The organism is Stenotrophomonas muris (assembly GCF_052751275.1).
On the sequence record NZ_CP199879.1, the window covers coordinates 1,242,982 to 1,299,543 of the forward strand.

Sequence of the window (56,562 nt, forward strand, 5' to 3'; positions counted from 1 at the left end):
GATCATCCCCATGGCCCGCGCCGCCCAGTCCGCTTCACCCGTTGCGATCTCTCCGCTCACGCCCGTGCCGATCGGCACTCGCCGCGGCCACTCGCAACCGTTGGATCTCCCAGAACTGGTGCAGCGCGTGCTGTTCGTCGCCACCGAGATGGCCGACTTCATCAAGGCCGGCGGACTGGGCGATGTGGCCGCGGCGTTGCCGCGTGCGGTGCGCGGTGCATGTGATTCGCGCGTGCTGCTGCCCGGCTACCCGGAGGTTCTGCAGCGCCTGCCACAGCTGCGACCGGTGGGGCGGGTCAGCGCCCGAGCCGGGTTGCCCGCGTGCACGATCGGCATGGCGGTGCAGGCCGACGGCCTTCCTATCTACGTGCTGCTGTCGCCTGGGCTGTACGAGCGCGAGGGCTCGCCCTACGTGGATGGGCAGGGACAGGAGTGGAAAGACAACGCGGTCCGCTTCGCCACGCTTTCGCATGCGGCTGCGGAGATTGCGGCCGGGCGCGCCGGGCTGGACTGGGCGCCGCAGCTGCTGCACCTGAATGACTGGCCGGTGGCCATGGCTGCCGCCTACGTACGCTGGGACCGGACAGCCGTGCCGACCCTGCTGACCATCCACAACCTGGCCTATCAGGGGCTGTTTCCCTACGCGCTTGCGCCGGTGCTGGGCGTGCCGGCCGAACACCTGGATGAACTGCACTTCCACGGGCAGATGTCGTTCCTGCAGGGCGGCATCACCAATGCCACGCGGCTGAACACGGTCAGCCTGCGCTACGCGCAGCAGATCACCGCCCCGGATGACGGCTGCGGGCTGCATGACCTGTTGGCGCGCCGGGCGGCCGGCGGACACCTGAGTGGCATCGTCAACGGCATCGACGCCAGCTGGGATCCACGCCGCGACATCCACCTCAAGGCCCATTTCGGCATCGGCGAATGGACCGGGCGCGCCACCAACGCGCATGCGGTGCGCAAGGCGTTCGGGCTGGCGCCGTCGACCGGCCCGCTGTTCGCGGTGGTCTCCCGCCTGGTGCACCAGAAAGGCCTGGACATCACCTGCGACGTGGCACCGCAGATCGTGGCGGCCGGCGGCCAGCTGGTCATCATCGGCGGCGGCGAGCCGCAGGTGGAAGCGCAGGTGCAGGCGCTGGCCCGGCGCTACCCCGGACGGGTGGGCGCATTCATCGGCTTCGAAGAGGCGCTGGCCCGCCAGATGTTTGCCGGCGCCGACTTCCTGCTGATGCCTTCACGCTTCGAACCCTGCGGGCTGAGCCAGATGTACGCGCAGCGCTTCGGCTGCCTGCCCATCGCACACGCGACCGGCGGGCTGGTGGATACCGTCGAGGATGGCGTGACCGGATTCCTGTTCCACGGCGCCAATGCCGATGGCCTGCGCCGCTGCGTGGAACGGGCGATGCGCACCTTCCGCCTGCCCGGCCTGCTGCAGGCCATGCGCCGCGCCGCCATGCTGCGGCCGGGTGGCTGGGATGCGGCCGGTCGCGCGTATCTGGCCCTGTACCAGCAGACCTGCCAGGTGGCCGCATGAGCCACGACAGCCTGCATCTGGCCGCCCTGGAGGATGAAGCGATCACGGAGACGGGATTGGATCAGCGTATCGCCCCGGCGCTGCAGGACCTCGTCCACGCGCGCCCGGCCGATGCATTCGCCTGGCTGGGCCCGCATCGCCAGCCAGAAGGCGGACGCCAGCTGCGCGTGCTGGTGCCGCATGCGCAGCGCGTCGAGGTGATTGCAGACGATGGGAGGCGCTGGAACCTGTCCCCTGGCCCGTTGCCCGGCCTGTTCGAGGGCGCGGCCGGTGACGCGGAGATACCGCTGCTTGCCCTGCATTTCGAACAGGGCGTGGAGCAGGTGCACGATGCCTATGCGTTCGGTCCACTGTTGGACGAAGCCCTGCTGCAGCGGTTCCATGCCGGTGATGCCGATGCGGCGCGGCAGCTGGGTGCGGTGCCGATGCAGGTGCAGGGCATTGCGGGCGTGCGCTTCGCGGTGTGGGCGCCCAATGCCCAGCGGGTCGCCGTGGTTGGCGATTTCAACGGGTGGGACGGCCGACGCCATCCGATGCGGCTGCGTCACACCGCCGGCGTGTGGGAGCTGTTCCTGCCGGGCGTGCAGGCCGGTGCCCGCTACAAATTCCGCATCGTCGGCGCCGACGGCCGGGTGATGCCCGACAAGTTCGATCCGATGGCGCGCTGGGCCGAGCTGCCACCGGCGACCGCATCGCGGGTGCCTTCGGCTGGGCCAATGGAGTGGCACGATGATGCTTGGTTGGCGGCCCGCCGCCTGGCCGGAACCTGCGCACCGCTGTCGATCTACGAAGTGCATGCCGGTTCCTGGCAGCGCAGCGACGATGGTGCGCCGCTGGACTGGGATGCCCTGGCCGACCGGTTGATTCCGTACGTGGCCGGTCTTGGCTTCACCCATATCGAGCTGTTGCCGGTGAGCGAGCATCCCTTCGGCGGTTCCTGGGGCTATCAGCCGCTGGGGATCTACGCGCCGACGGCACGCCACGGCACGCCACAGGCCTTCGCACGCTTCGTGGACCGCTGTCACCAGGCCGGCGTGGGAGTGATCGTGGACTGGGTGAGCGCGCACTTCCCCAACGATGCGCATGGCCTGGCCGGGTTCGATGGCACCGCGCTGTACGAGCATGCCGACCCGCGCGAAGGGGTGCACGCCGACTGGGACACGCTGATCTACAACTACGGCCGCAACGAAGTGGCCGCCTACCTGATCGGCAGTGCGTTGGAGTGGGTGGAGCGCTTCCATGTCGACGGTCTGCGCGTGGACGCCGTAGCGTCGATGCTGTACCGGGATTACAGCCGTGCCGAGGGGGAGTGGGTACCCAACGAGCAGGGCGGGCGCGAGAACCTGCAGGCGGTCGCTTTCCTGCGGCGGATGAACCAGACGCTGCGGGAGCGCTTCCCGGACGTGCTGGTGATCGCCGAGGAATCCACCGCGTGGCCGGGGGTGACAGCGCCGGTGGAGGAGGGCGGGCTTGGCTTCACCCACAAGTGGAACATGGGCTGGATGCACGACACCCTGCAGTACCTGGGGCGCGATCCGGTCCATCGTTCGCATCACCACAGCCAGATCAGCTTCGGCCTGGTCTACGCCTTCTCCGAACGGTTCGTGCTGCCGCTGTCCCACGACGAGGTGGTGCATGGCAAGGGGGCGCTGCTGGCCAAGATGGCGGGCGAGCCGGCACAGCGGCTGGCCCAGCTGCGCGCGTATTACGGCTTCATGTGGGCGCACCCGGGCAGCAAACTGCTGTTCATGGGCGGCGAGTTCGGCCAGGGCCATGAGTGGTCGCACGATGCGGCACTGGACTGGGCACGGGCGGCCAGCAACGAGGGCCAGGGCCTGTCGCGCCTGGTGGGCGACCTCAATAACGTGCTCCGCGCCGAACCGGCGTTGCATCGCGACGAACGCGACGAACGCGGCTTCGACTGGAGCGTGGCGGACGACAGTCGCAACAGCGTCTACGCCTTCATCCGCCGGGATCCTGCCGGCAGCGGCCGCACCCTGCTGGTGGTGACCAACTTCACCCCGGTGCGTCGCGACGGCTACCGGGTCGGGGTGCCGCAACCGGGGCGCTGGAGCGAACGGCTCAACACCGACAGCGCGTATTACGGTGGCGGCAATGCGGGAAACCTCGGCGCAGTGCATACCGAGCCGAGGCCGATGCACGGCCACGCGCAGTCGCTGCGGCTCACGCTGCCGCCGCTGTCCACGCTCTACCTGCAGGTTGATGCATGACCACAGTGGCCCCGCGCCTGGGCGCTTGGCCGGTGGCCGGTGACGGGGTGGAGTTCCGCGTGTGGGCACCGGGCGCAAGGACGATGGCACTGTGCCTGCAAGGCACCCAGCGGCCGATGCAGCGCGACCCGGACGGCTGCCACTGGCTGCGAATACCGGCATCGCATGGCGACCGCTACCGGTTCCGCCTGCCTTCTGGCCAGGACGTGCCCGACCCGGCCTCGCGCTGGCAGCCGGACGGCATCGACGGCGACAGCGCGGTGGTGCTGGATACGGAGGCAGCGCGGCCTGCCTGGCAGGGGCATGCCTGGCAGGACCTGGTGATCTATGAGGTGCATATCGAGGCCGGGGGCGGCTTCGCGGCGTTGACCGCGCAACTGCCGATGCTGGCCGCGCTGGGCATCACCGCCATTGAACTGATGCCGGTCGCGCAGTTTCCCGGGCAGCGCAACTGGGGCTACGACGGCGTGTTCCCGTATGCGCCGGCCCATGCCTATGGCGGGCCGGCAGCGCTGAGGGCCTTCATCGAAGCGGCGCACGATGCAGGGCTGTCGGTGCTGCTGGATGTGGTCTACAACCACTTCGGACCACAGGGCAACCACCTGCGCGACTACGCGCGCGGGTTCTTCCGTGACGACCGCAGCACGCCGTGGGGCGAGGCCATCGACTTCTGCCAGCCCTGGGTGCGGCGCTTTTTCATCGACAATGCGCTGATGTGGTTGCGCGACTACGGCTTCGATGGCCTGCGCCTGGACGCGGTGCACGCCATTGACGATGACCGTTTCCTGCAGCAGCTGGCCGATGAGGTACGTGCGGTGGCCCCGCACGCGCACCTGGTGCTGGAGAACGAGCGCAACCAGGCGCGGTGGCTGCGCGGCGCCTACCAGGGGCAGTGGAACGATGACTTCCACAATGCGCTGCACGTGATGCTGACCGGCGAGCAGGAAGGCTATTACGCGGCCTATGCCGGTCGCGCCGAAGCACTGCTGGCGCGCTGCCTGGCCGAAGGATTCGCCTGGCAGGGTGAACCGGACCTGCGCGGCAATCCCCGCGGCGAACCCAGCGCCGACCTGTCGCCCGCGCGTTTTGTGGTATTCGCGCAGAACCATGACCAGGTGGGCAACCGCGCTTTCGGCGAGCGCCTGTCGATGCTGACCGATCCTGCGCCGCTGCGCGCGGCGCTGGCGCTGACCCTGCTGACGCCGATGATCCCGCTGCTGTTCATGGGCGAGCCGTGGCAGGCGCAATCGCCGTTCCTGTTCTTCACCGACTACGCGCCGCCGCTGGACGAGGCGGTGCGTGAAGGGCGTCGACGTGAGTTCGCTGGTTTCAGCGCCTTTGCCGACGCCGCCGCGCGCGCGCGTATTCCGGACCCGAACGATGCGGCGACCCTGCAGGCGTCGTACACGCCGCCGCCCGGCGATGATCCCTGGTCGCAGCACTGGCTGCGCTGCTCGGGTGAATTCCTCGGCCTGCGCAGGCGCTATCTGCAGCCGGGCCTGCTGCAGGCGCGGTCGCTGGGCGCGCGCGTGCTTGGCCAAGGCGCGGTGCAGGCGGGCTGGCAGTTGCCATCGGGCCAATGGTGGATCGCGATCAACGTGGGCCCTGTGCCGGTGGAGCATGCGGTGCCGGCCGGCGAGTACGTCGTGGGGCCGGACGCTGCCGGGATGCTGCCGGCAGGCGGCGGCGTGCTGGCCTGCTGGGTCGCCGCATGAATACGGATGCAGCGGTGCGGGAGACGGCCCGCCGTGCGGGCCTGCTGGTCCGCTGGACCGACGTGACCGGTGCCGCGCGCGAGGTCGCGCCGGACGTGCTGCGCGCCGTGCTGGAGGGGCTGCAGTGCGAGGCGGTGCCCGAGCACGCTGGCCTGCGCACGGCCTGCTGCGGACAGCTGCTGGTGATGCCGGAGGCAGCCGGCGCAGCGTGCTGGGTGGATGAGCAGGGCGCAGCGTTGCCCGCCCGTGCCGATGCGCAGGGCCGCTGGCGCGTGCCGGACCAGCCGGGTTACTGGCAGTGGCGCCGGGGCGACCAGCAACAGGCGGTTGCGGTGGCGCCACAGCGTGCCTGGTGGCCGCGGGGCACGCTGCGCGGCTGGGGCCTGTCGGCGCAGATCTACAGCCTGCGCGCGCCCGGTGATGCCGGCATCGGTGACAGTGCCGGCTGTGCACGATGGAGCGAGCTGCTGCACCGGCACGGCGGCGACGCACTGGCGTTGAGCCCGCTGCACGCGGGCATGCCACCGGGCCCAGGCTACAGCCCCTATTCGCCCAGCGACCGGCGCTGGCTCGACCCGCTGCAGGTCTCCCTGCCGCAGGTATTGCCCGATGCCGCCAACAGCGTGCTGGGCGGGGACGAGGCGCTGGCGGCGGCGGTGGAAGCGGGGACTGCCGCACGTCGCATCGACTGGCCGCACTCGGCGGCAGTGAAGTGGCGCTGGATACGGCAGGTTCGCCAATGGGTTGCAGCGCAGGCACCGTCGCAGCACGCGCAGATCGAAACCTGGCGTGCCATGCAGGGCGATCCGCTGCGGCACTATTGCCAGCATGCCGCCGACCGGTTCACCGGCAGCGCGGACGACCATGCGTTTGCGCAGTGGTTGGCACAGCAGGGCTGGGCGCAGGTACACGCCACGCTGCGCGACGAGGGCGCTTCGATCGGGTTGATTGCCGACCTGGCCGTGGGCTGCGCGCCGCAGGGCGTTGAGGCACGCACCGGGGGGGCTGATCTGCTGCAGGGACTTGAGCTGGGGGCGCCGCCGGACGCGTTCAATCCGCTCGGCCAGGCCTGGGGCATCACCAGCTGGTCACCGATGGCGTTGCTGCGCGAGGGCTTCGCCCCCTACCTTCGCGTGCTGCGCGCCGTGATGTCCGGCCGCGGCGGGCTTCGCATCGATCACATCCTGGGCCTGCTGCGGCTGTGGGTGTTGCCCCGTGGCGCGGACGCCGGGCAGGGCGTGTACCTGCGCTATCCGTTCGATGATCTGATCAACCTGCTGGTGCTGGAGTCCTGGCGGCATCGCTGCGTGCTGATCGGCGAAGACCTGGGCGTGGTTCCGCCGGGCATGCGCCAGCGGCTGGCAGCCCGGGGCATTCTGGGCATCGAGGTGCTGCCGTTTGCCCGCAACGGCGCGCGCTTCCTGCCGGCGCCGCAGTGGCGCCGCGATGCAGTGGCCATGCCCTCCACCCATGACCTGCCACCGCTGGCCGGTTGGCTGCGCGGGCGTGACCTGCGCTGGCGCGCACGCCTGGGTGAGCTGGCGGATCTGCCAGCGGCACTGCGCGCGCGCGCCAGCGACGCGCAGGCACTGTCTGCGGTGGTTGGCGGCGAGGGCGCGCCGCTGGACGCCAGGGCGTTGTCTCTGGTCGCCCACTCGGCGTCCCGGCTGGCGTTGCTGCCGCTGGAAGACGCGCTGGGCGGTCGCGCACAGGTGAACCTGCCAGGCACCGTCGACGGCCATCCCAACTGGCGCCGCCGCCTGCCGCCGACGTGGGATGCTGACGCGGCCGATGCGCGCGTGGCGCGCCTGAGTGCCACGCGCCGCAGGGCCGGGCAATGACGGGGTTGCGTGCCACCGCGCGCCTGCAGCTGCACGCAGGCTTCGACCTCGGGGCGGCTGCCGCGCAGGTGCCGTACTACGCCGCGCTGGGCGTCAGCCACCTTTACCTGTCACCGATCGCTGCGGCGGTGCCCGGGTCGACGCATGGCTACGATGGCATCGACCCGGCTCGCATCAATCCGGAACTGGGCGGTGAAGCGGGCTTCCGGCAGCTGGCGGAAGTGACGCGCGCGCACGGCATGGGCCTGATCCTGGACATCGTGCCCAACCATCTGGCGGCGTCCCCGCACAGCCAGTGGTGGAGCGATGTGCTGATGCACGGGCCTCGAAGCCCGCACGCAGCTTGGTTTGACATCGAGTGGGAGGCGCCGGGCTGCGAGGGCCGGCTCTGGCTGCCGGTACTGGACCGGCCGTTGCACGACGCGGTACGCGACGGCGTGGTGCGCGTGGTGGTGGACAACGCGCGGCCCGTGCTGCGCCACCATGGCCTGGCATTGCCGTTGTCGCCGCGCAGCCATCCGCTGGAACCCGCGCAGTGGCCGGCGTGGGCCGAACGCTGCAACCGCAGCGTTGAACGGTTGCACACGCTGCTGCAGCGGCAGCATTACCGTCTGGCCTGGTGGCGCACGGCCGGCGATCAGGTGAACTACCGGCGCTTTTTCGATATCAACGAACTGGCCGCGCTGCGGGTGGAGCGCGAGGATGTGTTCGAGGCAGTGCATGCGCTGCCGCTGCGGCTGGTACGCGAGGGATGGGTGGACGGCCTGCGCATCGACCACGTGGATGGCCTGTCCTGCCCGGGCGCGTACCTGCAGCGCCTGCGTGAATCGCTCGACGCCGCCCGCGCGGCCGGCGGTCGTGACCCGCAGACCGTCAGCCTGCATGTGGAGAAGATACTGGCCGAGGGCGAGCAGCTGCCCGACGGCTGGGCCTGCGACGGCACCACCGGCTATGACTTCATGGACCAGGCCGGTGCCTGGTTGCACGATCCGGCGGCTGCACCCGCGCTCTCGCGCACGTGGCAGGCGCTGGGCGGTGACCCGCGCAGCTTCGACCGGATCCAGCAGGACGCCCGCGCCATGTTGCTGCGCCAGGGCCTTCATGCCGACTTCCAGCGGCTGCTGCGCAGCGCGCAGCAGGTCCTGCAGCCGCGGCTGGCCGAAGCCGATATCGGAGTGGCTGCGCTGGCCCGCGCATTGGCTTCCGTGCTGGGGCATTACCGCACCTACCGGCCCTATTCGCTGCAGGGGGCGGGTGAACGAAAGGCGCTGGCGGACGCTTCCGCCGCAGCGCGCCAGGCACTGGACGGTGCCGCACGCGCGGCGCTGGACCTGTTGCTGGCAGCGCTTGCCGGCGAGGCGCAGGCCGAGCGCGTGCTGCGTGCGCGTTTCGGTCAACTGGCCGCGCCGTTGAATGCCAAGTCGGTGGAAGACACCGGGTTCTATCGCTATTTCAGGCTGCTCTCGCGCAACGACGTCGGCAGTGATCCGCAGCGGCTGGGCATGGAGGGGCGCGCGCTGCTGGAACACGCCGCCGCGCGCCTGCGTCGCCATCCCAGGGCGTTGCTTGCGCTTGCGACCCACGATCACAAGCGCGGCGCCGACAGCCGGGCAAGGCTGGCGGTTCTCAGTACCTGCACGTTCGAATGGCGGGACGCTGTGCGGCGCTGGAACCGGATGTTGACCCGCGCCGGCGCGCCGATGCCATTGCCGGGTGCCGAGGCCTACGCACTGTGGCAGGCGCTCGTGGCCGCATGGCCGATGCACGGTGCCCCTGGCGCCGACTTCGCCTCGAGGATGGTGCAATGGCTGACCAAGGCATTGCGCGAGGGCAAGCGGGTCAGCAGCTGGTCAGACCCGGATGTGGCCGTGGAGGAGGCCGCCGCGCAGTGGCTGCACGCGCTGCTGGACGCAGCGCCCTTGCAGCCGGTGCGCGAGGCGCTGGCGACGTTCGTGGCGCGCATCGCGCCGGCCGGCGCCTGCAACGGCCTGGCGCAGCTGTGCCTGCAGCACTGCCTGCCCGGCGTGCCCGACCTCTACCAGGGCGGCGAAGGCTGGGACCTGAGCCTGGTGGACCCGGACAACCGGCGTGCCGTGGACTATCCAGCGCGGCAGGCGTGGCTGCGCGATACGCGCGGGTGGCCCGCGCTGCTGGAAGACTGGCGGGACGGTGGCATCAAGGCATTCCTGCTGCGGCAATTGCTGGAGTGCCGCCGCAGGCACCCGCACCTGTTCCTGCATGGCCAGTTGCAGCCGCTGTCCGCGCCTGCGCGCTCGCCGTGGCTGGCGTTCACGCGCAGGCATCAGGCGCAGGTGCTGCTGGTGATCGTGCGGCGGGGTTCGCCCGCCGCCGTGCCTGGGCCCAGCCTGCACGCCGCGCACGACGTCGGCACCGGCGTAGCACTGCACGGTGTGCCGACAGGCCCCATGCGCAACCTCCTGGACGGGCGCATCGAACATTTCAACGCAACCGCGGACGTGGGCAGGCTTCTGGCTGGCAGCCCGCTGGCGATATGGATCAACGAGGAGACAGGTAGGGATGGACAGCAGGGAACGACGGCAGCGGATTGAGGCATTGGCCCACCAGATCTGGGAAGCGGAGGGGCGCCCGGACGATCAGCAGCAGCGGCACTGGCACATGGCCGAGCGCCTGGTGGAGGCCGAGATTGCCGCGGCGCGCGGCGAGGAGGGCACCGATGGCCAGCCGTAAGTGGACGCAGACCTCGCGCGTGCGCGAAGGCCGGCCGTTCCCGCTGGGCGCGACGTGGGACGGGCTGGGCGTGAACTTTGCGCTGTACTCGCGGCATGCCACCCGGGTGGAGCTGTGCCTGTTCGATGCGCGCAACCGTGAAGTCGAGCGCATCGTCCTGCCTGAGTACACCAACGAGATCTGGCACGGCTACCTGCCGGACGTGCGGCCCGGGCAACGTTATGGCTATCGGGTGCACGGCCCGTATGCGCCGGAGGAGGGGCATCGCTTCAATCCCAACAAACTGTTGCTGGACCCCTACGCCAAGCAGATCGTCGGCGAGCTGAAGTGGGCGCCGCACCTGTTCGGCTACACCCTGGGCCACCGCGATGGCGATCTCAGTTTCGACCGCCGCGACAGCGCCAGCTACATGCCACGCTGCGCGGTGATCGATCCGGCCTTCAGCTGGGGTGTCGAACGTGCACCCGCAACGCCCTGGGACCGGACCGTGATCTACGAAGCGCACGTGCGCGGACTGACCATGCAGCACCCCGATGTCCCGCAGGCCGAGCGCGGCACCTTCTCTGCCCTGCGCCACGACGCGGTGGTCGACCACCTCAGCCATCTGGGGGTGACCGCCATCGAGCTGCTGCCGGTGCATGCCTACGTGGATGACCAGCAACTGCTCGAACGCGGGCTGCGCAACTACTGGGGGTACAACACCATCGGCTTCTTCGCGCCGCAGCCACGCTACCTGTCGCTGGGCACCGTGGCCGAGTTCAAGCAGATGGTCGCGCGGCTGCACAGTGCCGGCATCGAAGTGATCCTGGACGTGGTCTACAACCACACCGCCGAAGGCAATGAGCTGGGCCCTACGCTGTCCTTCAAGGGCATCGACAATGCCAGCTACTACCGCCTGGCCGATGATCGCCGCTATTACATCAACGATACCGGCACCGGCAACACGTTCGACCTGACCAATGCCGGCGCGCTGCGCATGGTGATGGACTCGCTGCGCTACTGGGTGACCGAGATGCGGGTGGATGGGTTCCGTTTCGACCTGGCCACCATCCTTGGCCGCGAGCGGCATGGCTTCGATGCCTCGGGCAGTTTCCTTGATGCGGTACGCCAGGACCCGATCCTGAGCCAGGTGAAGCTGATTGCCGAGCCATGGGACATCGGCCCGGGCGGCTATCAACTCGGCCAGTTCCCGCCGGGCTGGGCGGAATGGAACGACCGCTTCCGCGATACGGTGCGCGCGCTCTGGCGCGGCGATGGCGGCCAGTTGCCGGAATTCGCCACGCGTTTCACCGGCTCGGCCGACCTGTTCGAACATCATGGCAGGCGGCCCTCGGCCAGCATCAACCTGGTGACGGCGCACGATGGGTTCACCCTGCACGATCTGGTGAGCTACAACGATCGCCACAACGAGGCCAACGGCGAAGACAACCGCGATGGCCACTCGCACAACCTCTCCAGCAACCACGGTGTGGAGGGCGACACCGATGATGCGGCGATCCTCTCGTTGCGTGCGCGGCAGATGCGCAACCTGCTGGCCACGCTGCTGCTCGCGCAGGGCACGCCGATGCTGCTGGCCGGCGATGAGTTCGGCCATTCGCAGCAGGGCAACAACAACGCCTACTGCCAGGACAACCCGCTGAGCTGGATCGACTGGGAGCGTGCGGCATCGCCGGCTGCACAGGCGCAGGTGGCGTTCGTACGCCGGGCGCTGTCGCTGCGCCGACGCTATGGCCTGCTGCGCAGGAACCGGTTCCTGCGCGGCGAATACGATGAAGCGCTGGGCCTGCGCGATATCGACTGGCGGCATCCTGACGGCCGCAGCATGGAGGAAGCGGACTGGCATGACGCAGGGCTGCGTGCGCTGCTGATCGTGCTGGACGGCCGCAGCCCGGACAGCGGCCTGCGCGAGCCCGGGCGGCATGTCAGCCTGGCCCTGCTGTTGAACGCCGGGGACCAGCCGCAGCGGTTCAGTGTGTCGGATGAAGCCTTGTCGTTCCGGCGCGTACTGCTGCAGACCGACGAAACGCCGTTGGAGCCGGATGAGGAAGGCGGCTGGACGCTGCCGCCGCGCAGCCTGTGCCTGCTGGCAGCCAGCAGCAGCGCCTGACGGCAGCGCGCGTACAGGCGGTGCTGCGATGACTGGCCAGCGCCGGGCCTTTGCCCGGCGCACCGCAGTCAGCCCATCAGGTAGCGCAGCAGCCCGGCCGAGGCCACGCCGATCAGCACCGTCGGCAGCATCGACAGCCGCGTGGCGGCCAGCAGGGTGATCGCCAGCGCGGCCAGGTCGGCGGGCTTGTCGGCGACGAAATCCGGAGCGATCACCGAGATCAGCACGCAGCCCGGCGCGGCTTCCATCACCGTCACCGCGCGCTTGCCCAGCGTGCGGTTGCGCAGCGCGAGGAAGCCGACGATGCGGGTCAGGTAGGTGGCGGCGGCCATCAGCACGATGGTCAGCACCGAGGACCAGTGGATCAGGCCGTTGAAGATCATGCTGCGTCCTCCGCCAGCAGCCAGGCGGCGGCCAGGCCGGCCAATGCGCCGCTGGCCACGTACCACGCACCCGGGATCAGCAGATAGGTGGCGGCGGCCACGACCAGGCTGACCAGCCACGGGCGCGCGGCCTTCATGCCCTGCCACATGCCGCGCAGCAGCACCAGGAACACGGCGGGGAAGGCCATGTCAAAGCCGTAGGCGTGGATGTCGCCCAGCAGCGGCCCGACGATCGCACCCAGCGCGGTGCAGGCCACCCAGACGGTGTAGAGGCCCGCGGAGACGCCCAGGTAATAGGCCAGGCTGAAGCCGAGCGCACGGCGGCGCGCATCGGCCACGCCCATCGCCCAGCTTTCGTCACACATGAAGAACAACGCCGGCAGCACCCGGCGGCGCGGCAGGTGCTGCAGCAGTGGGGCCAGGCTGGCGCCCATCAGCAGATGGCGGCTGTTGACCAGTGCGGTGATCGCCACGATCAGTGCGATGTGCGGTGGCGAGGTCCACAGTTCGACGGCGGCGAACTCCGAGCCGCCAGCGAAGTTGAGGCCCGTCATCAGTGGCACTTCCAGTGCGCTCAGGCCTTTCTGCGCGGCCTGCGCGCCGAGCACCAGGGCGAAGGGAATGAAACCGATCATCACCGGCACGGCGGCGCGCAGGCCGCGCAGGAATTCGGCACGCGGCGCGGTATCGCAGGTGTCGGGCAGGGGGAGGGTGGTACGGGCGTCCATGGAACGGAACAACGAGGTAGGGGGTGGCCCATGCTAGCGGTCCGATCGCGAAATCGGGTTGCGTTCATGCCACTGGATTCTGGATGATTGATATTTCATGCGGCCAGAAGTGACAAGGGCGGAATCCCATGCAGTATCAGCTCGACAACCTCGATCGGCGTATCCTCGACGCCCTGCAGCGCGACGGCCGCCTGCAGAACCTGGAGCTTGCCCGGCTGGTCGGGCTGTCGCCGTCGGCCTGCCTGCGTCGGGTGCGGCTGCTGGAGGAAGGCGGCTACATCGACCGCTACGTGGCCTTGTTGAACGAGGCCAAGGTGGGCCGTGGCTTCACGGTATTCGTCCGCGTGTGGCTGCGCGGGCAGGACGAGGACACCACCAATCACTTCATCAACAGCATCAAGTCTTTCCCGGAAGTGCTTGAATGCCATCTGATGGCCGGTGACTGCGATTTCCTGCTGCGGGTGGCGGTGGCCGACCTTGATGCCTACCGGCAGTTCCAGATGCAGCACCTGAACCGGATCGCCGGGGTGCAGAACACCAAGACCGAGATTCCGATGCAGCGGATCAAGCAGACGACCCAGCTGCCGCTGTGAAGGGCGGGGGTTTCCGCCAGGGTGGCGCCCGGCACCCGCGGGTAGTGCCGGCCTCTGGCCGGCAACCCCAGAAGCAACAGCCGAAGCAACAGCGTGCATTCCGTTGGATGGCGGGGTGGGTCCGGTTGCAGGGGACGCCGTAAACCCTTCCATGGGGGCTTGGCCGCGGCATTCATGCCGCGGACTCCCCTGCAACCAGACCCACCCCGCCTTCGACAGTTCCCCGCAATCTGCCGGAACGGCATGAACTGCTCCTGGTGGGTGTCGACCTTGGTCGACACGTTTGGGCCGGCACGGGGTCGGATCCCGTTGCTGCGCAACGGGCTCTGACCCCAAGGGCAGATGATCATGTCTGTTCGATTCATTGATTCCTGATGCGTGACTGGCTCCACGGAGCCTGCTCGACGCCAGTGCTGCATTCACGGCGCTGAGCCTTCTGTTACGCCGCCGCCCCACGCTCACTGGTGATGCGTGCACCTTCGCGCATCACCAGGGTCACCGGGGTCTTTTCCACCACCTCCAGCAATCGCTGCCACTGCGCATCGCTCAGCTCGGCACTGGCATGCAGCACGCGGTGCACGTGGAGGCGTCCGTCCTCATCACGTTCCGAGCGCAGCTCGGCATGGAACTCGCCCAGGTCCCAGCCCGTGCGCTGCGCGTACATGCGCAGGGTGATGGCGGTGCACGCCGCCAGCGAGGCCAGGTACAGGTCGAACGGCGCGAAGCCCTTGCCCTGGCCGCCCAACGAGGCGGGCTCGTCCGCATCCACATCGACGCTGCCATTGCTGATGTGGTGCAGGTAATTGTCGGCGGTCGAAACAATGCGTGCGTAGGCCATCACATTCTCCATCTATCCATGGCGTCGAGCCACGCTCGATTAAACCCACTGTAGCGTCGAGCCATGCTCGACGGCTCCCCAAAGGCGGCGCCAGCCAAGACCGGCGCCGCCACCCGGTTACTCGGTACGATCGTACGAGAACTGGATGCCCGCCGTACCGCCGGTTTCAATGAAGAGGTTCATGAAGGCCGGCACCGTTTCCGAACGGGCCCAGTCGCGCTGCAGCTCGCAGAACAGCTGCGGCACGCTGATCAGCTGGCCGCCGGCCTGTTCGATGCGGCGCAGCGCGGCATCGTGCGCGGCCAGCGAGGTGCCGCCGACGGCGTCGACCACCACATACACCTCATAGCCTTCCTTCAACGCATCCAAGGCCGGGAAGGTCAGGCAGGCCTCGGTCCACAGCGCGGTCATGATCAGCTTGCGGCGGCCGGTGGCTTCCACCGCCCTGCGGAACTGGACGTCTTCCCAGGAATTGATGGTGGTGCGGTCGTAGGTCGGATAGTCACCCAGCACCTGGCGCAGCTGCGGAATCGGCGGCTTGTTCAGGCCGGTCTTGACGTTCACCGTCGAATGCACGATCGGCAGGCCATAAGCCACTGCGGCTTTGGCAGTGCCGACGATGTTGTTGACCAGCAACTGGCGGTCCATCGAAGCAATGGAGTTCACCTGCACCGGCTGGTAGTCGATGATGATGAAGGCGGAGTTCTGCGGGGTCAGCAGATGATCGCTGGCCGGGTCGCGGATCGGTTCACTGGACATGATGGGTCTCCGGTTGAGAGGCGTGCCGACAGCGGGCCGGCACCCCGGGCGTAGGTCAGCTGCGCTGCGAATCCAGCGGCTCGTGGTTCTTCTGCACGTCCTGCGCCTTCAGGTAGCTTTCGATCAGCAGCTGGTAGTTCGGGAAGATCTTCGTGTAGACCTCGGCCCACTGCTGGGCATCATCGCGGTTCCAGCTGCGCTGGATCTCCGAGGCCACCGCGGCGGTGTCCATCGGCACCACGCCGGCCTGCACCACCCGGGCCAGGGTGATCTCCTCGGCCATCTTCGAATAGGTGCCCGAGGCATCGATGACCGCGAACACCTGATAGCCATCGGCAACGGCGGCAATGGACGGGAAGGCCATGCACACGCTGGTGATGGTGCCGGCAATGATCAGCTGCCTGCGGCCGGTGGCCTTCACTGCGGCAACGAATTCCGGGTTGTCCCAGGCGTTGATCTCGCCCTTGCGCGCCACGTACCGGGCATGCGGGGCTGCGTCGTGGATCTCCGGGATCAGCGGGCCGTTCGGGCCCTGCGGAACAGAGGCAGTGGTGATCACCGGCATCTTTGCAAGCGTGGCCATCCTGGCCAGCGCGGTGGCGTGGGCGCGCACGCGGGTGAACGGCATGTCACCGATGGTCTGGAACAGGCCGCTCTGATGGTCGATCAGCAGCATCGCGGCGTTGTCCGGATCGATCACCGGGCGGGCACCGTTGAAGTTGGCGGGGGTACTCATGGTCAGTCTCCTGGAAAAAGCGGGCGATGGCCCGGAGGGTGCGGCGGGCCATCGCCCGCCGCTTGAAACGATCAGTGCGCGATCTGGCCGAAGCGGCCGCTGTTGAAGTCGTTGACCGCCTGCGCGATCTCGGCCTGGCTGTTCATCACGAACGGGCCATAGCCCACCACCGGCTCGTCGATCGGCTCACCGCTGAGCAGCAGTACGGTGGCGTCGCTGTCGGCGTCGACGAACACGTCCTCGCCGCTGCGGTCGAAGGTGACCAGCTGCGCTTCGCCGACCGGCTGGCCGCCGTTGATCCGCACCGTACCCTTCAGCACCACAAGCGCCAGCGTGCGGCCCTCGGCCACCGGCAGGTCGGTGTGGTGGCCCTGCTGCAGGCGGATGTCCCAGACATCCATCGGCGTGTGGGTGCGCGCCGGGCCGGCATGACCGTGGAAGCGGCCGGCGATGACCCGCACGCGGCCGGCGCCATCGGGCAGATCCACCGAGGGAATCTCTGCGTCGAGCAGGGTCTGGTAGCCCGGTGCGCCCATCTTGTCGCGCGCCGGCAGGTTCACCCACAGCTGGACCATGTCCAGCGTGCCGCCGCGCCTGCTGAATTCCGGCGTGTGGAATTCCTCGTGGAGGATGCCGGAGGCAGCCGTCATCCACTGCACGTCACCCGGGCCGATGGTGCCGCCGGCCCCGGTCGAATCGCGGTGGGCGACCTCACCCTCATAGACGATGGTGACGGTCTCGAATCCGCGATGCGGATGCTGGCCGACGCCACGCGGCGTATTGCTGGGGGCGAAGGTGTACGGGCCGGCATAATCCAGCAGCAGGAACGGGCTGAGGTGCTGGCCGTGGGTGTTGTAGGAAAACATCGAGCGGGCGGGGAATCCGTCGCCCACCCAGTGCGGGCGCGGGGCGCTGTAGGTACCGGTGACACGCTTCATGGCGATCTCCTGGCCGGGGATGCCGGCCGCTGTTCTTCGTTGCGAAGACGATATCGCCGTGACAATAAGGCCGGTAGACGCCAATATTTGCCGTCATAGTCCTATCTGGTGAACAATGTCTGCAGGCCGTGGCCGCAGGAGATCGCCCCGTGTTCATCGCAGATATCCGCCGTTGTGACCTCAACGACCTGTTCTACTTCGCCATGGTGGTCGAGCATGGCGGCTTCTCGCAGGCCGGCCGGGTGCTGGCGATGCCGAAGTCGAAACTGAGCCGGCGCGTCGCGCTGCTGGAGGAACGGTTGGGCGTGCGCCTGATCCAGCGTTCGACCCGGCGTTTCTCGGTCACCGAGGTCGGCCAGGACTACTACCGCCACTGCAAGGCCATGCTGGTCGAAGCCGAAGCGGCCGAGGAAGCCATTGCGATGTCACGTGCCGAGCCGCGCGGCACCATCCGCCTGGCGTGCCCGATCGCGATCCTGCACGCGCGCATTGGCACGATGCTGGCCGATTTCCTGGCCCTGCACCCGCAGGTGACGGTGCAGCTGGACGCCACCAACCGGCGCGTCGATGTGGTGGGCGAGGGTGTGGACGTGGCGATCCGCGTGCGGCCGCCGCCGCTGGAGGACAGTGACCTGGTGGTACGCGTGCTGGCGCGCCGGGTCTGGTGCACCAGTGCCAGCCCGGCGCTGCTGCAGCGGCTGGGCACGCCGCAGGTGCCGGCCGACCTGGCGATGATGCCGACCGTGGATCTGGCATCGCCCAGCCAGCAGCATGCCTGGGAATACACCGGGCCGGGCGATGTGCTGGCCAGCGTGCACCATCGCCCGCGGCTGGTCAGCGATGACATGATCGCGTTGCGCACCGCCGCGGTGGCCGGGGTGGGCCTGCTGATGCTGCCGCGGATGATGATCAGCGACGAGCTGGCCAGTGGCGCGCTGGTGCCGGTACTGCCGGAGTGGGTGCCCAAGCACGGCATCGTGCACGCGGTGTTCCCGTCGCGACGCGGCCTGTTGCCTGCGGTGCGTGCGCTGATCGACTACCTCGCCGAACGCTTCGAGGCGCTGGAGGAACCGTAGATCCTCCATCCACGCCATGCGTCGATGATGCTTTCGTGGCGCGGCTTGCCGCCTGCGGCCCCGCAGCCCACAATCCACGTCCGGACCGTCGCCATCACGCCCATCATTCCCCGGTCCGGCCTTGGCACCTATGTCTCCCAATGCCCTGGCGCTGGTCGAGCTGCTGATCCGCGAGCGCCGTGCGTTGTCCCGCTTCGTCGCGCGCTACCTCGACCCGGCCAGCACCGAGGACACCCTGCAGAACCTCTACCTGAAGGCCAGCAGCGTGCCCGGCGATCCACCGATCCTGGAGCCGCGCGGTTATCTGTACCGGATGGCCTACCACCACGCGCTCAACCGCAGCCAGGCCGACGCCCGCGAGCGGCGCGCGATGGCCGAGTACGCCACCGGCATGGCCGAGGCAGGCCACGACGGCGAGGCGCAGGCGCTGGACCAGGCGCAGCTGCGCGAGATCACCCAGACCATCCTGGCCCTGCCGGCCCAGGTACGCGAGTGCTTCGTGCTCAACCGCTACCTGGGCCTGAGCGAACGCGAGATTGCCGCGCGCCTGGGGATCTCCAAGAGCCTGGTCGGCAAGCATGTGCTGCGCGCAGCGCTGCTGATCCAGCAACAGCAGCGGGGAATGGGCCGATGAGCGGCGATTGCCGTGGGCAGATCGTGCCCGCCGTTGTCACAACAGGAAAGCGCACCCATTCGCGGTGCGGCAGGCCACAACCATGACCACGTCCGAACCCTCGCCGCGTCAGGCCAGGCAGGCGTTGCGCTGGGTGATACGGTGCAGTGCAGGCCCGTTGCCGGAACGCCAGCAACGCACCCTGCAGCGCTGGCTGCAGTCCGATCCGCGCCATGCGCTGGCCTGGCGCCAGCAGCAGGCCTTCTGGCAGCGGTTGGACGCTGCCGGGCCCGAGGTGCTGGCCGCGCTGCCCGAGCTGACCGCCGACCGCCAGGGGCTGCGTCCGATCGCACCGCGCCGTCGCCTGCCGTGGCTGCTGGCATCGGCTGCGGCCGTGGTGCTGATGGTCGCGGCCGCTCCGCATGCGTTGCTGCTGGCGCGCAGTGATGTGCGCAGCAGCGATGCGCCACGAGTGGTGCAGCTGGCCGATGGCAGCACGGCGGTACTCGATGCCGGCACCGCGCTGGCACTTTCGTTCGATGACCGGCAGCGCCACCTGCGCCTGCTGCGCGGCCAGGCCTGGTTCCAGGTAGCGCACGAGGCTCGCCCGTTCCAGGTCGAGGCAGCGGGCGGCCTGGTCCGTGACATCGGCACTGCCTTCAGCGTGTCGATGCTGGATACCACGGTCACCACCCAGGTCAGCGCGGGTGTGGTCGATGTGCGCCCGGGCGATGGCAGCGTGCAGCGCCTGCATGCCGGACAGGCACGCGCGTTCCGTGACGGGCACTGGCTGCAGCCGGTGCAGCTGGAAGATCCGGAGAGCATGGCGCCGTGGCGGCGTGGCGAGGTAGTGATCGATGATCGGCCGGCCGCGCAGGCCATCGCCGACCTGGCGCGCTACCGTCGTGCCCCGGTCTGGGTACTGGGCGGGCAGGGCGCACGCATACGGGTCAGTGGCCTGTTCCACCTGCAGCAACCGGACACGGCCATCGTCGCCGTGGCCGCGCAGGCGGGACTGCGCGTGCAGCGCTTGCCCGGTGGTGCGTTGCTGCTGTGGTGAAGCACCCGCGGAACATGGACGAACCGGTCGCATGAAAAAAAACATGAAAAAACCGTGGGCAGTCGTCGCAGCCCGCTGTCTATAGAGGTATAGCCAGAGCGAAACAGCGTTTCTTCTCAAGCCAGACACACCACCGGGCACCGGACGTGTCCGTGGTCCCGCCCCGCTTGAGGAGTTCCTGTCCATGCCGTCCACGGCATCCGCCTGTCATCGTCGCGCCACCGCTCTGGCCCTGGCTGTTTCCACCGCATTGCTGCAGTTGGCCTGGGTGCCGGCCGGGCAGGCGCAACCGGCGGTCGTCGCGCCGCTGCGCCAGTACGCCATTCCGGAACAGCCCCTGGCCGACGCCGTGCGTGCCTTTGGCCGCCAGGCCGATGTGCAGGTGGTGTTCCGCAGTGACCTGGTGGAAGGCCGTCGCTCCAGCGCGGTGAGCGGCGAGTACAGCCAGATGCAGGCCCTGCAGCTGCTGCTGCGTGGCAGCGGCGTGCGCGCGCAGCGTGGCATGGACGGCACCTGGAGCCTGCGTGCCGTAGCGGAGGCGGGTGAAGGGGAAGGGGTGCGGGTGACCGAGACACTGGACGTGGCCGGTCGCCTGCAGTCGGAAGGGGGCGAGGCCCGCGATCGGCGCGGCTACGATGATGTGTTCGCGCTGGACATGGCCACGGCGTATTCGGGGCGCGACCGGGTGGAGCGCTACCGCGGCTCCAATCCGGCCGACGTGGTCAAGGATCTGGTCGGTGTGTTCAGCGGCGATGCGCGCAACAGTGGCGCGCTGGACATCAACATCCGCGGCATCCAGGGGCCGGGGCGGGTGCCGGTCAGCATCGACGGCGGCGAGCAGGCACTTACGGTCTGGCGCGGCTACAACGGCGTCAGCAACCGCAACTACATCGATCCCAACCTGATAGGTGGCATCCAGGTCATCAAGGGGCCGGGGCTGGTGCGCGATGTGCACAGCGGGATCGGTGGCGCGCTGGTGATCAAGACCATCGACGTCGATGACATCGTGGAAGCGGGTGAGCGCTTCGGCGGGGAGCTGAAGATCGAAGGCAGCAGCAATGCGGTGGCGCCACGCCTGCCGCGGCTGCATACCGGCGAGGACTACCGCACGGTGCCCGGGTTCCCGCAGGGCTCGCCCTCGGCACCGTATGCCGACAGCACGCTGCTGGTGCCGGTGAAGTCGCGCGGTTCGGAAGCCAATGTGTTCGCCGGCGAGGACCAGGCCTGGCGGCTGGCGCTGGGCCTGCGCGGCGAACACGTGGACCTGATGGCCGCGTATGCCTGGCGCAAGCGCGGCAACTACTTCTCCGGCACCCAGGGCACGGCGTACTACGACCAGGACCCGCGCGAGCAGTTCGAGTACAAGGGCCTGGACTACATCACCACGCTGGCGCGCTACTTCAAGCCCGGCGACGAGGTGCCCAACACCTCCAGCGAGCAGGAATCGTGGCTGCTGAAGGCGACCTGGCAGATCAACGATGACCAGCAGCTGCGCGCCACCTGGCGGCGTACGCTCTCCCACTACGGCGAGATCATGCCCTCGCGCATCCTGTCCGCGCCCGACTACGGTCGCATCCAGTGGCCGCTCAGCCGCGTCGATGCCGATGCCTGGAACCTGGAATACCACTGGCAGCCTGCCGGCAGCCGCTGGCTGGACCTGCGTGCCAACCTGTGGCGCACCGAAACCACCAGCGATACCTACACCGCTGGCGGCTTCCCCAATTTTGCCAGCAACCCCGACTGGAACCCCGGCAGCAGCCCGATCCTGCGCAATACCGCGCTGGCCAATGCCCGCAACGACCGCACCGGCCTGACCCTGAGCAACCGCTTCGCGTTGCATTCCACCCTGGACCTGACGGTGGGCGGCAACTGGCAGTTCGAGAAACTGCGCTCGGCGGACCCGTACTTTGGCGTCAGCGATGGCTGGCGCATGTACCCGCGCGCCGGGCGCCGCCAGGAAGGCGAGGGCTATCTGGTGCTGGACTGGCGGCCGGTGGATTTCCTCTCCCTGAGCGCCGGCGTGCGCTACGCGCGCTATTGGGCCTTCGATGATTTCCTGCAGGAACACCCGGAACTGATGACCACCTCTGTGTTCCCCAAGGAGGCCCGCTACCGGGTCAACGAACTGCCTGAGCGCCCGGCCAGCCTGCAGGGCGAGATCGACGCCATCGAGGCGCAGCGCGCGTTCTGGGACAGCATCGGCATGGGCTTCATCGTTGATGATCTGCTCAAGGGCCTGCTCAGCAGGTATGAGACGCCGGTTGCGGTGGAGCACAGCATTCCGTGGCTGCCGGATGCGGACGGCAACTACAGCCGTGCCAGCAACCCGTGCCTGAATGGTCAGGTGGCGGCCATTCCCGGGCTGTTGCCGGTGCAGGGCGCGCAGATCCTGTGCAGCATCCAGAACGGGCGGCCGCAGACGGTGGCCGGGCGCAACGAGCGCAGGCGCGACCATGCCTGGCTGCCGACCTTCTCGGCCACCGCGCATTTCTCGCCCAATGCGCGCGCCTATGTGCGTTACAGCGAGGCGGTGCGTTTCCCCAGCATGTTCGAGAGCACCATCGCGTTCTCCAGCAGCCTGAACCCGCTGTACCCGCTCAAGCCCGAACACGCCTACAACTACGAAGTGGGCTACGTGCACAACCTGTCGGCGCTGTTCGGCAACACCGCCGATGCCGACGTGAAGCTGGCCTACTACGTGCACAAGACCCGCAACGTGATCGAGCGCGACGGCAACTTCCTGTTCGACAACCTGGACAAGCAGCGCATCCGCGGCCTGGAGTTGCAGGCGCGGTTCGACAACCGGCGCTTCTTCACCGACCTGGGCATCACCCGTACGCTGGAAAACAAGGTCTGCGACGAAAGCATGGCGGTGCAGCTCGATGCGCTGGCCGGCAAGGTGCCCAACTGCGTGCAGGACGGCTTCGTCAGTGGCTACCTGCTGACCCAGGCCATTCCCCGGTTGTCGGTGAACGTGTCGCTGGGCACCCGGCTGTTCGATGAGCGCCTGGAGCTGGGCAGCCGCATCGTGCATTACCGGCGCCACCAGAACCCGGACCTGCAGGCCTACCGTGATCGCCTGTACGCCGGCAGCGGTGGCCTGATCTGGCAGAACGTGCCGTTCACCTGGGGAAACATCACCACCGTCGATGCCTACGCGCGCTGGCGCTTCAATGACCACACCAGCGTCGAGCTGGTCGGCACCAACCTCGGCAACCGCTACTACGTCGACCCGGCCACGCGCTCCACGCTGCCGGCGCCGGGGCGCACGCTGAAGCTCGGTGTCACTGCGCGCTTCTGATGACCTGCCTCGTTGTTGTACCCGTTGTTCCCTCAACCCAAGGAGTAGTTCCATGAAGATGATCTCCCGTTCCGTACTGGCCATGGCCGCCACCTTCGCCCTGGCCGGTGCCGCGCAGGCCGCCGACATCGTCGGTGCGGCCAGCCCGGCCACCGATTCGCAGCTGTACGTCAAGGTCGGTGCCTCTGAAGTCAACGGCGGCCCGCACAGCGCAGGCAAGGCCGGCATCGGCGTCGGCACCGTCTCCAATGGCAAGCCGGTCGACTTCCAGGGGCTGGCGGCCTACTCGGCCCCGACCACCGTCAACGGCGTTACCGTGCGTACCCTGGCCATGCCGATCACCGGTACGCCGGGCAGCCATTCCGGCATGGGCCACTTCAACTTCGTCAAGGTGGGCAGTGGCGATGTGTGGTTCGGTGAATGGTCCAAGGACGGCGCCGCAGGTGGCTTCAACAACCGCCAGGTGTACTTCGCTGGTGACCGCGCCGGCACCACCCTGCCCAGCGGTACCGCCACCTACGCGGTGGCCGGCCTGAACCGGTTCAATGGCAGCAACCTGCTCAGCGGTACCTTCGCGGCGAACTTCGGCACTGGCAAGCTGACCGGCGGCCTGACCGGTGGTGGCCAGACCCTGGCGATCAGCGCCAACATCAACAGCGCCGATGCATCCTTCGCCGGCACCGCCGTGGCCAACGGCTCGGTCACCGGCAACAGCCAGGGCCAGTTCTTCGGCGCCAATGCGGCCACGCTCGCCGGTATCGCCACGTTCGCCGGCAACAGCCAGTACGACACCGCCTTCGGCGGCAGCAAGAACTGATCGCCACGCCCCTGACGGGGCAGGGCAGGGACAAGCCGCGATCCGCCAGTCCCTGCTTCGGCCGCTGCATGCACCACCACGGATCGACCATGCGCCATTCCACCTTCCTTGTCGTACTGCTGTTGGCTGCCGCTGATGTGCGCGCCCAGCAGGACGATCTGCGCCGCGTGCTTGAACAGGGCAGCGAACTGCGCCACCAGCAGCAGGACCGGCAGCGCCTGCAACAGGCCGAGTCGGAGCGGCCGACCATCACCATCGACGGCAGGACGCTGCGCGTGGAGCGCACCGTTGACGATCTCGGCCAGGCCCTCTACCTGTCACTGCAGCATCAGCAATGGCGGGCCGCCGCGGCGTTCCTCGAGGAGTACATCGAACTGCCGGGGCATGACCCGCTGCTGCGCCATTACGCGCAGGGGGCGTTGGCCCGCGTGGCCGGCGACCATCGTCGCGCGGCGAAGGAGTACGAAGCGCTGCTGGCGGCGCAGCCGGAGTTCCTGCCGGCCCGTCTCGAGCTGGCACGTGTCTATGCGGAAGACCAGCGTGATCGCGATGCGGTCGCGCTGTTCACGGCCATCGCTGCAGGCATCAATGCTGATGATCCGGCCACGGCCGGCGTCCGCGCGCGCGTGGACGGGTACCTGGGTGCCCTGCAGGCGCGCCAGCGCTGGAAAGGCGCGCTGTCCGCCGGCCCCGCATGGAGTGACAACATCAACCGCAGCTCGGCCAGCCGCACCTGCCTGTTCGGCGTAGGCGACGCCTGCATCATCGAACGGAAACTGCCCGACGCCCAGCGCGCAGGGGGCCTCGACTACGACGCCAGCCTGGAACGGCGCTGGGTCCTCGACGGGCATCATGGGCTGTACCTGCGCGGTCTCGCCTTCGGTCAGGCATGGCGCGGGCACCGTGCCTACAACGAGCTCAATGCCAATGTGCAGGCAGGTTACAGCTGGCGCAGTGCGCGGCAGACCGTGCTGCTTGCCCCCAGCTATGACGTCCAGGGCCTGGGCAACCATGCGCTGCAGGGCGGCAGTGGCGTGCACGGCGAATGGCAGTACGCCCTGGATGCACGCAGCCTGCTCAAGCTGGAGGCCGACTGGAAGCGCCAGCGGTATCGCCAGCAGGGCCTGGCCAGCAATTATGACGGCGAGCTGGTATCGGTGTATGCCACCTGGTTCCGTGCGCTCAATCCGCGCTGGACGGTCTTCGCCGGGCTGGATGTCACCGGCAGCAGCGCTGCCGACCCGGCCAACGGCTACCGCCAGCGCGGCTTGCGGCTGGGCGCGGCGCGGCAGTGGAGCGGCACCACGGCCACGGTGTTCGTGTCGCTGCGCCGCCGCGACTACGACGCCTGGAGTCCATTGCTGGAGGCGCGCAGGCAGGACGACGAACAGAACCTGATCGCCATCGTGCGCAGCGAGCGGCTGGCGGTGGCCGGGCTGGTGCCCAGCCTGGGCCTGCGCTACGCCCGCATCGACAGCAACGTCGGCTGGCTGTACAGCCACGACCGCAGCCTGCTCAGCCTGAAGTGGGAGCGTGTGTTCTGAACGCGCCGCTGCAATGCCCGGGTGAACGGGCCGTGGCGGCGATCTTCATCGATCATCACGCGCCCTTGTAGCCCGTTTCGCGCATCCTGCAGGCGTTGCGGCAGAGGTGCGCCGCGTGTATCGAGGAGCGCGGGTCGTGCTGGAAGCGGGCAACAAGCCAGAGGGCCTGAAAGGGCTGCGGGTGCTGGTGGCGGAAGATGAATTCGCCATCGCGATGTTCCTGGTGGACTATCTGGAACTGAAGGGGGCGCAGGTGGTGGGACCGGCCGGTGACCTGCAGGCGCTGGGGCGTCTGGTCGATGAGAACCCCATCGATGTCGCCCTGCTGGACATCAACCTGGGGGGTGAACTGGTCTACCCCTTGGCCGACCGCTTGGCGGACGCCGGCACGCCGTTCATGTTGACCTCCGGCTACGATGACAATCTGCCCAGCCGCTTCGCTGGCGCGCCCCGCTGTACCAAGCCCTATCACATCGAGGCACTGGTGCAGCAGCTGGCACGGCTGGTGGCAGGCCCGCAGGCTGCTGCGGGCATCGCCTGATTGCGCGGCATGTCACACCGCATCCAGGGTCTCCCGGCCGTTGAGCGCCCGGCGGGCATGCCGCCGCCGCTGCAGGCGCATGCGCGCCATGACGGCATGGCCGCCCGTATTGCCCGCCACGACTGGTCAGGCACGCCACTGGGTGCGATCGAGCGATGGCCGCCGCACCTGCGCGCCACTGTCGACCTGATGCTGGCCCACGGCTTCCCGATGATCGTGCTGTGGGGCGAGCAGCTGGTGCAGCTCTACAACGATGGCTATGCCGAGATCCTCGCCGACAAGCATCCGGGCGGGCTTGGCCAGCCCACCCGCGAGTGCTGGCCTGAGGTCTGGCACATCAACGGCCCGATCTACCAGCGGGTGTGGCAGGGCGAGACCATCACCTACGAGGACAAGCTCTATCCGCTGGCGCGGCGGGGGCGGCTGGAGGATGTCTGGTTCACCATCACCTACAGCCCCATCCGCGGTGAGGAAGGGCGCATCAACGGTGTGCTTGTCACCATGTTCGAAACGACCGCCGCGCATGTCGCGCAGGCGGCCCGCGAGCGCGAGGAGCAGAAGCGCCGTGAGAGCGACCGGCGCCTGGCGCTGGCATTCAAGGTGCTGCCGGTGGGCGTCTGCATTGTCGATGCCGAAGGCCGACTGCAACTGTCCAATGACCGGATGCGGACCTATCTGCCCACCGGCAAGGTGCCGTCCACCGATCGTCCCAACCACTACCGCTGGCAGGGATGGCACCCCGACGGCTCGCGCATCGAGCCCCATGATTTCGCCATCGCCCGCGCCCTGCGGGGGGAGACGGTGGTCCCTGGCCTGGAGTTCCAGTTCATCCATGACGACGGGCGCGCCCGCTGGACACGCGTCGCCGCTGCGCCGCTGCGCGATGCAGACGGCGAGGTGACCGGGGTGTTCGCCATTGCGGTGGATATCGACGACCTCAAGCGCGCCACCGAGCGCCAGGCGGTGCTGCTGGCCGAACTGCAGCACCGGGTCCGCAACATCATGTCCACCATCCATGCCCTTGCCTGGCGGACGCGCAGTACCGTGGCCAGCGTGGACGAGTACGCCGAGCGGCTGTGCGGGCGGTTGATGTCGCTGGCGCGCACGCAGAGCCTGCTGACCCGCGGCGGCAATGCCGGGGTCTGCCTGCGCGGGATGATCGAAGAGGAAGTGTCGGCGCAGATGCCGGGCACGGGCCTGTGCGAGCTGCACGGTGAGGACGTGCTGCTGCCACCGAAAGCGGCCGAGGTGCTGTCGTTGGCCATCCATGAGCTGGCGAGCAACGCGCTGCGCTATGGCGCGGCCGCGCGCGCGGCGGGGCGGATCGAGGTGTCCTGGCATCTGCAGGTGCAGGACGCCGAACCGTGGCTGGGCCTGCACTGGTGCGAGCGCCATGCCGACGTGGAGGGCTGGGAAATGCCACGCCAGCGCGGCCTGGGCCGGGCGCTGATCGAGCAGCGCGTGCCCTACGAGCTGGCTGGCAGCGGCGAGCTGCACTTTGGCCCACAGGGGCTGGATGCGTGGATCCGCTTCCCGCTGCGCGAACGCGACAGCCTGCTGCAGACCGACGCTCCGGACACCGCGCCCCTGCGGTAAAAGGGGATTTATCCCCAATTTGGCCAAATTGGGTATAGTGTCGCTCATCCACCCCGCCTGGAGCCGTGCCATGACCCTGCCGCTGGATCTGCCTGGCCTCGAGAAGGCCCCGGCCTCGTCGGTGAAGACCCGGGGCTGGCCGAGCCTGATGCGCACCGTGCGCGAAAAGCAGGCGCTGGTCATCACCAACCACAACCACCCGGAAGCGGTGATCGTGGACATCCGCACCTACCAGGAACTGCTGGCCAAGGCCGCCGGCGGTGATGCCGGTGAGCGCAGCGAGGAGCTGCAGCGCCTGCGCAGCGAGTTCGACCGGACCTTGGCCGGGCTGCAGCGCGGGGAAGGGCTGGGCAAGGTGCTGGGCCAGCCGATCCGGCGCGGCCGCAAGGTCACCCTTGGCCGTCCGCTCTGATCGATGGGACGCATCCTGGCGTTGGCCGGTGTCAATGGCGCCGGCAAGAGTTCGCTGCTGGGCACCTGGCTGGACGCCGAAGGGCTGAGCTGGTTCAACCCGGACTCGTTCACCCGCCGCCTGGTCGACGCCGGCTGGCCGCTGCCGGACGCCAATGCCGAGGCCTGGCAGGAAGGCACCCGCCGCCTGCGCCAGGCCATGGCCGATGGCACCGACTTCGCCTTCGAGACCACGCTCGGTGGCAACACCATTCCGCGTCTGCTGCGTGAGGCCTGCGAGCGGCACCAGGTGGCGATCTGGTTCTGTGGGCTGGCCGATGTCGGGCTGCACGTCGCCCGTGTGGCCGCGCGGGTGGCCGCCGGTGGCCACGATATTCCGGTGGAGAAGATCCACGCGCGTTTCGATTCGGCGCGCGCAAACCTGCTGGAGCTGCTGCCGCACCTGGCCGAGCTGCATGTCTACGACAACAGCGCGCCGGCCGATGCCGACGGCTGCGTGGTGCCGCTGCCGGTATTGGCCATGGCTGCAGGCCAGCTGCATTACCCGGTCGCAGTGGCCGACCTGTTGCACACGCCGGGCTGGGCCAAGCCCATCGTGATGCGCGCGATGGAATTGGACACCCCGGGTGATTGATGCCGCACGGGGTGCGGAGTCGAACCCATGCTCGGCTGATCCCCTGCAAGTCAGCCGAGCACGGGCTCGGCTCTACAACGCCGGCTTCGCCTGCTCGGGCTCGGCAACGTCCGGCAGCGGCGGCAAGGTCGGGTCCACCGTCACCGGCACATCGCTCTTCAACAGCGCGGCTGCTTCCTTGTCGCTGCCAACCGCTGGCGGTGAACCGCGCAGCGGCAGGCCGGCGGTTTCCTTCACGAACAGCATGGTTACCAGGCCGATCACCGCCGCGCCCATCAGGTAATAGGCCGGCACCAGCGGGTCGCCGGTACGCTCCACCAGCCACGCGGTCACCAGCGGCGTGGTGCCACCGAACAGCGACACCGACACATTGAAGGCGATCGACAGCGCGCTGTAGCGCACCGGGGTGTAGAACAGCGCCGGCAGCGTGGACGGCATCGAGCTGGTGAAGCACACCAGCGCCAGCCCCAGCAGCATCAGGCCGAGGAAGATCAGCCCGTCGTTGCCGCTACCGACCAGCAGCAGGCACGGAATGGCCAGCACCAGCAGCGCGATGCACGCACCGATGATCATCGGGCGCCGGCCCAGCCTGTCACTGAACAACCCGCCGACGATGTTCAGCGGCATCATCACCAGCATCACGATGATGATCAGCAGCAGGCCCTTGCTCTCGGCATAGCCCATCGTGACGCTGAGGTAGCTGGGCATGTAGGTCAGCAGCATGTAATCGGTCACGTTGAACACCAGCACCAGGCCCATGCACACCAGCAGCTGGCGGCCATGCACCTGGAACAGCGCGCCCAGCCCCGGCCGCTCGTGCTCGCGCTTCTCGGCTTCCTCGGCGAAGGCGCGGAACGCCGGGGTTTCCTCCAGCTTCATGCGCATGTACAGGCCGAGCAGGCCCAGCGGGCCGGCCACCAGGAACGGAATGCGCCAGCCCCAGTCCAGCATCTGCTCGCTGCTCAGCAGCATGTGCAGCGCGGTGACGGTGCCGGCGCCGGCGATGTAGCCGCCCAGCGTGCCGAACTCCAGCCAGCTGCCCATCAGGCCGCGGTTGCGGTCGGTGGAATACTCGGCGATGAAGGTGGCCGCGCCCCCGTATTCGCCGCCGGTGGAGAAGCCCTGCACCACGCGCGCCAGCAGCAACAGCACCGGTGCCCAGATGCCGATGCGCTCGTAGGCGGGAATCAGGCCGATGGCAAACGTGCCCAGCGCCATCAGGATCATGGTGAACGCCAGCACTTTCTGGCGGCCGTAGCGATCACCCAGGGGGCCGAACACCAGGCCGCCCAGTGGCCGCACCAGGAACGCCACGGTGAAGGTGGCGAACGCAGCGATCACCTGCGCGGTGGGGTTGCTGGAGGGGAAGAACACCTGGCCGATGGTGACGGCCAGATAGCCGTAGACACCGAAGTCGAACCACTCCATGGCATTGCCGAGTGCGGCCGCGCCGACGGCGCGCTTGAGCATGGGCTTGTCGACGACGGTGATCTCATCGACCTTCAGGTGGCGGCGGCGTTTGAACCAGCCGAAATGGGCGTGTGCATCGGGGGTGTCCTGCATGGGGGCTCCCTTGTAGGCAGAAGAGGGGAAATGAGCGGTGAGGTAGGTCCCGGAAATCGGAAACGGCGATGCAGGCGCAGGTGGCGCAGGGGCATCGGTGAGTGGCGTGGGGGCCGGGGAATGTGTGCAGGCACGACGCCACGCGCACGGCAAAGCACCGCCGCAATGGCGGAAACGCAGCAACGGGATCACAGCGGTCGCGCAATCAGCGGCCGGCGGTCACAGCAGCGTGGGGAGTGCAGGCCGAGGGCCTGCGGGCGTCATCCGCCAGGATCCAGCGCGAGGCGGTGGAACGGCAGGGCGGGAGCCATCGTGGCAAGCGAAGCGCCGGTCGGCAGTGCTTCCCACGTAACAGGTGCGCCCGTCACGTAGTGGGTCGTGTCGATCATTCGTTCATCATAGCGGCATCGGCGTGAGCATGCAGCGAAGCGGACTGATCTGCACGCTGTGTTCCATCGCGCCTGTTCATCCGCGCGGCATGCAATGACAAGTGTTGAACGAACTCTGGCCGCAGCGCTCACGCGACGCTGTCTACGGTAGCGCTGAAGGCAATCGAGAAGGAGCATCGCATGACCCGTCGCATTCCCGAAGGCACGTTGATCATCGTCGCCGATGGCGGTTCGGCCCGCGTGTTCACCAACGTCGGCAGCGAACATCAGCTGGCGTTGAAGCAGGAAGGTGAGCTGCGCCTGCAGGACATCAGCGAGCAGGGCGTCTCTGGTCAGGGCCCGGCCGGCGCGGTGCCGAAGGACATGTCCATTGCGCAGCTCAACGAGGCGACGTTCGCCAAGCAGGTGGCGGAGCAGTTGAACGAAGATGCGCTCAACAACCGCTATGCACACCTGGTGCTGGTGGCAGACCCGACCACGCTGGGCCGTATCCGCCCGCTGCTGCACAAGGAGGTCCAGGCGCGTCTGCTGGGCGATATCGCCAAGGACCTAACCAACGCCCCGCTGGCGGATATCCAGAAAGCGCTGGCGGCGTAACCGGCATGCCGTTCATGCGTGACTACCCGGCGGCGGAGCCAGCAGGCGCGGACGTGGAAGCCCAAGCGGGCTGGCAGCTGCTGGAGTTCGGTGCACCCTGGTGTGGCCATTGCCAGGCCGCGCAGCCCGCACTCCAGGCGTTTGTGGACGCCCACGATCTTGTGCATTGGAAGATCGAGGATGGCAAGGGAAAGCCACTGGGGCGTGCGTTCAAGGTAAAGCTGTGGCCCACCGCGGTGTTGCTGCATGACGGCCAGGAAGTGGCGCGCGTGGTGAGGCCGGTCGACAGCGCCGACCTCGCCACCTTGCAGGACGCATTGCCAGATTGAGGGCAGCAATCGCTGCGTGCGGTGCGCACGGCGCCGAGCGGGCTCGGCTGCAGGGCGGGCTAGTGATAGGTCACCTTTTCCGCTTCCGCACGCAGCTTCTGCAACAACGACCGGCCATGCTGGCTCAGCATGACCATCGCGTTGGCGATCTGCCTGGCGTCGTAGCCCATTGGCGCGGGCGGCTTCGGCTCGGGGCCGTACTGTTCACCGATGAGAATGGCCATGCCTTCTGCACTGTTGAGGGCGTGTTCGATGCGCTGGAAGAGCGACTCCATGGCCGGGCTGAGCGGACGCGTGTGTTTCATGCGGGAACTCCTTGGGTGCGAGGGCCACCGCAAGGGTGGCGGGCGATGCGTGCTTGGAACTCCCGGAAGGAACAGAGAAAACCGGAAGGCCTGACGGCCACACGCAGCGCCCGCCGTAGTTACGACGGGCTATCTCTGTCCTTCTTTTCGGGGGTTCCAATCCCGGCAGCGGGATGTCCGCTGCGGCGCAATCCTGGGCAGATCGAGGCGCTGCGCACCAATTGATGGTTTGTCTCGCTTTGTCCCGTTCGGAAGGCGCGGTCTTTCAGAAGTGCATGTCTGGACATCCATTGCCGTATCGGCACCGATCGGGAAGCGGGAGACCGGAAGGCTATGAGGTGATTCGTCGCGCGGCCATGCAATTACGTGCAAAGCATCGTGCCGGTTCCGGCGGCCGCACTGCAGCATGCGACAGGGCAGGGCCGGTGCTAGGATCCGACTACCACCTGAATCGATCCAAATGCCGATGCCCACGCTGGACCGTCGTCTCCTGATCGCTTTCGTCGCGACCGCCATGCTTGCCTCCGGGGCGGTGCTGGCGGCTCCGTCGAAATCCGCCGAACGCGCCTATGGCTCGGTCGACCCGTTCATCGGTACCGGCGGGGAAGGCCATACCTACCCGGGGGCGACGGTGCCGTTCGGCATGGTCCAGCTCAGCCCGGACACGCGCATCCAGCCGCGCGAAAAGGCCTATGGCTGGGCGGCGGGCTACCGTTACGACGACAGCAGCATCGTCGGTTTCTCGCACACGCATTTTTCCGGCACCGGGCATTCGGACCTGGGCGACATCCTGCTGATGCCGTTCACCGGCAACCCCGGGCTGGAGCGCGGCGATCCGGAGAAGCCGCGCAGCGGTTACGCCTCACGGTTCCGCCACGCTGACGAGAAGGCCGAGCCGGGCTACTACGCGGTCACCCTGGACGACTACAAGGTGCGTGCCGAGCTGACCACCAGTGCGCGCGTGGGCGTGCATCGCTACGCCTTCCCCAGAGGCACCGACGCCAAGGTGCTGCTGGACATGCGTACCAGCATGTACGACTACCCTGGCAAGGTGCTGTGGTCGCGGGTGCGGGTGCGCGCCGATGGCACGGTGACCGGCTTCCGCGAGACGCGCGGCTGGGCGCCGGGTCGCCAGCTGTATTTCGCGATGCGTTTCTCGCGGCCGCTGGCCGGCGATGAGCTGCACAACACCGAGCAGGACATCGTCTACAAGGGCTTCCCGCCGCCGGGCGAGAAGGATCCGGCCCAGCGCGCCCAGATCGAAGGCCGGCAGCTGGTCGGCACCTTCAACTTCGGCAAGCTGGACGCACCGCTGGTGGTGAAGGTAGCCATCTCGCCGGTCAGTGAGGCCGGTGCCATCGCCAACCTCGACGCTGAAGTGGCCGACTTCGACTTCGATCGGGTGCGTGCGCAGGCGAAGCAGGACTGGACGCAGGCACTGTCCGTGCTCGATATCGATGCCCCCGAGCATGCGCGGCGCAGTGCCTATACCGCGCTGTACCACACGATGCTGGGGCCGACGCTGTTCATGGACGCCGATGGCCAGTACCGCGGTTCGGACAACGCGGTGCACAGGGCCGACGGCTTCACGCACTATTCGACGTTCTCGCTGTGGGACACCTACCGCGCGCTGCACCCGTTGCTGACGCTGGTGCAGCCGGAGAAGCGCAACAGCGACTTCGTCAATTCGATGCTGGCCCACCATGAGCACAGTCCGTACGGCATGCTGCCGGTGTGGTCGTTCCATGGCCTGGAAGACTGGTGCATGATCGGCTACCACGCCGTGCCGGTGATCGCCGATGCCTACGTGAAGGGCATTCGTGGCTTCGACGCCGACAAGGCATTGAAGGCGATGGTCGAGACCGCCAACTACGGCCCGTATGACGGTATCGCGCAGTACCGTGAGCTGGGCTATGTGCCGATCGACGAGGAAGGCGAAGCGGCCAGCAAGACGCTGGAGTACGCCTTTGATGACTGGACCATCGCACGCATGGCGCAGGCGATGGGCAAGGCCGATATCGCGGCCACCTTCGACAAACGCGCGGGTAACTGGCGCAACGCGTTCGACAAGGACACCGGCTTCATGCGCGCGCGCAAGCGCGACGGCAGCTTCCGTACGCCGTTCGACCCCAGCGCCAGCGGCTACGGCACCGACTACACCGAGGGCAACGCCTGGCAGTACTCGTGGTACGTGCCGCAGGACGTTGCCGGCCTGGCGGCAGCCCACGGTGGCAGCGACAAGCTGCTCGCGCGCCTGGACGAGGTGTTCAACGCCAAGGTGGATCCATCGATCTTCGAGCACATGGAAGACATCACCGGCCTGATCGGCTGGTACGCGCACGGCAACGAGCCCAGCCACCACGTGGCCTACCTCTATTCGTACGCGGGCCAGCCATGGCGCACCCAGGCGCGGCTGAAGCAGATCATGGACACCCAGTATGCCGACCGCCCCGATGGCCTGGCCGGCAATGATGACGTTGGCCAGATGTCGGCCTGGTATGTGTTCACCGCGCTGGGCTTCTACCCGGTGGCGCCGGGCTCGGGCGAGTACATCCTGGGCCGTCCGTTCCTGCCCAGGACCGCGATGCGTCTTCCGAACGGCAAGACGTTCACCATCGTGGCCGAGGGCCTGGATGACAAGCACACCTATGTGGGCCGCGTGAGCCTCAACGGCAAGCCGCTGCAGCGCACCTTCCTGCGCCATGACGAGATCCTGGCTGGCGGCGAACTGCGCTTCAGCATGCAGGCCGAGCCGAACAAGGACTGGCCGGGGCAGGGCGCGCAGGCGCCGTATTCGATGAGCCGGTGATGCGCACGTGGTAGGTGCCGACCTTGGCCGGCACGCTTCACGGGTGACCTGGAACCTGCAGAGCCGAGCCCATGCTCGGCTGCTTTTGGCACGGTGCCTTAGCCGAGCATGGGCTCGGCTCTACAAGGGCAGTTCGACAAAGGTCAATGGAAACGCAACCCGACGCGCGCGCCACCGAGCGGCGCCGTTTCGATCATCAATATCGCGCCATGCCGCTGCGCGATCTCGGCCACGATCGCCAGCCCCAGCCCGCAGCCATCTCCCTCGCTGCTGGCCCGGTAGAACCGTTCCGTGACGCGCGCGCGCTCGGCTTCGGCGATACCTGTACCGTCATCGTCCACCCACACCTGCACGCCCTCGGCATCCCGCTGTAGTCCCAGGGTGATCACACCGGGCACGGCGCCGTAGCGCAGCGCGTTGTCCAGCAGGTTGCCCAGCGCCTCGCGCAGCAACTGCGGATCACCCTGTACCTTCACGCCGTCGTCGGGTCCGTCGTAACCCAGGTCCACGCCCGCCACCAACGCACGGTCGGCGTAGCGCTCGACCACGCCCCGTGCCAACGCGGCCAGATCCAGCGGCTGCAGCGGCAGTGCGCTGCCCTGTGGATCTTCCGAGCGGCTGAGCATCAGCAGCTGGTTGACCAGGTGCTGCAGCCGTGCCAGCCCGGCCAGCGTGCCGGACAGCGCCAGCTGCTGGGCCTGCGGATCCTGTTGGCGGAGTGAGCTCTCCAGCTCCACCTGCATTGCCGCCAGCGGCGTGCGCAGCTGGTGCGCCGCATTGCTGACGAAGCGCCGTTGCGCGGCCTGCATCGCGTCCAGCCGTTGCAGCAGTGCGTTGTAGGCTTCGACCGCCGGCCACAGTTCGCGTGGGGCTTCCTGCGCGGGCTCCAGTGGCGCCAGCGGGTCAGGACGCGGGCTGGCCAGCCGCCGCGCCACCTGGTTGGCATGGCGTGCAGCCGCGCCGGTACCGGACCAGGCCAGCCACGCGGCCAGCGCGAGGATCGCGGCCTGGAACGGGATGCTGGCCAGCAGCAGCTTGCGCTCCAGCCGGTGCCGCTTGCGCAGCGTCTCGGCCACGCGCAGGCGGATATCGTGGCCCGGCCCAGCGCTGACCACGACCTCGACCATGCGCACCGGCTGCCCACGCAGGCGCGCGTCGTAGTAGACGGCATCGTCGCTGCCGGCAGCGATCGCGGGGCGGGGCAGCGCTTCGGGCAGGTCCCCATACAGGCGCCCGCCGGCAGCGTCGACCACTTCGCCATGCACTTCGTCAGCGGTATCCCAGGTGAACATGCGCGACACCGCGGGCGTGATCTCGATCGAGGCACGCCCGTCCTGCACCTTCACCAGCTCGGACAACGACATCGCCGAGTCCAGCAACCAGCGGTCATAGACCTGGCCGGCATAGAAGCGGGCCAACGCGAATGAACCGATCGCGCTGCACAGCAGCAGCACCAGCAGGGGCAGCCACAGGCGGCGCAGCAGCAGGCCACGCAGGCTGTGCACACGCTCAGTCACCACCGGCTTCCAGCCGATAGCCCAGGCCACGCAGCATGCGGATGCCGACGCCGGCGCGCGCCTGTTCCAGCTTGCGGCGCAGGCGGCTGACATGCACTTCGATCACTGACAGGTTGGCCTCGTGATCCCAGCTGTACAGCGCGTCGAACAGGCGCTGCTTGGTGACGGTGCGGCCAGGATGCTGCATCAGTGCCTCGACCAGCGACAGCTCGCGCGCGGTCAGTTCGATGCGCTGGCCTTCCACCTGCACTTCATTGCGGATGCTGTCGAAGCACAACCGGCCCAACCGCTTCTGCGCCGGTGCGTCGCTGCGGCGACGCGACAGCGCACGCAGGCGGGCTTCCAGCTCACCGAGTGCAAACGGCTTGGCGAGATAGTCGTCGCCACCGCGGTCAAGGCCGAGGATGCGGTCCTCCACGCCATCGCGCGCCGTGAGGATCAGCACCGGCAGTGTGACGCCGTCGTTGCGCAGGCGCGAGAGCAGGTCGAGGCCATCGACGTCGGGCAATGAAAGATCGAGCACCATCACGTCATACGGCGCGCTGGCCATTGCAGCCGGCGCGTGCAGCCCGCGCGAAAGGTGGTCGCACAGATGGCCGGCGCCCTGCAGGGCGCGGATCAGTCCATCGGCCAGGGCGGCGTCGTCTTCGATCAGCAGGATTCGCATTGCAAGCTTCGTGCAAGGTTGGGGCAAGTTTGGCGCAAGTGCGTCACCTTACCGTGACGTGCATGAATTTCTCCCGTCGTCTTGCGGCCCTGCTGGCCGCCCTTTCGTGCGCGCCTGCGGCTTCGGCGCTGTCCTTGCAGGATGCACAGCGTGCAATGGAAGCGCACAACCCGGACCTGCGCGCGGCGGCATTGGAACTGCGTGGGGTGCAGGGCGATGCGCTGACCGCTGCGTTGCGGCCAGCGGCCGAGCTGTCGATCGGCAGCAGCAAGATCAGCCCGAAGCACGGCATCGGCCCGGGGCGCTGGCAGGACAAGCGGGTGGACAGCACGCTGGGCCTGGGCTGGACCTGGGAGCGCGGTGGCAAGCGCGCATTGCGCATCCGCCAGGCGGACGCGCTGCTGGAAGTGGCCGGGCTGGACATGCTCGATACCCGGCGCCGGCAGCAGGTGGCACTGCATGAAGCCTATTTCGGCCTGAAGGGCGCGCAGGAGCGGGCGCAGATTGCCGAGGCCAACCGCCAGAGTTCGGCCGAACAGATGGCGGCGGCCGACAAGCAGGTGGCCACCGGGGCGATGGCGCCGGTGGATCGCGCGCGGATGGCGGTGGACCATCTGGCGGTGGCCGATGCGGCGCGCGAGGCGGCCCTGGATCTGCGTGACGCGCGGCATGCGCTGGGCCTGCTGCTCGGCAGCGATGACAGCCGCGACCTCAGTGCCGATGACCCCTGGCCGGATGCCAGCAGCGTGGCCAGGGTGCGCGCGTTCGATCCGCAGCAGCGTGCCGATCTGCGCGCGGCACGCTCGCGCCTGGCCGCCGCCGACGCTGGCGTGGCCCTGGCACGTAGCGAGCGCCACCGCGACATCCAGCTGGGTGTGGAGGCCGAGCGCGAGCCCACCGATATCAGCGGTGTCACCTGGGGCGTGTCGTTGACCATTCCGCTGGGCGGCCCGTCGCGCGCACGCGGCGCGATCCAGCGTGCCGAGGCCGACCGGGACAGCGCCGCGCTGGAACTGCAGCTGCTGCAGCGCGAAGCACACGCTGAACTGGACCAGCTGCAGGCCAGCGTGCAGTCCGCCGCGCAGCGCCGCAGCGATTACGAGGGGCTGCAGTCCGACGCTGCGCGCAAGGCGGTGGAGGGCATCGAACTGGCCTATCGCCGTGGCGCCGCCAGCCTGACCGATCTGCTCGACGCGCGCCGCAGCTGGCGCGAGTTCGAGGCCGCGCTGATTGATGCGCGTGCCGACCATGCCATTGCCTTGGCGCGCTGGGAAGCGGCCACATCCGTTGCTGAAGGAGAGTCCCGATGAAGTCCACCGTCGCCCATCGCCCGCGGGCGCGACATGCCATGCTGCCGGCCCTGCTGGCGCTGGCCCTGCTGGGCGGCTGCGGTCGCGAACCGGCGTCGTATACCGAGGATGCGCCGCAGGTCAGTGCCGGCCAGATCCTGTTTCCGGCCGGCAGCCGCCAGCTGGATGTGCTGCGCAGCGAGCTGGTGACCGCCGGTGCCAGCGCCAGCCTGCAGCTGCCGGGCCGGGTGGTCTGGGACGAGACCCGCTCCAGCGCGCTGCGCACCCCGCTGGCGGGGCAGGTGGCGCGCATCGAGGCACAACCGGGGCAGAAGGTGAAGGCCGGCCAGGTGATCGCCTGGATCACCTCGCCCGAGTTCGGCCAGGCGCAGGCGGAGGGCGTGCGTGGCCGTGCCGAGCTGCAGCTGGCACGCCGGGAACTGGACCGCACCCGCGAACTGCACGCGGCAGGGGTGGCGTCGGGCCGTGAACTGGACGAGGCCGAGGCCAGCTTCGCCGGCAGCCAGGCCGATCACGCGCGCGCGACCGCCTTCGCCAGGGCGTATGGCAACGGCCAGCACGTCGACCAACGGCTGCCGCTGCGCGCACCCATTGATGGCGTGCTGGTGGAGCGGCGGATGAGCCCGGGCATGGCAGTCAGCCCCGACAGCGAACAGCCGCTGGCGATGATTGGCGATCCTGACCGCCTGTGGTTGCTGCTGGATGTACCGGAGAGCCTGGCCGGACGCTTGAAGGCGGGCATGCAGGTGAGCGTGCCCGGCGCCGATGGGCAGCCGCAGCAGGCGACCCTGCAGCACGTGGATGACTTCGTCGACAGCGAACGCCGCGTGGTGCAGGCGCGCGCCGAACTGGACAACCGTGCGCGCGGTTTCAAGGCGGGCCAGTACGTGCGTGCGCAGGTGGCAGTGCCGGCCGGGGGCGGTGTCTCGCTGCCCGATGCTGCGGTACTGCTCATCGACGGCAAGCAGGTGGTGTTCGTGGAGGAGGCCAAGGGCCGCTTCGCGCGCCGCGCCGTGCGTGCCGAGGAACTGGGCGATGGCCGCCTGTGGGTGCGCGAGGGCCTGGCCCAGGGCGCCAGGGTGGTGGTCGAAGGGGGCCTGTTGCTGCAGCAGCTGGTCGACAGTGCGCCCGCAGCCGCCAGCACCGGGACGGGGCATGCCGCGCCATGATCGATCGCCTGATTGCCTATTGCCTGCGCCAGCCGCTGATGGTGATGCTGGCGCTGCTGCTGTTCATCGGCGCTGGCATTGCCGCGTTCCGCGTGCTGCCGGTGGAAGCCTTTCCGGATGTGTCCGACACCCAGGTGACGGTGGTATCGCTGCACCCGGGCCGGGCCGCGGAGGAGGTGGAGCGCGAGGTGACGATGCCGCTGGAAGTGGCACTGTCCGGCATCCCGCATTCGGTGCGGGTGTTCTCGCATACGCAATTCGGCCTGTCGATGATCATCCTGACCTTCGACGACAAGGCCGACGATTACTTCGCGCGCCAGCAGGTGCTGGAACGCCTGCAGGGCGTGGAGCTGCCCGAAGGGGTGACGCCGGAGCTGGAGGCGATGAGCTCGGCGGTGGGCGAGATCTACCGGTACGTGCTGAAAGGCCCGCACCTGACACCGACCCAGCTGCGCACCGTGCAGGAATGGACGATGGAGCGCAGCCTGCGCCCCGTGCCGGGCGTAGCCGATGTGATCAGTTTCGGTGGCTTCGCGCGTACTTTCCAGGTCAAGCCGGACCTGGACAAGCTGCGTGACCGCGGCATCAGCCTGGCTGAGTTCGCCGAGGCGCTGGAGAAGGGCAGCTCGAACGCAGGCGGCGGCTACGTGGAACGTGGCCAGCAGCAGTTCCTGATCCGCGGCGTGGGACTGATGCGTTCGCCGGCCGACATCGGCAACGTGGTCGTGGCGCAGCGCAGTGGCACGCCGATCCTGGTGCGCGACCTGGCTGGCATCGCCGATACCGGCCTGCCCCGGCAGGGCCTGGTCGGCCAGGATGACAACGACGATGCGGTGTTCGGCATGGTGCTGATGCGCAAGGGCGAGAACCCGTCCGACGTGCTCGACGCCCTGCATGCGCGCATCGCCGAGATCGAAGCGAACCAGCTGCCGGCCGGGGTCAGCATCGAGCCGTTCTACGACCGCTCGTGGCTGGTATCGACCACGCTGAAAACCGTCTTCAGCAACCTGCTGGAAGGCGCGGTGCTGGTGTTCCTGGTGCTGTGGCTGTTCCTGTACAACGCCCGTGCCGCGCTGATCGTGGCGGCGATGATGCCGCTTGCGCTGCTGTCGACCTTCCTTGGCCTGCATCTGTGGGGCGTGCCGGCCAACCTGCTGTCGTTGGGTGCGATGGACTTCGGCATCATCATCGATGGCGCGGTGATCGTGACCGAGCACATCGTCTCGCGATTGTCGAAGCTGCCACCTGCGGCCGACCGTAAGACACGGTTCTCGACCATTCTTTCGGCAGCGTCGGAAGTGGGCCGGCCGACGTTCTTCTCGATGCTGATCATCATCGCCGCGCACATCCCGATCTTCACCCTGCAGCGCCAGGAAGGCCGCATGTTCGCGCCGATGGCGTACTCGGTGACCTCGGCATTGATCGGCGCGCTGATCCTGGCGCTGACCGTGGTGCCGTTGTTCTGTTACTGGTGGCTGCGGCGCGACCGCATGCGCGACGGCAATCCGCTGATGGACCGCCTGACCGGCTGGTACCGGCCGGTCCTGGAGCGCGCACTGGCCCGCCCGCGTGCGGTAGTGCTGACCGCGGTTGCGCTGCTGGTCGGCACGCTGGCATTGGGCACGCGGCTGGGTTCGGAGTTCCTGCCCGAGCTGGACGAAGGATCGATCTGGCTGACGGCCACGCTCGACCCGAGCACCAGCCTGGGCGAAGCGCAGCAGCAGTCGCGGCGCATCCGTGAGCTGGTCGGCAGCTTTCCGCAGGTATCGACGGTGGTGGCCAAGCTGGGACGCCCGGAAGACGGCTCCGATGCCAAGGGCGCCAACCAGATCGAGGCGCTGGTGGCGTTGAAGCCGGAGAAGGAATGGCCGAAAGGCGTGGGCAAGCGACAGCTGGTGAGCGACCTGCAGCGCACGCTGGAGCAGCGCATTCCGGGCCCCGAGTTCTCGATTTCGCAGCCCGTGCGCGACAACATCCTGGAGAGCATCTCGCAGATCAAGGGCCAGGTGGTGATCAAGGTCAGCGGCTCGGATCTGGACGTGTTGAACCAGCAGGCGCAGGCGATCCTCGGCCAGGTACGCGGCGTGGAGGGCGTGGAGAGCGCCTTCATCGACCGCGACGGGTCATTGCCGCAGCTGCAGATCGAGATCGACCGCGACCGCGCCGCGCGCTATGGCCTGAACGTACGCGACGTCGACGAAGTGATCGAGACCGCACTGGGCGGGCGCCAGGTCGGCGAGCTGTGGGAGGGTGACCGCAGATTCCCCATCACCCTGCGCCTGGACGCTGCCGATCGTGACCTGCAGCGGCTGCGTACGGTGCCGGTTGGCATCGGCGATGGCCACACGGTGACGCTGTCCGACGTGGCCGACTTCCGCATGGCCAGCGGCGCGATCAACATCTCGCGCGAGAACGCGCAGCGGGTGAAGGCGGTGAGCATCTTCATCGCCGGCCGCGACATGGGCAGCGTGGTGGCTGACATGCGCAAGCGCGTGGATGCCAGCGTACAGCTGCCGGAAGGCTATCGGCTGGAGTGGTCCGGCGAGTTCGAGAACCAGCAGCGTGCGATGAAGCGGCTGGGCTGGGTGATTCCGCTGTCGGTGCTGATCATCTTCGTGCTGCTGTTCGATGCCTTCAAGGACATCAGCAGCGCCGCGCTGATCCTGGCCAACGTGCCACTGGCGATGATCGGCGGCATCCTGGCCCTGTGGCTGACCGGCATTCCGCTGTCGGTGTCGGCGGCAATCGGCTTCATTGCATTGTTCGGGCAAGCGGTGCTGAACGGCGTGGTGATGCTCAGCCGCTTCGCCCAGTTGCGCGAGCAGGGCATGGACCTGCTGCAGTCGGTGGTGCAGGGTTCGCTGCAGCGCCTGCGCACGGTGCTGATGACCGCACTATTGGCGATGTTCGGCCTGCTGCCGATGGCCACCTCGCATGCGATCGGTGCCGAGACCCAGAAGCCGCTGGCGGTGGTGGTGATCGGTGGTCTGCTGTCGGCGATGCTGCTGACCCTGCTGGTGTTGCCGACGCTGTACTACTGGGTGCATCGCCGCCGCGAGGCCCGCATCGCGTGACCTACCTGTAGAGCCGAGCCCACGCTCGGCTGCTTCTGGCCTTTGCGCGAAGAGCAGCCGAGCATGGGCTCGGCTCTACAAGGGCGTCGCGCCATGCGTGGATGCCACCTGTGCGATCTACACCATCCCGCCGTTGGCGCGCAGCACCTGGCCGTTGATCCATCCGCCATCGGCACCTGCCAGGAACCCCACCGCACCGGCGATGTACTACTGGGTGCATCGCCGCCGCGAGGCGCGCATCGCCTGACCTACCTGTAGAGCCGAGCCCACGCTCGGCTGCTTCTGGCCTTTGCGCGAAGAGCAGCCGAGCATGGGCTCGGCTCTACAAGGGCGTCGCGCCATGCGTGGATGCCACCTGTGCGATCTATACCATCCCGCCGTTGGCGCGCAGCACCTGGCCGTTGATCCATCCGCCATCGGCACCTGCCAGGAACCCCACTGCACCGGCGATGTCCTCCGGCGTGCCCAGCCGCTCCAGGGGGTTCATCTTCGCCAACCGCTCGATCAGCTCGGGCGATTTTCCATCCAGGAACAGATCGGTGGCGGTCGGGCCCGGCGCCACGGCGTTCACGGTGATGTTGCGCCCGCGCAGCTCCTTGCTGAGGATTGCGCCCATCGTCTCCACCGCCGCCTTGCTGGCCGCATACACGCTGTAGTTCTCCAGCCGGATGCCGACCACGCTGGTGGACAGGGTGATCAGCCGGCCACCGTCGCGCACCCGTCGCGCGCTTTCGCGCAGCACGTTGAAGGCGCCCCTGAGGTTGATGCCGATCACCCGCTCGAACAGGGCGTCGTCGGTATCGGCCAGTGGTGCCAGCTGCAGCACCCCGGCGCTGTTGACCACCACGTCGATGCCGCCGAAACGGGCTTCGATGGCGTCGAAGAGCTGGCGCACCGCCTGCGGATCGGACACATCGGCCTGCAGCGCGATGGCCTGCGCGCCGGCGGCGTTCAGTTCGGCCGCCAAGGCTTCGGCGTCGTCGCGGCGGCCCGCATAGTTGATCGCGACCGCGTGGCCATTGGCGGCGAGCCGACGCGAGATGGCGGCACCGATGCCACGGGATCCGCCGGTGACCAGGGCGACAGAGCGGGCGGGGGAGAGGGTCATGGTGACTTCCACGGGGACACGCCGAAGTGGCGCAGCGCCATCTTCGCGAAATCGCGCTTTCGGATAATCCTGCATAATCCGCCAACATCATCCGGATAGCCGAACAATGGACCGCTTCACGGCCATGCGCGCCTTCGTCCGTATCGTCGAGCGCCGCAGCTTCACCCGGGCCTCCGAGGACCTGGGCCTGCCGCGGGCCACGGTGACCGACGCGATCAAGGCGCTGGAACAGCGGCTGGGCGTGCGCCTGCTGCACCGGACCACGCGGCTGGTGGTGCCGACGCTGGAAGGCGAGGCCTTCTATGGCCGTTGTCTGCGCCTGATCGCCGACATGGACGACGCCGAGGCCGCCTTCCGTGATGCGCCGCCGCGCGGCCCCCTGCGCATTGAGGTGCATGGCACGCTGGGCCGGCACCTGCTGTTTCCCCATCTGCCGGAGTTCCTGCAGCGCTACCCGGAGATCGAACTGGAGGTCAGCGAAGGCGACCGCTATGTCGATCTGCTGCGCGAAGGCGTGGATGCGGCGCTGCGGGTGGGGACGCTGGCCGACAGCGATCTGGCGGCGCGCCGGTTGGCGATGCTGCGCGAGGTCACGGTGGCCGCGCCGGGCTACCTGCAGGCCAAGGGCGTGCCAGGCAGCATCGAGTCCCTGCTGGGCGGCCATGAAATGGTGGGCTATCGCTCCAGCGCCACCGGCCAGCTGATCCCGCTGGAGTTCCAGCAGGGCGGGCAGGTGCGCTACGTGCCGCTGCCGGTGCGGGTGCGTGTGTCCGGTGCGGATGCGTTCCTCGGCGCCGCGCTGGCGGGCCTGGGCATCATCCAGGCTCCGCGCTACCGGATGGACCCGTATATCGCGCGCGGGCAGCTGGTGGAGCTGTTGCCGGACGCGCCGCCGACCCCAAGCCCGTTGAGCCTGGTCTACCCGCGCAACCGCACGCCGTCCCCACGCTTGCGGGTGTTCATCGACTGGGTGGCCGGGGTGTTCGAGCAGGCCGGAGGTGCCGGCCAGCGGCCGGCACTACCGGAGCGGCACGCGAAGCTGTCCGACCGCACGCGGTAGTGCCGGCCGCTGGCCGGCATCACAGCGCTGCCAGCGGCCCCTGCATGCGATGGAAACTGCCATCGGTGGCGGTGAACCAGGCCAGCGAATGCCCGCCCGCGAAGTCATCGACATGCACGACCGTAGCGCCATCGGCTTCCTGCCACGAAATGGCATAGACCCCGTCGCTGATCCGCTGCCACTCACAGGCGGCTTCGCCCTGCGCACCGGCATAGGCGCCGGAGACGATGGCGTACTGCACGTGGCGGCCATCGGCGCTGTAGACATTGTCGGCGGCCAGGCCGTCATAGCTGACGCGGAAGCGGCGGCCGGCGAACACGGGAAGGTCAGCGGCGGTGTTCATCGGATTGCCACCGGGTTGATGTTGACCTGGGTCGAACCGACGTACAGCGGCTGGCCGAGTACGAACAGGAATTCCCAGGCCTTGTCGCGCACCAGGGCACGGCTGTCGATCAGCTCCAGGTTGTAGATGCCACGCTTGGCCAGCATGTACTGGTTGATCGGGAACTCCTCGGCACCGTTCGGGTTCGGGTAGACCTCCGAGGCCCAGGTGTCGCCACCGAAGGCGACGATGCCCTGGTCGGCCAGCCACTTCGCCGCCTCCATGCCGATACCCGGTTCCACTTCCAGGAACTGTTTGTCGTCCTTGCCGATCAGTTCCAGCCAGCCGGTGTTGAACAGCACCACGTCGCCCTTGCGCAGGCGCAGCCCCTGCTTCTTCAGCACGGCCTGGATGTCGGCCACGGTGAACTCGGTGCCGCCGGGCACGATCGCCTTGCCGTAGTACGTGGTCATGTCCAGCACGACGCCACGGGTGACCATCGGCGGCACCTTCTCGACGCCGAGCTTGCGCACCCCGTCCACGGTGACGAAGTCGGCGGCCTTGTTGCCGTTGTAGTAGACGTTGTCGATGCCGATATGGCCGATGCCGTTGAGCTGGGTGCCAACGCCGGTCCAGGCGTTCACCAGTTCATCGTTGAAGGTGAACTTGTTGGGGCCCAGCGACTTGCCAGCCTGCTGGCCGACCTGCACGTTGTACAGGCGGAAGCTGCGGTGGCGGAACGCGGGCAGGTTCTTGTCCACCGGCACCGCCAGCGGATAGGTCTTGCCGGTCCTGACCAGCGTGACCGCGTGCTTGACCACGTCGGCGGTCAGCAGGTTGGCCGCGCCAATCTCGTCGTTGGCGCCGTAGGCAGAGGGGTACCAGTCCTCGGCGGTGGCCTGGAAGGACAGCGGCAGGGTGGCCAGCGCTAGCGCGGCCAGGGTCTTCATCTTCATGGCAAAGCTCCGGTAACTGTCAGGCCGTCGCGGGGGCGGCAAGCGGGGCATGCGGCGCAGCGGCGCTGGCATGGGCCGGGAAGTGCGGCAGCACGTACTCGGCGATTTCGTGGAAGGTTTCGGCCAACGGCCGTTCGTTGCGGCGGAACTGCAGGCCGATGTGGTCGACACCGGCCGCCTGCATGGCGTGCAGTTCGGCCAGCAGGGCGTTGCGGCCGCCGCGCAGGCCGAAGCGCCAGCGCTGCAGAGGAGCATCGGCATCGGCCACCAGGTCCAGGTGGATGAAGCTGGCATAGGGCTTGTTGCCGGCCACGGCGCGCCAGGCCGCCACGCGTTGTACATGGTCCTGCGGCGTGCCCGGGTAGGCCAGGCAGCCATCCATGTGCTGGCCGATCCACGCCGGTTGCTGCTGGGCCAGGCCTGCCACGAACAGCGGCAGGGCCGGGCCATCCGCGGGCAGCACGTCCAGGCCCTGCGGCAGGTGCGCGGCGGCGCCTTCGCGCAGCAGTGCGATCTGCTCGCGGAAGCGGCTGCCACGGCTGTCGAAGTCGCGGCCGAACAGCGGGTACTCCACCGGGCGGTCGCCACTGGCCACGCCCAGCAGCAGGCGGTCACCGCTCAGCCGCTGCACGCTGCGTGCCGACTTCAGGGTCAGCAACGGCTCGCGGATCGGCAGCACCACCGCGCCGGTACCCAGCAGGATGTGCTCGGTGATGCCGGCCAGGTAGCCGAGGTAACTGAACACCTCGAACACCTGTGCGGCATCGCCGAAGGCCGGGTCGTACACCGGCACGTCGCGTACCCACAGCGCACGGAAGCCAAGGCGGTCGGCCAACCGTGCCAGCTCCGCATGGCGCTGCAGGTCCGGTTCGCCGGGCAGGCGTCGCGCGGCGCGTCTTGCCTGTTCGCCCAGCGGCGTCCAGTCATTGTCCAGCGGTGCTTCGATGCCGATGCTGAAACCACCGGCCTGCAGCCGCGTCAACGCACTGCCCATGGCGAGGCTCCTCAGTCCCAGGCCGGGGCCAGGCCCGGCGGATCGACTTCGCGGCCGTTGCGGTCAAGCGCGGCGATCGCGGCCATGTCATCGGCATCCAGGTGCAGGTCCTGGGCAAGCAGGTTGCTGGCCAGGTTCTCGCGCTTGGTCGAGGACGGGATGACCGAGTAACCCCGCTGCAGCGCCCACGCCAGCGCGACCTGGGCGACGGTGGCCTGGTGCTTGTCGGCGATGGCGGCCAGCACCGGGTCCTTCAGCACCTTGCCGTAGGCCAGGGTCATGTAGGAGGTGACGGTGATGCCTTGTTCCTGCAGGAAGGCAGTCAGTGCCGGGTTCTGCAGGTAGGGGCTCAGTTCGATCTGGTTGGTGGCGATCTCGCCGGCGCCGACCACCTCGATGGCCTGCCGGGTCAGTTCGATGTTGAAGTTGGACACACCGATCTGCCGGGTCAGGCCCAGCGATTTGGCTTCGGCCAGCGCGGTCATGTACTCGCGCAGTTCAACGCCATTGCCCGGCGCCGGCCAGTGGATCAGCAGCAGGTCGACGTACCCGGTGCGCAGCTTGGCCAGGCTGTCGCGCAGGCTCGGGATCAGCTTGTCGGCGGCGTAGTTGTCCACCCAGATCTTGGTGGTCAGGAACAGCTCGTCGCGCGGGACGCCGGATTCGGCGATGGCCTGGCCGACCTCGGCTTCGTTGCCGTAGATCTGCGCGGTATCGACCGCACGGTAGCCGACGTCGAGGGCGTTGCGCACCGAATCGATGACGATCTGGCCGGTCAGGCGGAAGGTGCCGACGCCAAAGGAAGGAACGCTCATGATGGACTCCAGGGACTTCGTTGAGAGCCGGTGGGCTCGGGACAGGGCGAAGTGTGGGCGCTTTACATTTGTTGATTAAGCCGTGTATACGGGAAACGCTTTTGCGCCGAGGTAAAAAATGAAAACCACCCTGGATGAGCTGAAGGCCTTCGTGGCCGTGGTCGACAGCGGTTCGATCACTGCCGCGGCCGAAGAGCTGGAGCTGACCATCTCCGCCACCAGCCGCACCCTGGCGCGGCTGGAGGACAAGCTGCAGACCACGCTGCTGCGGCGGACCACGCGGCGGCTGGAGCTGACCGAGGAGGGAGCCGCATTCCTGGAGTACGCGCGCACGATCCTGGCCACGGTGGACGAGGCCGAGGAACAGATGGCCGCGCGGCGGCTGCAGCCGGTCGGGCGCCTGCGCGTAGACGCCGCCACGCCGTTCATGCTGCACGTCATCGTGCCGTTGCTGGAGGGCTTCCGCGAGCGCTACCCGCAGGTGGAGCTGGAGCTGAATTCCAATGAAGGCATCACCGACCTGATCGAGAAGCGCACCGACGTAGCGTTCCGCATTGGCGTGCTGCGCGATTCCACCCTGCATGCGCGGCCCATCGGCCACAGCCGCATCCGCGTGGTGGCCAGCCCCGAGTACCTGCGCCGGCGTGGCACGCCCACGCGGGTGGAGCAGCTGCGCGAGCACGACCTGCTTGGCTTCACCCAGCCCAGTTCGTTGAACGAATGGCCGCTGCAGGATGCCGATGGCGGCCCTTTCGTGATTGAGCCGGCGATTGCTTCGTCCAGTGGCGAGACACTGCGGCAGATGGCGGTGACCGGGCTGGGCATCGCCTGCCTGTCCGACTTCCTGACCCGCCAGGACCGGCGTGACGGCCGCCTGGTGCAGTTGTTCGCCAAGCAGACGCAGGAGGTGCGCCAGCCGATCAACGCGGTGTACTACCGCAACACCGCGCTGGCCGCGCGCATCACCTGTTTCGTCGACCACGTGACGCAGACGCTCGGCCAGCGTCCGTTTGACGAATAAGGCGGCGTAGCGCCGGCCGCTGGCCGGCTGCCGGGTCCCGGGGGCTGCCGGCCAGCGGCCGGCACTACCAACTGTGTATCACCTGATGCGTGGCCCATGCATGGAGGGGTAGAGCCGGCCGCTGGCCGGCTGCCGGGTCTCTGGGGCTGCCGGCCAGCGGCCGGCACTACCAGCTGTGTATCACCTGATGCGTGGCCCATGCATGGAGGGGGTAGAGCCGGCCGCTGGCCGGCTGCCGGGATCCCGCAGCTGCCGGCCAGCGGCCGGCACTACCGGCGGTTGTGCAGCGCGCGCCGGTTGCCGATGTGCGCGCATGCCAGCAGCACGCCACCACCAGCTGTCGCCACGCCATGCCAGAGCAGTGATTCCTTCAGCGGCAGGTATAGCGAGGCCGGCAACAGCAGGAGGGCGCCGACGCAGGCCAGCCTTGCAGGTCGCCAGCGCCCATGCCGGTGAACCCCGGCCGAAGTGCTCGCCAAGGCCAGCGACGAGGCCAGCAGCGCAAACAGCCATTCCCAGCGCGACATCATCAGCAGAAACGTCATCGCGCCATGGCCGGGGTGCTGGAACGAGCGCAGCGCCATCATCGCTGCCGGCACGAAGGCCAACAGCAGGGGCAGGGCGATGCAATGGGCGGCGCAGGCCAGGGACAGCCAGGCCCCGGCTAGATCGAAGCGGGGGTGCCAGCGTGCCGAAGCTGGCGGCTGGGCCAGGGCCCTTGCAGGCGTCGTGGGGATGTGGTCCATAATGTTACATAGTAACAATTGGAGCCTCTCCCATGAAGCGTTCTGCTGCTCTTTTCCTGCTGCTGGCTGCCAGCGCTGCACAGGCCCATGATGTCCGCCAGCTCGGTGCGCACGTACACGGCCAGGCCACCGTTGATCTTGCGCTTGACCAGCAGACGCTGGAATTCGCCCTGCAGGCGCCCGGCATCGGCATCCTTGATTTCGAGCGGCCGCCGGCCAATGCAACCGAGCAGGCCGCGCTGGCGCGTGCGACTGCGCTGCTGCAGGGCGGCAGCTGGGTCACCTTGCCCACCGCCGCGGGCTGCCGCCTTATCGCGAACGATGCCAGGGCCGAGGGCTTCGGTGCGATGGCTGCCGCGCCGCCGCCCGGTCAGCATCGCCACGCAGGGTTCAGCGCAACCCTGCGGTACCAGTGCGCCAAGCCTGCCGGGTTGCGGGCCATCGTCGTGCGCCTGCCCGCAGTATTCCCGGGCCTGCACGAAGTGATCGTCAACAGCACCACCGCCCATGGCCAGAACCGCAGCGTGTTGACCGCGGACAATCTGCGCGTGGTGCTGGCACCGTGAGCATGCGACCGGTGATCGTGCTGGATGGCGTGCAGTTCGGCTATGGCCGGCGGCTGGTGCTGGACGTGCCGCGGCTATGGATCGAGCAGGGCAGCAGCGTGCTGCTGCGCGGAATCAGTGGCGGTGGCAAGAGCACGCTGCTGGGCCTGCTGGCGGGCGTGCTGCTGCCCGGCAAGGGCCGCATCGAGGTCGCCGGCCACGCGCTGCAGGCGATGCGTGGTGCCGCGCGGGATCGCTTCCGCGCCGACCACCTGGGCGTGATCTTCCAGCAGTTCAACCTGCTGCCGTTTCTCAGCGTGCGCGACAACATCGCACTGGGCCTGCGCTTCTCGCGCCTGCGCAGTGCGCGCATCAGCGGGCCGTTGAATGCCGAGATCGCGCGACTGCTGCAGGCCCTGCAGCTGGACCCCGGGCTGATGCAGCGCCGCGCCGGCACGCTCAGCGTCGGCCAGCAACAACGCGTGGCGGCGGCACGCGCGCTGATCGGCAGCCCGGCGTTGCTGCTGGCTGATGAGCCGACCTCGGCGCTCGACCGCGACGCGGCGACCGCGTTCCTGAAGCTGATGTCGGCGCAATGCGAGGCGGCCGGCACCACGGTGCTGGTGGTCAGCCATGACGACAGCCTGCAGTCGTTGTTCGACCGCACGATCGCCTTGTCCGAGATCAACCAGGCAGGTGCCGGCCATGCTTGAGCTTGCCTGGGCCAGCCTGCGCAGCCGCGCGTTGAGCGTGGGCCTGACCGTGCTGGTCATCACCCTCAGCGTGGTGCTGTTGCTGGGTGTCGAGCGTGTGCGCACGCAGGCGCACGAAGGCTTCGCCAGCACGGTGTCGGGCACGGACCTGATTGTCGGTGCGCGTTCGGGGCCGGTGAACCTGCTGCTGTACGCGGTGTTCCATATCGGTGACCCCACCAACAACGTGTCCTGGCAGTCCTACCAGGCGCTGTCCGCAATGCCGCAGGTGAAGTGGGCGGTGCCGCTGTCGCTGGGCGATTCCTGGCGCGGCTACCGGGTAGTGGGTACCACTGGCGGCTACTTTGAACACTATCGTTATGGTTCCGGTCATGCGCTTGCCTTTGCACAGGGGCGGCCCTTTGATGATCTGTATGACGCGGTGATCGGCGCGGAGGTGGCACGCGCGCAGAAGGTCGGCCTCGGCGACGAGATCGTGCTGGCGCACGGCACCGGCGCGGTCACGCTGGCCACGCATGCCGACAAGCCGTTCCGGGTCTCCGGCATCCTGCAGCGCACCGGCACGCCGGTGGATTCGTCGCTGCTGGTCTCGCTGCCGGCGATCGAGGCCATCCACGTCGACTGGCGCTCGGGTGTGCAGCTGCGCAGCCAGAGCGTCAGTGCCGAGCAGGCGCGCCACCTCGATCTGACCCCGACCAGCATCACCGCTTTCATGCTCGGCCTTAACTCGCGCATCGCCACCTTTTCGGTGCAGCGCAGGATCAACGAGTATCCCGAAGAGGCGATGCTGGCGATCCTGCCCGGGGTGACGCTGCAGCAGCTGTGGCAGTCGCTGGGCACGGCCGAGCGCGCACTGCAGCTGATCAGCGCGATGGTGGTGTTGCTGGGCATGGTCTCGCTGGTGGCGTTGCTGGTCTCGACGCTGCAGCAGCGGCGGCGCGAGATGGCGATCCTGCGTGCGACCGGCGCGCGGCCGGGTTACATCGCCGGCCTGCTGGTAGTGGAAGCGGTGGCAACCAGTGCCGTGGCCTGCGTGCTGGCGTTGGGGCTGCTGGTGGCCGCCAGCATGGCCGGACGCGGCTGGGCCCTGGCCACGTTCGGCCTGTCCATCACCCATGTCTGGCCGGATGGCCGCGAGCTGGCCTGGGTGGCGGGTGTGTTGGCGATCAGCGCGGTGGCCGGGCTGGTGCCGGCGTTGCTGGCCTACCGGCGCACCTTGGCCGATGGTCTGTCGCCGGGAGGCTGAGCATGCGCTGGATGCTGTCATTGCCGATGGTACTGGCGCTGGCAGCCTGCGAGCGGCCGGTGGATACCGGTGTGCAGGCGTTGCCACCTCCGCCGGTTGTCGACCACGCTGGCGCTGCGGATGCGGCGGAGCAGGAACTGGACTGGTTGCAGATGATGCCCAAGGACGAGCTGGCCGCGCTGGAGCGCGGAGAGGGCCCGGAGGTGGAGCACAACGGCAACCGGCGCATGCCGCAGTTCGGCACGTTCCGTACCGTGGATACGGTGCTGCAGCGTCCGGTGCGCCTGCCCGGCTACGTGGTGCCGCTGGCCACTGCGCAGGACGGGCGCCTGACCGAATTCCTGTTCGTGCCGTACTACGGCGCCTGCATCCACGTACCACCGCCGCCACCGAACCAGATCGTGCACGTGGTGCTGCCGCGCCCGATCGCCATGCCGGACATGTACTCGCCGTTCTTCCTGGCCGGCACCCTGCGTGCCGAGCGGCTGGATGATGATCTGGCCGGTTCCGCCTACACCATGCGCGATGCCCAGCTGAGGCCCTATGAACCGTAGCACTGTGTTGCTGCTTGGATGCGTCTGGTTGGCAGGCTGCACGTCACCGGGCGGTGATGCCGTGGTGGCCACGCCGCGCGACAAGCCGTTGCCCTCCGCCGCGCCCGAAACGCCTATCGACCGCTGGGACGCGCTGCGGCCGGACGAAGTGACCTATCAGCGCCCGCCCCCGCAGATCGGCTTGTCACGCAATGGCATGGACGGGGTGGGCGGCCTGATCGACGACACCGGCTCGGGCACGCCACCGGGGCAGGAAATCGACCATTCCAGCCCGGATCGCGCCAAGCAGTTCGGCTCTTCGCGCGTGGTCGACGCTGTCGACGGTCGCGCGGTGGATCTGGATGGCTACGTGGTACCGCTGGGCACCAATGATGCCGGCCTGGTCGATGAGCTGCTGTTCGTGCCGTTCTACGGTGCGTGCATCCACGTACCGCCGCCGCCACCGAACCAGATCATCCATGTGACCCTGGCCACGCCGATCGCGCTGGGCGATCTTTGGGACCCGTACCGGTTGGCCGGCCGCCTGCAGGTGAAGCGCTTCGATGCGGACATTGCCAGCGCGTCCTACGATGCCGCAGCGGCCACGCTGACGGCGATCCACGACTGATGCGCATGCGCTGGATCCTGGCTGCCGGGGTGCTGGTGAGCGCAGTCGTGCTGCTGGTGTGGTGGCAGCGGCAGCGCGCACCCACCGCGCCGCCGTTGGTCGCGTTTCCAGCACCGGCGTCCGACGCCAGCCAGCGCATCGAACAGCGTTTGGGTGACGACCACGCGTTCCGCAACGACGTGCTGTTCCTGCTTGCGGCAACAGTGCGCGACCGCTGCCAGCCAGCGCAGGCGGGGCTGCTGGCGCGCATGGCCAATCGTGCGTCGCTGCCGGTGCTGGCGGCGGTGAGTGCGGTGACCCAGCAGGATCCATCGCTGGACCGGCCGATCTACCAGTACATCCAGCACCGCGCCGACGCGACGCAGTGCGGCCATCCGCTGCAGATGCCGTTGACCGGTGGGCGCAGCATGGCGTTGGACATCGAACAGTACGCGCGCACCTTCCCGGACAGCTACTTCGACCCGCAGCGCAGCAGTGAACCCCGGGACTTTGGTGGACGGTCGTTGCAGCAGCGCGCTGGCAACGCCTGCAACAGCGTGGTGTATTCGGTGCTGCCGCTGGGTGGCACCGACTGGCGGTGCAGCAGCCTGCGCGCGAATGCCCGCGCGCGGGTGCGCGGCCTGTGCGAGGACGAGCTGCGGCGCCAGCACGGGGCAACGGGCGGGGAGCTGGACATGGCCGTGGGGCAGGGCATGCAGGCGGCGGTGGTATCGGCCATCGCCGCGTTGCCGGAGGACTGTCGGTAGCGACAAATCATGTCGTTAAGCATTCCCGAGTCATGCAGTACGCTAGATTCCGAGCTGTGCAGCCGTGTAGTTGCCGACGTTCACCGGATTGGAGACAAGCCACTGCATAAGGGCTTGATCCTTGGCAACGCCTCTGGATAGCGCTGCTTGCCATGAGTTGTGTCCATGAGAGTCCGCGTCAGTTGCAAGCATGCGCTTCAGCTCGTTCTCCAGTTGAATGGCGGTCTGGTACTTTGCAGCGATCTTGCTACGGAAGTCTCCCCAGTAGCCCTTTGCCCATGTTCCGAAGGCGGCGGAATCGACCGATGTGCGGACATGATGCTTTACCCGTTCTCGGGTGGCCTTGTATTGCGGTAGTCGAAGCAGCTGGAATTCTGGCGCGCACCATGGTTTTCTCACCTTGATGAATACAAGCGGAGCGTCAAGAATTGCACTGTCAAAGTACGGATGAAGTGTGGTTTGTGGCACTCCAGGCTTGTTTGCATTTCCCCGCTTCGAATTGCACGTTCCACAGCATGGGATCAGGTTGGGAGCAAAGATCGAGAACTCGGGGTAATTGGCCTTCGGCAGGTGATGGTCGATTGTGCGCGCACCGAGGCCGCCGCAAACAGGGCAATGATTGAGGCTGTGATCGTGATGGAGCCTATCTATCCAGTCCAGTGATGCCGTGGTGGCTTTGCTTGAATAGGCCGTTCGAAGTTCATCCTGGGCATTCTTCGGCAGGGTGATTGCTGCCAGGCCCATAGCATTCTTCTTGACGTAATCCTGGTATGCGACACGCAATGACCAGATTGCGGGTTCTATGGCTGTGTAGGCACCACCAACTCGGATGAGTCTTGCGCCATCGGCGCGACGCGGTCCTGGCAAAGATCTCATGAGCTCTGCTCCTCAATGCCCCTGCGGATTTCTGTTAGCATTTCGGTGCTTATCAGCCCGGAAAGATCTTTTATGACCTCTTTCATGGAGAGGTTCGAGTTGATGATTTTCTTCACAATCTCATTGGAATGGCGGGGGACGGAATCGTCGCCAAATATCGCAAGCGACAGCAGCGTCGGGCTTGCTCCCAGCGTTGGAAGATAGACATGCTTGGTGGAAGTTCCTTCTTCCGTTCGGGTGAGGACGTGTGTGCAATGCGTTGGAACCTCGCGCACGACATGCACGGAGTGCGTTGCGATCAATGCCAGCGACTCGAAGGTGCTTGCTACTTGATTCAACAGAAGCATGAGTTGAGAAATCAGATTGGGATGTAGGTGGGTCTCTGGTTCATCGAGAATAATCAAAGACCCCTTGGATATGAATGATATTATGTGGATGGCAAACCTTAGATAGGTTCGTTGGCCGCTACTGATGCGAACTCGAATTCCTTCATCGTTGAAGAAGGCAATGTCTCTGTCCTCGGCGAGGGCTCCGGTAAGTTCCAATGTGCGTTGTTCGCCCGCATGGCGCAGATGTTCAAGCTTTATCCAATATCCCTCCTGATCCGAAAAGATCGCGCGGTCGTCAATACCTTCCTCGACTGGAAGGCATAGGTCGCTCCAAGGGATGTGGTCTTGGCAATACTTCTTAAGCCAACTGTAGCGATCCGGTCCGACCTCACCCACTGGATCATGATCACGCAGAAGATCAACCATCGCCCGAGCGCATCGAGTATTCGAGTCGCTTCTTGGATTCCCAGTAAGTCCCGATGTTAGCGAAAAATGCAGATAATCGAAGCTCGACGAGGGGTGGGTATGGGTTGGATACTGGTGTTCGAACTCCGTCGAGTACGCGATCACTCTGGAGAAGTGGTTGGCATAGGAAGGCTGGGCAACGCCATCGAAGTAGCCCAGGGTGACGGCGCCATGTTCTCGAGGCCCATTCCAGTCATACTCAAGCAGGGAGCGCTGGTCTCCGGCCAGTGTTCTGACAAGTGAGGCCAGAATTCTGGATTTGCCGACTCCATTCTTGCCAACGATGCAATGGATGCGATCGGCTACGTAGTCGTTGTCCCGATGGATGAATGGTATGCACACGTCTCCCGTGCTCGCGAGCGTAACGTCGTATTGAAAGTCGATCCTTGCATCGGCGGAGGCGTTGCCAGTTCGACAGAGGTATCCGGTACGAAACGCGCGGTACGCCCCAGCGTTGCGGAGCACGCCGAGCCGAAATTCATTTGATGCCCGGATTCTTTCGACGCGTGGACCGGGGGTTTCGGCGAGTTCGAGGGTGATGTCATGCAGCTGGCGCAGGATGGAATGGTACTCGGCATCGCTTCCACACCAATCCTTTAGTGCCCGATAGTATTTTTCCCCTGCCAGGAGGGTCGCGAAAGAGGGGGGGCGCTGCTGCGGTGCCAGTCGCGGCAGTGAGATCCTGATACCAGGCACTGAATTTTCTGTGGATGGTTTCTCCGTCAAATGGAATAACGTAAAGACTTAGGTTTAGGCGAGGCCTCTTCTTTGCCGTGAGGGCGGCCTCTGCATGGAAGTTGAAGCCGAAGTCGTTCCAGCTTTGGCTGACGGGATGAATCTGTATGCCTTCTTCTATCTCTGCTCTGCCAAAGATCAGATGCTCTGTCGTCATGAAAGAAAGTCCTCGGTTCCCTTGAGGTGAAGGGCGTCACTCGCTAGAGAAAGTTGAATATTTCACGCTATAGCGGCGGCTGTACATGAACCTGAAGAGGTGCCTTTGTCTTCGGCAAACCGGCTAGTCG

50 protein-coding genes and 1 pseudogene are annotated in these 56,562 nt (G+C 67.6%); 32 read left to right on the forward strand and 19 right to left on the reverse strand.

All coding sequences use genetic code 11. The features are described from left to right. Positions 1–148 precede the first annotated feature (148 nt). From glgA to glgX, 7 genes are read left to right on the forward strand one after another with little or no spacing between them, the layout of a single operon-like run. Positions 149–1,537: a glycogen synthase GlgA gene (gene glgA, locus ACUVWL_RS05580; RefSeq protein WP_440565111.1), complete on the forward strand. Its 1,389-nt coding sequence runs from the start codon at positions 149–151 to the stop codon at positions 1,535–1,537. Further along, entirely contained in the window at positions 1,534–3,768 is a 2,235-nt protein-coding gene (locus ACUVWL_RS05585; protein ID WP_134808963.1) for a 1,4-alpha-glucan branching enzyme, read from the forward strand. The genes glgA and ACUVWL_RS05585 overlap by 4 nt, the downstream gene beginning before the upstream one ends. After that, the gene (gene treZ / locus ACUVWL_RS05590; RefSeq protein ID WP_445978899.1) at positions 3,765–5,483 is read left to right on the forward strand and encodes a malto-oligosyltrehalose trehalohydrolase; all 1,719 of its coding nucleotides are present in this window, start codon (positions 3,765–3,767) and stop codon (positions 5,481–5,483) included. Before ACUVWL_RS05585 ends, treZ begins: the two co-directional genes overlap by 4 nt. Continuing rightward, complete coding sequence (locus ACUVWL_RS05595) at positions 5,480–7,324, forward strand: 4-alpha-glucanotransferase (protein WP_445978900.1); 1,845 nt, start codon at positions 5,480–5,482, stop codon at positions 7,322–7,324. Before treZ ends, ACUVWL_RS05595 begins: the two co-directional genes overlap by 4 nt. Continuing rightward, the gene (treY, locus tag ACUVWL_RS05600; protein ID WP_445978901.1) at positions 7,321–9,894 is read left to right on the forward strand and encodes a malto-oligosyltrehalose synthase; all 2,574 of its coding nucleotides are present in this window, start codon (positions 7,321–7,323) and stop codon (positions 9,892–9,894) included. Before ACUVWL_RS05595 ends, treY begins: the two co-directional genes overlap by 4 nt. Then, on the forward strand, positions 9,863–10,033 hold the full coding sequence (locus ACUVWL_RS05605) for a DUF2934 domain-containing protein (RefSeq protein ID WP_014647380.1): 171 nt from the start codon (positions 9,863–9,865) through the stop codon (positions 10,031–10,033). Before treY ends, ACUVWL_RS05605 begins: the two co-directional genes overlap by 32 nt. Beyond that, complete coding sequence (glgX, locus tag ACUVWL_RS05610) at positions 10,020–12,140, forward strand: glycogen debranching protein GlgX (protein ID WP_134808959.1); 2,121 nt, start codon at positions 10,020–10,022, stop codon at positions 12,138–12,140. Before ACUVWL_RS05605 ends, glgX begins: the two co-directional genes overlap by 14 nt. A gap of 68 nt (positions 12,141–12,208) precedes the next feature. Here the strand turns inward: glgX and ACUVWL_RS05615 are convergent, their stop codons facing one another. Both ACUVWL_RS05615 and ACUVWL_RS05620 read right to left on the reverse strand, forming a co-directional pair. Beyond that, a complete protein-coding gene (locus tag ACUVWL_RS05615; protein ID WP_014647378.1) occupies positions 12,209–12,523 on the reverse strand; it encodes an AzlD family protein in 315 nt (104 codons plus the stop codon). Continuing rightward, complete coding sequence (locus tag ACUVWL_RS05620) at positions 12,520–13,251, reverse strand: AzlC family ABC transporter permease (protein WP_049439472.1); 732 nt, start codon at positions 13,249–13,251, stop codon at positions 12,520–12,522. The genes ACUVWL_RS05615 and ACUVWL_RS05620 overlap by 4 nt, the downstream gene beginning before the upstream one ends. A gap of 128 nt (positions 13,252–13,379) precedes the next feature. Here ACUVWL_RS05620 and ACUVWL_RS05625 point away from each other — a divergent pair, with 128 nt between their 5' ends. Further along, on the forward strand, positions 13,380–13,844 hold the full coding sequence (locus tag ACUVWL_RS05625) for an Lrp/AsnC family transcriptional regulator (protein WP_005413654.1): 465 nt from the start codon (positions 13,380–13,382) through the stop codon (positions 13,842–13,844). 439 nt (positions 13,845–14,283) lie between these two features. Here the strand turns inward: ACUVWL_RS05625 and ACUVWL_RS05630 are convergent, their stop codons facing one another. From ACUVWL_RS05630 to ACUVWL_RS05645, 4 genes are all read right to left on the reverse strand, one after another. Next, positions 14,284–14,682 carry an OsmC family protein gene (locus tag ACUVWL_RS05630; protein WP_445978902.1) on the reverse strand — a complete coding sequence of 133 codons (399 nt, stop codon included), beginning with the start codon at positions 14,680–14,682 and terminating at the stop codon, positions 14,284–14,286. A gap of 117 nt (positions 14,683–14,799) precedes the next feature. Next, positions 14,800–15,441: a hydrolase gene (locus ACUVWL_RS05635; RefSeq protein ID WP_032962577.1), complete on the reverse strand. Its 642-nt coding sequence runs from the start codon at positions 15,439–15,441 to the stop codon at positions 14,800–14,802. A 55-nt stretch (positions 15,442–15,496) separates the two neighbouring features. Next, the gene (locus ACUVWL_RS05640) at positions 15,497–16,177 is read right to left on the reverse strand and encodes a hydrolase (RefSeq protein WP_014647352.1); all 681 of its coding nucleotides are present in this window, start codon (positions 16,175–16,177) and stop codon (positions 15,497–15,499) included. A gap of 71 nt (positions 16,178–16,248) precedes the next feature. Further along, positions 16,249–17,115, reverse strand: coding sequence for a pirin family protein (locus ACUVWL_RS05645; protein WP_014647351.1), 867 nt, complete (start codon positions 17,113–17,115; stop codon positions 16,249–16,251). Between the two features lie 149 nt (positions 17,116–17,264). Between ACUVWL_RS05645 and ACUVWL_RS05650 the strand changes: the two genes are divergently transcribed. From ACUVWL_RS05650 to ACUVWL_RS05695, 10 genes are all read left to right on the forward strand, one after another. After that, entirely contained in the window at positions 17,265–18,191 is a 927-nt protein-coding gene (locus ACUVWL_RS05650) for a LysR family transcriptional regulator (protein ID WP_241886913.1), read from the forward strand. Between the two features lie 130 nt (positions 18,192–18,321). Then, positions 18,322–18,825, forward strand: coding sequence for an RNA polymerase sigma factor (locus tag ACUVWL_RS05655; protein ID WP_014647349.1), 504 nt, complete (start codon positions 18,322–18,324; stop codon positions 18,823–18,825). An 82-nt stretch (positions 18,826–18,907) separates the two neighbouring features. Continuing rightward, positions 18,908–19,864 (forward strand): FecR family protein, encoded by a 957-nt coding sequence (locus ACUVWL_RS05660; protein WP_134808946.1) that lies wholly within the window; start codon positions 18,908–18,910, stop codon positions 19,862–19,864. A 184-nt stretch (positions 19,865–20,048) separates the two neighbouring features. Continuing rightward, the gene (locus tag ACUVWL_RS05665) at positions 20,049–23,165 is read left to right on the forward strand and encodes a TonB-dependent receptor domain-containing protein (RefSeq protein ID WP_445978903.1); all 3,117 of its coding nucleotides are present in this window, start codon (positions 20,049–20,051) and stop codon (positions 23,163–23,165) included. 52 nt (positions 23,166–23,217) lie between these two features. Beyond that, positions 23,218–23,982: a Slam-dependent surface lipoprotein gene (locus ACUVWL_RS05670; protein ID WP_014647346.1), complete on the forward strand. Its 765-nt coding sequence runs from the start codon at positions 23,218–23,220 to the stop codon at positions 23,980–23,982. Positions 23,983–24,071: 89 nt separating this feature from the next. Next, entirely contained in the window at positions 24,072–25,526 is a 1,455-nt protein-coding gene (locus ACUVWL_RS05675) for a porin family protein (RefSeq protein WP_329767872.1), read from the forward strand. A gap of 136 nt (positions 25,527–25,662) precedes the next feature. Continuing rightward, positions 25,663–26,067 carry a response regulator gene (locus ACUVWL_RS05680; RefSeq protein WP_014647345.1) on the forward strand — a complete coding sequence of 135 codons (405 nt, stop codon included), beginning with the start codon at positions 25,663–25,665 and terminating at the stop codon, positions 26,065–26,067. A 9-nt stretch (positions 26,068–26,076) separates the two neighbouring features. Next, entirely contained in the window at positions 26,077–27,663 is a 1,587-nt protein-coding gene (locus tag ACUVWL_RS05685) for a sensor histidine kinase (RefSeq protein ID WP_329767871.1), read from the forward strand. A gap of 70 nt (positions 27,664–27,733) precedes the next feature. Further along, complete coding sequence (locus tag ACUVWL_RS05690; RefSeq protein ID WP_445978904.1) at positions 27,734–28,075, forward strand: type II toxin-antitoxin system prevent-host-death family antitoxin; 342 nt, start codon at positions 27,734–27,736, stop codon at positions 28,073–28,075. A 3-nt stretch (positions 28,076–28,078) separates the two neighbouring features. Continuing rightward, a complete protein-coding gene (locus tag ACUVWL_RS05695) occupies positions 28,079–28,708 on the forward strand; it encodes a hypothetical protein (RefSeq protein WP_014647342.1) in 630 nt (209 codons plus the stop codon). Positions 28,709–28,780: 72 nt separating this feature from the next. Here the strand turns inward: ACUVWL_RS05695 and proP are convergent, their stop codons facing one another. Continuing rightward, positions 28,781–30,271, reverse strand: coding sequence for a glycine betaine/L-proline transporter ProP (gene proP / locus ACUVWL_RS05700; protein WP_046430926.1), 1,491 nt, complete (start codon positions 30,269–30,271; stop codon positions 28,781–28,783). 569 nt (positions 30,272–30,840) lie between these two features. On the opposite strand from proP, the gene ACUVWL_RS05705 reads away from it, so the two are divergent. Both ACUVWL_RS05705 and ACUVWL_RS05710 read left to right on the forward strand, forming a co-directional pair. Then, entirely contained in the window at positions 30,841–31,257 is a 417-nt protein-coding gene (locus tag ACUVWL_RS05705) for a host attachment family protein (protein ID WP_014647339.1), read from the forward strand. A 5-nt stretch (positions 31,258–31,262) separates the two neighbouring features. Next, positions 31,263–31,586 (forward strand): thioredoxin family protein, encoded by a 324-nt coding sequence (locus ACUVWL_RS05710; RefSeq protein WP_053495407.1) that lies wholly within the window; start codon positions 31,263–31,265, stop codon positions 31,584–31,586. Positions 31,587–31,645: 59 nt separating this feature from the next. Here the strand turns inward: ACUVWL_RS05710 and ACUVWL_RS05715 are convergent, their stop codons facing one another. Beyond that, complete coding sequence (locus ACUVWL_RS05715; RefSeq protein WP_445978905.1) at positions 31,646–31,891, reverse strand: hypothetical protein; 246 nt, start codon at positions 31,889–31,891, stop codon at positions 31,646–31,648. 460 nt (positions 31,892–32,351) lie between these two features. Between ACUVWL_RS05715 and ACUVWL_RS05720 the strand changes: the two genes are divergently transcribed. Then, positions 32,352–34,700 carry a GH92 family glycosyl hydrolase gene (locus ACUVWL_RS05720; RefSeq protein WP_445978906.1) on the forward strand — a complete coding sequence of 783 codons (2,349 nt, stop codon included), beginning with the start codon at positions 32,352–32,354 and terminating at the stop codon, positions 34,698–34,700. A 143-nt stretch (positions 34,701–34,843) separates the two neighbouring features. Here the strand turns inward: ACUVWL_RS05720 and ACUVWL_RS05725 are convergent, their stop codons facing one another. After that, a complete protein-coding gene (locus ACUVWL_RS05725; RefSeq protein WP_262093851.1) occupies positions 34,844–36,217 on the reverse strand; it encodes a sensor histidine kinase in 1,374 nt (457 codons plus the stop codon). Continuing rightward, positions 36,210–36,884 (reverse strand): response regulator, encoded by a 675-nt coding sequence (locus tag ACUVWL_RS05730; RefSeq protein WP_241886908.1) that lies wholly within the window; start codon positions 36,882–36,884, stop codon positions 36,210–36,212. The genes ACUVWL_RS05725 and ACUVWL_RS05730 overlap by 8 nt, the downstream gene beginning before the upstream one ends. 62 nt (positions 36,885–36,946) lie before the next feature. Between ACUVWL_RS05730 and ACUVWL_RS05735 the strand changes: the two genes are divergently transcribed. Genes ACUVWL_RS05735 through ACUVWL_RS05745 form a run of 3 tightly spaced genes read left to right on the forward strand, consistent with a single transcriptional unit; the run spans position 36,947 to position 42,437 of the window. After that, positions 36,947–38,194, forward strand: a complete 1,248-nt coding sequence (locus ACUVWL_RS05735; protein WP_053495411.1) for a TolC family protein — start codon at positions 36,947–36,949, stop codon at positions 38,192–38,194. Beyond that, entirely contained in the window at positions 38,191–39,363 is a 1,173-nt protein-coding gene (locus ACUVWL_RS05740) for an efflux RND transporter periplasmic adaptor subunit (RefSeq protein ID WP_014647332.1), read from the forward strand. The genes ACUVWL_RS05735 and ACUVWL_RS05740 overlap by 4 nt, the downstream gene beginning before the upstream one ends. Further along, complete coding sequence (locus tag ACUVWL_RS05745) at positions 39,360–42,437, forward strand: efflux RND transporter permease subunit (protein WP_445978907.1); 3,078 nt, start codon at positions 39,360–39,362, stop codon at positions 42,435–42,437. The genes ACUVWL_RS05740 and ACUVWL_RS05745 overlap by 4 nt, the downstream gene beginning before the upstream one ends. 117 nt (positions 42,438–42,554) lie before the next feature. On the opposite strand, the pseudogene ACUVWL_RS05750 reads toward ACUVWL_RS05745, so the two are convergent. Next, a pseudogene (locus ACUVWL_RS05750) lies at positions 42,555–42,641 on the reverse strand (3-ketoacyl-ACP reductase); the annotation flags it as partial. Between the two features lie 160 nt (positions 42,642–42,801). Then, positions 42,802–43,545: an SDR family oxidoreductase gene (locus tag ACUVWL_RS05755; protein ID WP_142234819.1), complete on the reverse strand. Its 744-nt coding sequence runs from the start codon at positions 43,543–43,545 to the stop codon at positions 42,802–42,804. Between the two features lie 106 nt (positions 43,546–43,651). Here ACUVWL_RS05755 and ACUVWL_RS05760 point away from each other — a divergent pair, with 106 nt between their 5' ends. Then, positions 43,652–44,605 (forward strand): LysR family transcriptional regulator, encoded by a 954-nt coding sequence (locus tag ACUVWL_RS05760; RefSeq protein ID WP_445978908.1) that lies wholly within the window; start codon positions 43,652–43,654, stop codon positions 44,603–44,605. A gap of 19 nt (positions 44,606–44,624) precedes the next feature. On the opposite strand, the gene ACUVWL_RS05765 is transcribed toward ACUVWL_RS05760, so the two are convergent. Genes ACUVWL_RS05765 through dkgB form a run of 4 tightly spaced genes read right to left on the reverse strand, consistent with a single transcriptional unit; the run spans position 44,625 to position 47,692 of the window. Then, positions 44,625–44,948: a MoaF-related domain-containing protein gene (locus ACUVWL_RS05765; RefSeq protein ID WP_169411111.1), complete on the reverse strand. Its 324-nt coding sequence runs from the start codon at positions 44,946–44,948 to the stop codon at positions 44,625–44,627. After that, positions 44,945–45,883 carry a cyclase family protein gene (locus ACUVWL_RS05770; protein ID WP_142234817.1) on the reverse strand — a complete coding sequence of 313 codons (939 nt, stop codon included), beginning with the start codon at positions 45,881–45,883 and terminating at the stop codon, positions 44,945–44,947. Before ACUVWL_RS05770 ends, ACUVWL_RS05765 begins: the two co-directional genes overlap by 4 nt. Positions 45,884–45,902: 19 nt before the next feature. After that, the gene (locus ACUVWL_RS05775) at positions 45,903–46,877 is read right to left on the reverse strand and encodes a TIGR03571 family LLM class oxidoreductase (protein ID WP_445391714.1); all 975 of its coding nucleotides are present in this window, start codon (positions 46,875–46,877) and stop codon (positions 45,903–45,905) included. A gap of 11 nt (positions 46,878–46,888) precedes the next feature. Beyond that, positions 46,889–47,692: a 2,5-didehydrogluconate reductase DkgB gene (gene dkgB, locus ACUVWL_RS05780; RefSeq protein WP_445978909.1), complete on the reverse strand. Its 804-nt coding sequence runs from the start codon at positions 47,690–47,692 to the stop codon at positions 46,889–46,891. A gap of 118 nt (positions 47,693–47,810) precedes the next feature. Between dkgB and ACUVWL_RS05785 the strand changes: the two genes are divergently transcribed. Then, on the forward strand, positions 47,811–48,713 hold the full coding sequence (locus ACUVWL_RS05785; protein ID WP_111206306.1) for a LysR family transcriptional regulator: 903 nt from the start codon (positions 47,811–47,813) through the stop codon (positions 48,711–48,713). A gap of 269 nt (positions 48,714–48,982) precedes the next feature. Here the strand turns inward: ACUVWL_RS05785 and ACUVWL_RS05790 are convergent, their stop codons facing one another. Further along, positions 48,983–49,459 carry a MerC family mercury resistance protein gene (locus ACUVWL_RS05790; protein ID WP_197604682.1) on the reverse strand — a complete coding sequence of 159 codons (477 nt, stop codon included), beginning with the start codon at positions 49,457–49,459 and terminating at the stop codon, positions 48,983–48,985. 32 nt (positions 49,460–49,491) lie between these two features. Here ACUVWL_RS05790 and ACUVWL_RS05795 point away from each other — a divergent pair, with 32 nt between their 5' ends. Genes ACUVWL_RS05795 through ACUVWL_RS05820 form a run of 6 tightly spaced genes read left to right on the forward strand, consistent with a single transcriptional unit; the run spans position 49,492 to position 53,870 of the window. Then, complete coding sequence (locus ACUVWL_RS05795) at positions 49,492–50,025, forward strand: ZrgA family zinc uptake protein (RefSeq protein ID WP_049439542.1); 534 nt, start codon at positions 49,492–49,494, stop codon at positions 50,023–50,025. Next, a complete protein-coding gene (locus ACUVWL_RS05800) occupies positions 50,022–50,717 on the forward strand; it encodes an ATP-binding cassette domain-containing protein (RefSeq protein WP_049439544.1) in 696 nt (231 codons plus the stop codon). Before ACUVWL_RS05795 ends, ACUVWL_RS05800 begins: the two co-directional genes overlap by 4 nt. Next, complete coding sequence (locus ACUVWL_RS05805) at positions 50,710–51,963, forward strand: ABC transporter permease (protein WP_401746968.1); 1,254 nt, start codon at positions 50,710–50,712, stop codon at positions 51,961–51,963. Before ACUVWL_RS05800 ends, ACUVWL_RS05805 begins: the two co-directional genes overlap by 8 nt. Before the next feature lie 2 nt (positions 51,964–51,965). Then, positions 51,966–52,517 carry a DUF3299 domain-containing protein gene (locus ACUVWL_RS05810; RefSeq protein ID WP_049439548.1) on the forward strand — a complete coding sequence of 184 codons (552 nt, stop codon included), beginning with the start codon at positions 51,966–51,968 and terminating at the stop codon, positions 52,515–52,517. Further along, a complete protein-coding gene (locus tag ACUVWL_RS05815; RefSeq protein ID WP_262225076.1) occupies positions 52,507–53,124 on the forward strand; it encodes a DUF3299 domain-containing protein in 618 nt (205 codons plus the stop codon). The genes ACUVWL_RS05810 and ACUVWL_RS05815 overlap by 11 nt, the downstream gene beginning before the upstream one ends. After that, a complete protein-coding gene (locus tag ACUVWL_RS05820) occupies positions 53,124–53,870 on the forward strand; it encodes a hypothetical protein (protein WP_445978910.1) in 747 nt (248 codons plus the stop codon). The genes ACUVWL_RS05815 and ACUVWL_RS05820 overlap by 1 nt, the downstream gene beginning before the upstream one ends. 42 nt (positions 53,871–53,912) lie before the next feature. Here ACUVWL_RS05820 and ACUVWL_RS05825 read toward each other — a convergent pair whose 3' ends face one another. Further along, positions 53,913–54,614: a hypothetical protein gene (locus ACUVWL_RS05825; RefSeq protein ID WP_241886897.1), complete on the reverse strand. Its 702-nt coding sequence runs from the start codon at positions 54,612–54,614 to the stop codon at positions 53,913–53,915. A 128-nt stretch (positions 54,615–54,742) separates the two neighbouring features. Next, complete coding sequence (locus ACUVWL_RS05830) at positions 54,743–56,236, reverse strand: AAA family ATPase (RefSeq protein WP_445978911.1); 1,494 nt, start codon at positions 56,234–56,236, stop codon at positions 54,743–54,745. Between the last annotated feature and the right edge of the window lie 326 nt (positions 56,237–56,562).

Excerpts from the sequence above, each read along its gene's own strand:
- glgA (WP_440565111.1), top strand. The coding sequence starts at position 149 with ATGGCCGACTTCATCAAGGCCGGCGGACTGGGCGATGTGGCCGCGGCG.
- ACUVWL_RS05585 (WP_134808963.1), top strand. The coding sequence starts at position 1,534 with ATGAGCCACGACAGCCTGCATCTGGCCGCCCTGGAGGATGAAGCGATC.
- treZ (WP_445978899.1), top strand. The coding sequence starts at position 3,765 with ATGACCACAGTGGCCCCGCGCCTGGGCGCTTGGCCGGTGGCCGGTGAC.
- ACUVWL_RS05595 (WP_445978900.1), top strand. The coding sequence starts at position 5,480 with ATGAATACGGATGCAGCGGTGCGGGAGACGGCCCGCCGTGCGGGCCTG.
- treY (WP_445978901.1), top strand. The coding sequence starts at position 7,321 with ATGACGGGGTTGCGTGCCACCGCGCGCCTGCAGCTGCACGCAGGCTTC.
- ACUVWL_RS05605 (WP_014647380.1), top strand. The coding sequence starts at position 9,863 with ATGGACAGCAGGGAACGACGGCAGCGGATTGAGGCATTGGCCCACCAG.
- glgX (WP_134808959.1), top strand. The coding sequence starts at position 10,020 with ATGGCCAGCCGTAAGTGGACGCAGACCTCGCGCGTGCGCGAAGGCCGG.
- ACUVWL_RS05615 (WP_014647378.1), bottom strand. The coding sequence starts at position 12,523 with ATGATCTTCAACGGCCTGATCCACTGGTCCTCGGTGCTGACCATCGTG.
- ACUVWL_RS05620 (WP_049439472.1), bottom strand. The coding sequence starts at position 13,251 with ATGGACGCCCGTACCACCCTCCCCCTGCCCGACACCTGCGATACCGCG.
- ACUVWL_RS05625 (WP_005413654.1), top strand. The coding sequence starts at position 13,380 with ATGCAGTATCAGCTCGACAACCTCGATCGGCGTATCCTCGACGCCCTG.
- ACUVWL_RS05630 (WP_445978902.1), bottom strand. The coding sequence starts at position 14,682 with ATGGCCTACGCACGCATTGTTTCGACCGCCGACAATTACCTGCACCAC.
- ACUVWL_RS05635 (WP_032962577.1), bottom strand. The coding sequence starts at position 15,441 with ATGTCCAGTGAACCGATCCGCGACCCGGCCAGCGATCATCTGCTGACC.
- ACUVWL_RS05640 (WP_014647352.1), bottom strand. The coding sequence starts at position 16,177 with ATGAGTACCCCCGCCAACTTCAACGGTGCCCGCCCGGTGATCGATCCG.
- ACUVWL_RS05645 (WP_014647351.1), bottom strand. The coding sequence starts at position 17,115 with ATGAAGCGTGTCACCGGTACCTACAGCGCCCCGCGCCCGCACTGGGTG.
- ACUVWL_RS05655 (WP_014647349.1), top strand. The coding sequence starts at position 18,322 with ATGTCTCCCAATGCCCTGGCGCTGGTCGAGCTGCTGATCCGCGAGCGC.
- ACUVWL_RS05660 (WP_134808946.1), top strand. The coding sequence starts at position 18,908 with ATGACCACGTCCGAACCCTCGCCGCGTCAGGCCAGGCAGGCGTTGCGC.
- ACUVWL_RS05665 (WP_445978903.1), top strand. The coding sequence starts at position 20,049 with ATGCCGTCCACGGCATCCGCCTGTCATCGTCGCGCCACCGCTCTGGCC.
- ACUVWL_RS05670 (WP_014647346.1), top strand. The coding sequence starts at position 23,218 with ATGAAGATGATCTCCCGTTCCGTACTGGCCATGGCCGCCACCTTCGCC.
- ACUVWL_RS05675 (WP_329767872.1), top strand. The coding sequence starts at position 24,072 with ATGCGCCATTCCACCTTCCTTGTCGTACTGCTGTTGGCTGCCGCTGAT.
- ACUVWL_RS05685 (WP_329767871.1), top strand. The coding sequence starts at position 26,077 with ATGTCACACCGCATCCAGGGTCTCCCGGCCGTTGAGCGCCCGGCGGGC.
- ACUVWL_RS05690 (WP_445978904.1), top strand. The coding sequence starts at position 27,734 with ATGACCCTGCCGCTGGATCTGCCTGGCCTCGAGAAGGCCCCGGCCTCG.
- ACUVWL_RS05695 (WP_014647342.1), top strand. The coding sequence starts at position 28,079 with ATGGGACGCATCCTGGCGTTGGCCGGTGTCAATGGCGCCGGCAAGAGT.
- proP (WP_046430926.1), bottom strand. The coding sequence starts at position 30,271 with ATGCAGGACACCCCCGATGCACACGCCCATTTCGGCTGGTTCAAACGC.
- ACUVWL_RS05705 (WP_014647339.1), top strand. The coding sequence starts at position 30,841 with ATGACCCGTCGCATTCCCGAAGGCACGTTGATCATCGTCGCCGATGGC.
- ACUVWL_RS05710 (WP_053495407.1), top strand. The coding sequence starts at position 31,263 with ATGCCGTTCATGCGTGACTACCCGGCGGCGGAGCCAGCAGGCGCGGAC.
- ACUVWL_RS05715 (WP_445978905.1), bottom strand. The coding sequence starts at position 31,891 with ATGAAACACACGCGTCCGCTCAGCCCGGCCATGGAGTCGCTCTTCCAG.
- ACUVWL_RS05720 (WP_445978906.1), top strand. The coding sequence starts at position 32,352 with ATGCCGATGCCCACGCTGGACCGTCGTCTCCTGATCGCTTTCGTCGCG.
- ACUVWL_RS05730 (WP_241886908.1), bottom strand. The coding sequence starts at position 36,884 with ATGCGAATCCTGCTGATCGAAGACGACGCCGCCCTGGCCGATGGACTG.
- ACUVWL_RS05735 (WP_053495411.1), top strand. The coding sequence starts at position 36,947 with ATGAATTTCTCCCGTCGTCTTGCGGCCCTGCTGGCCGCCCTTTCGTGC.
- ACUVWL_RS05740 (WP_014647332.1), top strand. The coding sequence starts at position 38,191 with ATGAAGTCCACCGTCGCCCATCGCCCGCGGGCGCGACATGCCATGCTG.
- ACUVWL_RS05745 (WP_445978907.1), top strand. The coding sequence starts at position 39,360 with ATGATCGATCGCCTGATTGCCTATTGCCTGCGCCAGCCGCTGATGGTG.
- ACUVWL_RS05755 (WP_142234819.1), bottom strand. The coding sequence starts at position 43,545 with ATGACCCTCTCCCCCGCCCGCTCTGTCGCCCTGGTCACCGGCGGATCC.
- ACUVWL_RS05760 (WP_445978908.1), top strand. The coding sequence starts at position 43,652 with ATGGACCGCTTCACGGCCATGCGCGCCTTCGTCCGTATCGTCGAGCGC.
- ACUVWL_RS05765 (WP_169411111.1), bottom strand. The coding sequence starts at position 44,948 with ATGAACACCGCCGCTGACCTTCCCGTGTTCGCCGGCCGCCGCTTCCGC.
- ACUVWL_RS05770 (WP_142234817.1), bottom strand. The coding sequence starts at position 45,883 with ATGAAGATGAAGACCCTGGCCGCGCTAGCGCTGGCCACCCTGCCGCTG.
- ACUVWL_RS05775 (WP_445391714.1), bottom strand. The coding sequence starts at position 46,877 with ATGGGCAGTGCGTTGACGCGGCTGCAGGCCGGTGGTTTCAGCATCGGC.
- dkgB (WP_445978909.1), bottom strand. The coding sequence starts at position 47,692 with ATGAGCGTTCCTTCCTTTGGCGTCGGCACCTTCCGCCTGACCGGCCAG.
- ACUVWL_RS05785 (WP_111206306.1), top strand. The coding sequence starts at position 47,811 with ATGAAAACCACCCTGGATGAGCTGAAGGCCTTCGTGGCCGTGGTCGAC.
- ACUVWL_RS05790 (WP_197604682.1), bottom strand. The coding sequence starts at position 49,459 with ATGGACCACATCCCCACGACGCCTGCAAGGGCCCTGGCCCAGCCGCCA.
- ACUVWL_RS05795 (WP_049439542.1), top strand. The coding sequence starts at position 49,492 with ATGAAGCGTTCTGCTGCTCTTTTCCTGCTGCTGGCTGCCAGCGCTGCA.
- ACUVWL_RS05805 (WP_401746968.1), top strand. The coding sequence starts at position 50,710 with ATGCTTGAGCTTGCCTGGGCCAGCCTGCGCAGCCGCGCGTTGAGCGTG.
- ACUVWL_RS05810 (WP_049439548.1), top strand. The coding sequence starts at position 51,966 with ATGCGCTGGATGCTGTCATTGCCGATGGTACTGGCGCTGGCAGCCTGC.
- ACUVWL_RS05815 (WP_262225076.1), top strand. The coding sequence starts at position 52,507 with ATGAACCGTAGCACTGTGTTGCTGCTTGGATGCGTCTGGTTGGCAGGC.
- ACUVWL_RS05820 (WP_445978910.1), top strand. The coding sequence starts at position 53,124 with ATGCGCATGCGCTGGATCCTGGCTGCCGGGGTGCTGGTGAGCGCAGTC.
- ACUVWL_RS05825 (WP_241886897.1), bottom strand. The coding sequence starts at position 54,614 with ATGGGCCTGGCAGCAATCACCCTGCCGAAGAATGCCCAGGATGAACTT.